Source organism: Rothia nasimurium (assembly GCF_928391935.1).
Taxonomy (GTDB): domain Bacteria; phylum Actinomycetota; class Actinomycetes; order Actinomycetales; family Micrococcaceae; genus Rothia; species Rothia nasimurium_D.
The window spans coordinates 57,672-115,342 of the sequence record NZ_CAKMTD010000003.1 but is presented as its reverse complement, the minus strand read 5'-3'; the positions used below and the strand labels follow the sequence as shown (position 1 = coordinate 115,342).

Sequence of the window (57,671 nt, the reverse complement as noted above, 5' to 3'; positions counted from 1 at the left end):
CTGGCACCGGGCTACAGCCCCCAGATTGAGTGGGGGACGGACGCAGCTACTGCAGCTGCACGGGCCGGGGCGGACGTCGTCCTCAACGGCATTACCGGCTCTATCGGTCTGGAACCAACCCTAGCTGCCCTGCAGGCCGGTTCCCAGGTGGCCCTGGCTAACAAGGAATCGCTGATTGCCGGTGGCGAGCTGGTCAAGGCCGCTGTGGACGCCTCACCCCTGGACCAGCCTATGGTCCCTGTGGATTCTGAGCATTCTGCCCTGGCCCAGGCCCTGGCTTCGGGTACCGACCGGGAGATTGACCGGCTGGTGCTGACTGCCTCGGGCGGGCCCTTTAGGGGTATGAGCTACGAGCAATTGCGGGAGGTTACCCCGGCGCAGGCCCTGGCCCACCCCACCTGGGACATGGGGCTGGTGGTGACCACCAACTCGGCCTCTATGGTCAATAAGGCCCTGGAGGTGCTGGAGGCCCACCACCTCTTTGGCATTGATCTGGACCGCATTGATGTGACGGTTCACCGCCAGTCGGTGGTGCATTCTATGGTGCAGTTTGTGGACGGCTCGACCCTAGCTCAGGCGTCCCCGCCCACCATGCTGCTGCCCATTGCCCTGGGGCTGACCTGGCCCCACCGTATTCCCGGTATTGCGGAGCCCTGCGACTGGTCGCAGGCTACCGAGTGGACTTTTGAGCCCCTGGATAACACAGCCTTCCCGGCGGTGGAGATGATTAAGCGGGCGGGCCAGCGCGGCGGTACCTTCCCGGCGGTCTTCAATGCTGCTAATGAGGAGGCGGTTGCGGCCTTCCACGCCGGGGCTATTCGTTTTACCGACATGATTGAGACGACCGGCCGGGTACTGGATGAGCATGCCAGTTCTTCGGCCCTGGCCGAGTCAGGTTCTCTGACTCTGGAAGCGGTGCTTGAGGCGGAAGCCTGGGCTCGGGCCCGCGCCAACGAGATTCTGGGGCAGGCATAGACACCCTGCCCCCTTGAGTTTGAGATTAAACAAGGACGCCCTGCCCCGGCTTGCCTGCCCATGGGCTGGGAACGGGGGTGGGGCGTCCTGGTGTGACAGAACTTAGAAGACGGTGAGGCCGCGGGCGCGGAAGATGTCGCGGGCCGCTTCGGTAGCTTCTTTGCTGGGCGGGTGGACGTCCTTGAGCTTGTAGTCGTAGCCCAGGGACTCCCACTTGTCGGTGCCCATCTGGTGGAAGGGGAGCACCTCCACCCTCTCAACCACATTCCGCCAGCGGCAGACGATATCGGCTACCTTCTCAATGTTGTCGGGGCTGTCAGTGTAGCCGGGCACCAGCACAAAGCGGATCCAGATTTTCTTGCCGAGGGCTGAGAGCCTGTCCCCAAAATCAATCGTGGGTTGCAGGGCCCGGCCGGTGAGCGACTGATACACCTCTTCAGAGCCCGATTTAACATCGAGTAGCACCAGGTCTACGTTATCGAGAAACTCATCTGAGGCGTGGGCCCCCAGGAAACCTGAGGTGTCAATACAGGTATGGATCCCCAGGGACTTGGCACTGATGAGGATATTCTCAGCGAAAGCCCGCTGCATGAGCACCTCGCCACCGGAGATGGTGATACCGCCGCCGGTGGCCTTGAAGACCTTGCGCATGCGCTTGATTTTTTTGATGAGGTCGGCTGCCATGACGGGTTTGCCGTCCTTCATATTGAAGGTGTCGGGGTTGTGGCAGTAGAGGCAGCGCAGGGGGCAGCCGTTCATGAAGATGGTCATGCGGGTGCCAGGCCCGTCGACGGCGGTGACCAGCTCCCAGGAATGCACCGACCCCAGCTGCCCCTCACGCATGAGTTTGAGCTGGGCGGAGCGTTCGAGTTCGGTGAGTTCGCCGAGACCCCAGGTGCCTGCCCCGGAATGCCGGTCCGCCGGCGGAGCAAATGCTAGCTCGCCGGCGGTATCGGTTATCTCGTGAGAGATATCAAGTGACATGAAGAATCACTAGGCCCCGTGGTGGAAAGTACGGGATAGGACGTCCAGCTGCTGCTCGCGGGTGAGGCGCACGAAGTTGACGGCGTAGCCCGAGACGCGGACGGTCAGGTTGGGGTACTTGTCGGGGTTCTCCATGGCGTCCTCCAGGGTTTCGCGGTTGAGGACGTTGATGTTGGCGTGGTAGAGGCCCTTGGGGGCGGTCTTGGTGGCGCGGTTTGCCTTCATGGAAGCGAGGCGCTCTTCGTAGGTCTTGACGGCCATGATGTTCTCCTTAGTAGTTAGATGAGGTCGTAGGCCCGGTAGAGGGGTGCCAGCCAGCTGGCTCGGGGCTGGCGTTTAGGGTGCTGGCTGGCACCCCTTCTGCCGGGGTTACTGCGGGTTTATTGGGTTTTAGTCCTCTTCAGGAATGAATCCTGCGTCCAAGATTCCGACCAGGTTGGTGACCTGTTCTTCCTTGGTGCGGCCGAGGGCGGTGGGGGTGATGGTGTTGGTCAGGGAGATGCCGTCGAGGGCGTCTTCGTAGTCCAGCTTGCCGACGGAGAGCATGGAGGCGACCATGCCGTGGGTGTCCATGCCGTTTTCGGGGTTGGCGCCGGGGGAGAAGGGGGTGCCTGCGCGGTGGCCGGAGGGGAAGTTGCCGGTTGCTTTGCCGTAGACCACGTTGGAGGTGATGGTTAGCACCGACTGGGTGGGGATGGCGTCGCGGTAGAGGGGGATGGCCTTGATTTTCTCCATGACGGTGTGGACGATGGTGGCGGCGATGTCGTCGGCGCGGTCGTCGTCGTTGCCGTAGGCGGGGAAGTCGCCTTCGGTGATGTAGTCGACGATGAGGCCGGTGTCGTCGCGGACGGGGGTGACCTTAGCGTACTTGATGGCGGCCAGGGAGTCGGCAACGATGGAGAGCCCGGCAATACCGCAACCCATGGCGCGGATGATGTCGGAGTCGTGCAGGGCCATTTCGATCGCTTCGTAGGCGTACTTGTCGTGGCTGTAGTGGATGATGTTGAGGGCCTCAACATAGGTAGCAATAACCCAGTCGAGCATCTCTTCGTACTTGAGCCAGACTTCGTCGAAGTCGAGGGGGCCGTCACCCTTGATGGGTTCGTAGCCTTCGACAATCTGCTTGCCGGTCATTTCGTCGCGGCCGCCGTTGATAGCGTAGAGCAGGGCTTTGGCGGCGTTGACGCGGGCGCCGAAGAACTGCATCTGCTTGCCGATTTTCATGGGGGAGACGCAGCAGGCGATGGCGACGTCGTCGCCCCACTGGGCACGAATCTGGGGGTCTGATTCGTACTGGATGGAAGATGTCTCGATGGAGATGGCGGAGCAGAATTCCTTGTACCCTGCGGGGAGGTTTTCGTCCCAGAAGATGGTGATGTTGGGTTCGGGGGCGGGGCCTAGGTTGCGGAGGGTCTGCAGCAGGCGGAAGGAGGTTTTGGTGACGAGGGTGCGGCCGTCGTCGGAAAAACCGCCGTCTGACCAAGTGGCCCAGTAGGGGTCGCCTGAGAAGATCTGGTCGTAGTCGATGGTGCGCAGGAAGCGGACGATGCGGAGTTTGATGACGAGGGCGTCAATCATTTCCTGGGCATCGGTTTCGGTGATGAGGCCGGCTGCTAGGTCACGTTCGAAGTAGACGTCGAGGAAGCCGGAGAGGCGGCCGATGGACATGGCGGCGCCGTCCTGGGACTTGACGGAGGCCAGGTAGGCGAAGTAGGTCCACTGCACGGCTTCTTGGGCGGTGCGGGCCGGGTGGGAGATATCAAAACCGTAGAGGGCAGCCATCTTCTTGAGGCGCTTCAGAGCCTTAATCTGCTCGGAATGCTCTTCGCGGTAGCGGGCCCAGTGCTCTGAGAAGCCTTGATCGGCAACAGCGTGCTTGGCGCGTTCCTTATCAGCGATCAGGTTGTCGACACCGTAGAGGGCGACGCGGCGGTAGTCGCCGATGATGCGGCCACGGCCGTAAGCGTCGGGCAGGCCGGTGATGATGTGGGAGGACCGGGCGGCGCGAATACGCGGGGTGTAGATATCGAAGACGGCCTCGTTGTGGGTCTTGCGGTATTCGGTGAAGATTTTCTTGATGTTCTCATCCGGCTCTTTCCCGGCCTCACGGATAGCGGTTTCAACCATACGCCAGCCGCCGTTGGGCATCATGGCCCGCTTGAGCGGAACATCGGTTTGCAGGCCAACAATCACATTGTCATCGTCAGAAATATACCCTGCGGGGAAGGCGTCGATTTCGGCGGGGGTGTGGGTGTCAACGTCATACACCCGGTTCTTACGCTCAACGGAGAGGTAGTTCTTCTCAAGGTGGTCCCAGACGCGCAGGGTCTTGTCGGTCGGCCCGGCCAGGAAGGCGGCGTCGCCTTCGTAGGGGGTGTAGTTGGCCAGGACGAAGCCACGCACGTCAATTTCGTCCTGCCAGGGGCCGGGGGCAAAGCCCTCCCAGGCGGCAGCTGAATGCTCGTTGACGAAAATACCGGTGGCTGGGGCGGGTGCCTGTACGGTCATGGTTGTGTTCTCCTTGAGGGGTATGGTGGGGCCGTCGGAGAGGCGGCCCGCTTTTGACTTTTATTTTTCTCCTGCCTCCGCCAAAAAGAAAGAGGGAACCTTCCTGCCCCAGGGGTGTTTTCGGGCCTGTCACCACAGGGTTTACCCCGGAAATCCAAGGAACCTGAAAGGCTAGACGTGACGCAGGCACGCCAGGGTGTGACTGAGAGCGGAAGAAAAAACTTCCTACATGACGCAACTATGACGTTAGGGCCAACCTGACCCAAAAGTAAGGGTTCGAAGCACCCCAAAGCCCAGCAAGGCCCCAGGTTCTTGGCGTACCCTGGCATAAGACCGTCCTACCCCCACCCACCACGGGGGAAACCAGACCAAACCAAGGGGAAACCAGCCTCGTGACCGTCCTACTTTTCATTCTCGGTGTTGCTTTCATGGCGCTCGCCATCGCCTTCTCGATCGCCCTGCACGAGCTGGGGCACCTGGTGCCTGCCAAACTGTTTGGGGTGCGCGTACCCCAGTACATGATCGGCTTCGGCAAGACCCTCTTCTCCTGGCGTCGCGGCGAAACCGAATACGGCTTCAAGGCCCTGCCCCTGGGCGGCTATATCTCCATGATTGGCATGTACCCGCCCGGCAAGGAGGGGGAGGACGGCCGCGTCGGAGGAACCAGCCCCCTGCAGCAGCTGGCGCGGGAGGCCCGGGCCGCAGACGCCGAACGTATCACTGACGCCGACCAGGGCAGGCTCTTCTACCAGCTGCCGGTCTATAAGCGCATCATTATTATGTTGGGCGGCCCGGTCATGAACCTGCTCATCGGCGTGGTAGCTACCGCCGTGCTCCTGCTGGGCTTTGGCACCTACCAGCCAACAGCCAGCGTCCAAACCGTCTCCCAGTGCGTGCAGGTGGTGGACGCCACCAACGCTGACACCGCCAACTCCACCGAGTGCGGGGTAGAAGACCCCCAGGCCCCGGCCAACCTAGCCGGGCTGCAGCCGGGCGACACCATCACCTCCTTCGCCGGGCAAACCGTCACAGGCTGGGACCAGCTCACCAGCCTGATCAAGGCCAACGCTGACACTGAAGTCCCCCTGACCGTCGAACGCAACGGCCAGAACCTTGACCTCACTATCACCCCCATGCTGACCGTCCGCCCCGTCTACGACGAACTCACCGGCACCTATGTTAAGAACGAGGACGGCTCCTACCAGACCCAGGAAGTCGGCTTTATCGGTATCAGCCCCACCACCGAACTGACCCCGGGGACAGTAGGAGATGTTCTGCCGACGGTGGGCCAGTCCCTCGAACGCATTGGGGCGACGCTGGTGAAACTACCGGTGCGGGTCTACGGGGTCGCTGAAACCCTGATCACCAACGGGGAGAGGGACGTTAACAGCCCGGTGTCTGTGGTGGGTGTGGGCCGAATCGCCGGTGAAATCGCCGCCCATGACCAAATTATTCTGCGCGACAAGGCCGCTACCCTGGTGTCCCTGGTCGCCCAGATGAACCTCATGCTTTTTGCCTTCAACCTGATTCCCCTGCTGCCTCTTGATGGCGGGCATGTGCTGGGTGCTCTCTGGGAGGGCTTCCGCCGCAAGACCGCCAAGCTACTCGGACGGCCCGACCCCGGCCCCTTCGACCCCGTCAAGCTCCTGCCCCTGACCTACCTGGTCGCTGGCGCCTTCCTGCTCATGACCATCATCCTGGTAGCCGCCGACATCTTCAAGCCGGTCAGCGTCTTATAAAACCAGGACGGACGCGTCCTCTAGCCGACTGACCTTCTTGAGCTCGCGCTGGGCGCGAGCATTGCGCCCCTGAAAGCCGACTGGATCGGATGAGCGTGGGTTTCCGCGTAGCGAAAAAGAAACCCTCGAGAATCAGCCGAGCCTGCGAGGCTGGCGTCAATAGACAGCGAGCCCCCAGGCGAGGAGCAAGAGCGGTTGTCGGCGAAGGGGCGCATGTCGCGCCCCAACCAATAAACTCGCTCACAGACGTCCTGAAAGGTAACCCCGCCTTCATCCCTTAAACAGCTAGATCCCCTAATTCTCCACGTACGGGAGAGGGGATCCGTATACGCGACTTTATTGCAGTAGAAAGGTAGAAATCAAGAGGAGTCGCTAAAACATATGACACACCTTGGGGGCAGACCAAAGCATCAATCCTGCTTTCCTTGCCCGCCCGGTGTGCTTTACCTCAAGCTTGCTTTGGGCTGAAGCGTGGCACAATAGATAGTTGAATAAACATGTTGTCCTTTGGAGGAAGTCTTGACCTCGGTAGCCCTCGGCATGCCCGCTGCACCCCCGCCCGTCCTGGCCCCGCGTCGGAAAACCCGCCAGTTTAAGGTCGGTAGCGTAGGCGTCGGATCAGAATCACCCATCTCGGTGCAGTCCATGACCACCACCAAAACCCACGACATTGGCGCGACCCTGCAGCAGATCGCCGAGCTGACGGCCGCCGGCTGTGACATTGTGCGCGTCGCCTGCCCCACCGACAAGGACGCAGAAGCCCTCCCCATCATCGCCAAACAGTCCCAGATTCCCGTCATCGCCGACATCCACTTCCAGCCCAAATACGTCTTCGCCGCCATCGAGGCAGGCTGCGGTGCCGTGCGCGTCAACCCCGGCAACATCCGCAAATTCGACGACCAGGTCAAGGAAATCGCAGCCGCCGCTAAGGACCACGGCACCTCCATCCGCATCGGTGTGAACGCCGGTTCGCTCGACAAGCGCCTTCTGGAAAAGTACGGTAAGGCCACCCCTGAAGCCCTCGTCGAATCAGCGGTATGGGAGGCATCCCTCTTCGAAGAACACGGCTTCCAGGACTTCAAAATCTCAGTCAAGCACAACGACCCCGTCATTATGGTTGAAGCCTACCGCCAGCTCGCTGCAGCCGGTGACTGGCCCCTGCACCTGGGCGTCACCGAAGCTGGCCCCGCCTTCCAGGGCACCATCAAGTCAGCTACCGCCTTCGGTGCCCTACTCTCAGAAGGCATCGGCGACACCATCCGTGTCTCCCTGTCTGCACCCCCGGTTGAAGAGGTCAAGGTCGGCTCCCAGATTCTTGAATCCCTGAACCTGCGCCCCCGCAAGCTCGACATCGTCTCCTGCCCCTCCTGTGGCCGCGCCCAGGTCAACGTGTGGGAACTTGCTGAAAACGTCACCAAGGGCCTGGAAGGCATGAAGGTGCCCCTGCGCGTAGCCGTCATGGGCTGCGTCGTCAACGGCCCCGGCGAAGCCCGCGAAGCTGACCTCGGCGTCGCCTCCGGCAACGGCAAGGGCCAAATCTTCGTCAAGGGCGAAGTCATCAAGACCGTACCCGAAGAAGACATCGTGCAGACCCTGATTGAAGAGGCCAACCGTATCGCCCGCGAAATGGAAGAACGCGGCGAAATCGACCTCTCCGGTGAACCCACCGTCACCGTCGCAGGCTAAACCACCACCAGAAAGCCCACCGTGTCCGTGCTCAACCGTTTCACTCGCGGGGCAGAAGACGCCCTGATCCGCCCCCTCACCCTTGACGACCGGGCCGAGCTAGAAACCATGATCAGCGCAGACCCGGTGGGCTTACTCTATGCCGCCGAGCACCTCCACCACTTCGGCCTACCTGCCACCAGCACCCTCGCAGGAATCAAATCCCCCCACGGGTTCATGGGTATTTTCGCCCCAGCAGGAACCCACCCGGTAGGGGAGAAGGGCCAAGAAAGCCCCGCCCCGCCGTCGCTTAGGGAACAGCTTCCCTCAAAAATTCGGAGCACCGTAGATACCCTCCTCACCAAAACCAGCGCCCTCACCGGCAAACCCGCAGGAGCTCACTTCGCTGAACCAGCCCTCCCCGGCATGCCAGAAACCCTCACCAGCTCACCACACCACCGCAGGGCAGATACCCGATACACCCTCGTCGGGGCCTTCTGGCTCGGAGCCAACTGCGTACCCATCAGCCTGCCAGCAGCCTACTACCGGCAGGTCGCAGCCTACATCCGCAAACACAACCGCCGAATCGGTTCCATCTTCGGCCACCAAGACCCCGTCCTGGGCCTCTGGGAGTACCTCGCCCCGCGCCTCACCCCGGCCTTCGACGTCCGCGATACCCAGCCCCTCCTCGAACTACCAGCCCACGTAGACCTGGGGACGCTCGCGTCCGCCCCCCTGGAGCGCCCCGGACACGGGGCCCCACCCATCCTCGAACCGGTGCGCTGGGCCCGCACTGACGACCGGCCCAGCCTCATGCGGGCCTCCGTCGCCATGTTCACTGAAGAAGTCGGCTACGACCCCATGACCCGCGACCCGGCAGGTTACTCCCGCCGCATCGACGAGCTCACCCGCACCGGACGCACCGTCGTGGCCGTCAACGCCGAAAACATCGTTATTTTCAAAACCGACATCGGACTAGCCCACGAAACAATCTGCCAGCTCCAAGGGGTCTGGCTCCACCCCGCCTACCGGGGGCAGAAACTCGCCCCGGTCCTGCTGGCCCAGGCCTGCCAGCTCATCAGGCAACGCTTCCCCCACCTCACCCTCTACGTCAACGACTACAACGCCCCAGCCCGCGCCCTCTACGCAGCGACCGGGTGGCAGCAGGTTGGAACCTTCGCCACCATCCTCCTGTAAGGACGGCGAAGCAACTCAAATTTTGTCCCCTAAACTGGTATTTTGTGGGGTTAAATGTCCCCCTAATAGGTGGCGCGACCGGTTAGTTATTACTGATAGCTTAAAGGGGCACACTTTTAACTCTGTTCACCACAAGCCCGGTAGCACGCACTCATCCGGCAGTCAGACAGAACCATCAAACATTAGGGAATATTTTGAAGAGCCTTCGCACACCTCTTGGAGTTACCACCCTCGTCGGTCTTTCTATGGCAGGCGCCCCTGCCGCCCTCGCCCAGGACGTCGCCCCCGTTGATACCTCATCACCCATCGGCGCCTACTGGGAGCAGAACAAGGACGTTCTTGGCGCACCCAAGGGTGCAGAGCAGACCTTCGCCAACGGCTCAAAGCAGCAGGTCTTCGAAAGTGGCGTCGTCACCTCAGGCAAGTGGGGCGGGGCCCAGGCTATCACCGGCAAGGCCGCTGAAACCTTCCTCAAGGCTGGCGGTGCTGAGAAGTTCGGTAACGCCGAATCAGCCCCCTGGAAGCACGGCTACTGCGGTCTGTCACTGACCACCCACGACTCCAAGACCCGCTGGCTGGTCGTCCTCGACGAGAAGACCCAGGCCGGTTCTTACATTGACCTGCGGTCAGCAGAGGGCAAGAAGTGGCAGGCCGAGCGTTCCAAGACCCGCTCCTGCTTCGCCAACAACGCCCAGCTTGAAGACATCGCTCCCGTTGAAGAGCAGCCCGTCACCCCTGTACTGCGTGACGGCACCACCCCTGGCGAGCAGACCCCCGCCCACATCACTGCCGCAGCCAACAAGATTGCCGACGCCCGCGCCATCGCCGTAGCCAACGGTATCTCTGTTGCGGAGCAGGGCCAGGCCCCCCGCGAGGTCACCGAAGACCTCGTCGCCCAGGACTTCGGCAACAACGTCTCAGGCCTCTACAACAAGGCCCAGGACCGTGCGCTTCTGGTCAACACCAACGCCCTCAAGGTCTACCTGACCAAGCCTGCCGCCTACGGCTCCTACCTCTACATGAACGAGTTCGTTGAGAACCGGGCTACCGGTGCAACCGAACTGCGGGCCCTCTTCTACAACACCGCAGCTACCCAGTGCTCCACCCCCGAAACCTGGGACGACCACGGCTACGCCCTCTACGCAACTGCCGACGGCAAGGCCGTCATGTCCCAGTACTACGTCCAGTTCGACGACTTCGGAACCTGCATCAACTACGAAAGCCAGGTCACCGCCTCCCCCGTCTCCTGGGCTGAAGGGATGCTGGACCGCACCCCCCAGGGCACCGAGATTGACGCCTCCTACGACTGGGCCAGCGCCAAGTTCATCCCCCTGCAGCAGGTTCTTGAACTGCGCGTTGACGCCAACAAGGTGGTCTACATCAAGGCCGACGAGGCAGGCAAGCCCCTGGCCGGGGCCAAGCCCGTCGAGTCCTCCGCCCTGACCCAGGCCCTGAACCTGGCAGACCGGGGCCGCTTCTCCTCCTACAACGACTGGGCCACCGGTGGTAACTGGAACATCTGGAGCGAAATGACCATGCTGGGAGCCCCGGTAGCGGCAGCCACCGAATCCACCGCCAACGGCACCACCATCGTCACCCAGGCCTTTGAAGGCGGAACCCTGGTCTGGACCAAGGGAACCCCCTACATGAACGCTGAACTCAACGAACTCGGCCAGGCCAAGCTCGCCTGGTACAAGGGACTTGGTATCTAAGACACCAAAGAAGGTGCCCCCCACCACTCATCCTGTGGTGGGGGGCACCTGCTTATTTAGGGCTCAGTCCCTGTAGGATTGTCCCACCACAATCACAATCACAGACCTTACGCAAAGGACCTTATGAAACGCCTGAGCGCTCCCCTCAAGCTGGCAGCTATCGCCTGTCTGCTCCTGGGCCTGACTCCAGCCGGAGCAACCACCACCCAGCCCGCCGCAGGCGAGCCGACCGTAGAGGTCAGCAACCCCATCGGTTCCTACTGGCAAGACCACAAGGACGAACTGGGCGAACCCGTCACCAACTACGTCAAGTACGATAACGGGGCCGCTGAACAGGTCTTTAGCAAGGCAGTAGTCACCTTTGGCCGGTACGGAGGTATCCAGGTGATCCCCGGTGACCTCGGTGCCGCTTTCATCGAAGCCGGTGGCGCCATGAAGTTCGGCAACGCTGAATCAGAACCCTTCCCCCACAGCTTCTGTGGCCAGGCCATCACCACCCACAACGGCCGTACCCGCTGGCTGATTATCCTCGATCCTGAGACCCAGCCCGGCACCTACATTAACCTCCGCTCGGACGCTGCCCTCACCTGGCAGGCCGAACGGGAGGCCACCGGGGCCTGCTTCCCCCGGGACGCCCACCTCCAGGCCAGTACCTCCCGCACCATCGCCAACATCGGGGACGCAGAAGAGAAGATGGAAGCTGCCCGCCAGGACGCCGTCGCCCACGGCATCATTGCCCCTGAACCTGACGTCGATAGCCGCCCCTACTGGGCAACCTACAACAGCATTGCCCAGGACTTCGGCAATAATGTCTCAGCCATATACACCCTGGGCCAGCCCAAGGCCATCGTCGTCAACACCGACGCCTTGGGCCTCTACATGGAATCTCCCGCCAAATACGGCCTAATCGCCACCTCCAACGAATACCCCGTGAACGAGACCACCGGCGACGTCCGTATCCAGGCGATCTTCTCAGAGAACAACCCCCTGAGCTGCCTGATGAGCACCCGCTGGGGGGTCCTCGAACGCGGGGCCACCCTCATGAGTTCCCCCGGTGACTTTGGTATCGACGAAACCTTCTACACCCGTGGTATCACCAGCGAAGATGGCGACGCCTGCTCCATGCGCACCTACCGGCAAAACCAGGTGCTACCCCAGCATTAAAAGACCTCAACCAACAGCCTGGCCGCCCCGGCCCACTCAACCGGGGCGGCCCTGTTGTTTTAATCGCCCACCCACCGGCCAGCCAGCGCCCACCGGGTGGGAGAAATAGGCGCTAAACTGGTCTATAAGTATGCCCACCTGTACGCACCAGCGGCGGGCGGGCCCGTCCTCACCACAAAAGAAGCGAGAAACCCCCTTGGTTCAGCGTCTATCTACCCTGTTCCTGCGCACCCTGCGCGAAGACCCCGTTGACGCCGAAGTCGCCAGCCACAAACTATTGGTGCGTGCAGGCTACATTCGCCGTGCAGCCCCCGGCGTCTACACCTGGTTGCCCCTGGGCCTCAAGGTCCTGGGCAAGATCGAGAACATTGTTCGCGAAGAAATGAATGCCATTGGTGCCCAGGAAGTTCACTTCCCGGCCCTGCTGCCCCGCGAACCCTACGAAGCCACGAACCGCTGGAACGAATACGGCGACAACCTCTTCCGACTCAAGGACCGCAAGGGCGCCGACATGCTACTGGCCCCCACCCACGAGGAAATGTTTACCCTCCTGGTGAAGGACCTCTACACCTCCTACAAGGACCTGCCGGTCTACCTCTACCAGATCCAGACCAAGTACCGTGACGAGGCCCGCCCCCGCGCCGGCCTGCTGCGTGGCCGCGAGTTCATCATGAAGGACTCCTACTCCTTCAACGTTGACGACGAGGGCCTGGAAGAGGCCTACCAGGCCCACCGTGCCGCCTACATCAAGATCTTTGAGCGTCTCGGCCTTGAAATTGCGATCGTTCAGGCCCAGTCAGGTGCTATGGGCGGCTCCCGATCTGAAGAATTCCTGCACCCCACCCCGGTGGGCGAGGACACCTTCGTCCGCTCCGAGGGCGGTTACGCAGCCAACGTTGAGGCCGTGACCACCGTGGTGCCTGAGCCTGTGGACGCCAGCAACACCCCGGCTGCCAGTGTTGAGCTGACCCCCGACTCACCGACCATCGAAACCCTGGTTGACCAGTCCAATGCCCTGCACCCGCGCGAGGGCCAGCCCTGGACCGCAGCTGACACCCTCAAGAACGTGGTGCTGGCCGTGATCCTTCCCGACGGCACCCGCCAGCTGGTTGCTATCGGTGTACCCGGCGACCGCGCTGTTGATTTGGGCCGCGTTGAGGTCAATGTTGGCGCCCTGCTGGGTGTTGGCGGCGAGGTTGAGGTTGAGGCTGCCAGCGAGGAGGACTTCAAGAAGTTCCCGCAGCTGGTCAAGGGCTACATCGGCCCCGGCCTGACCCTGGACGAGAAGCTCCTGGGCGCCGAGTCAGCCACCGGCATACCCTACTTTGTTGACCCCCGCGTCGTTACCGGTTCTGCCTGGATTACCGGCGCTAACGAGGACCAGAAGCACGTATACAACTTGGTGCTGGGCCGCGACTTCGAGGCCGACGGCGTCATTGAAGCCTGCGAGGTGCGTGAAGGCGACCCGGCCCCGGACGGTTCCGGCCCCCTGATCGCTGCCCGTGGTATCGAAATGGGCCACATCTTCGCCCTGGGCCGCAAGTACGCCGAGGCCCTGGGCCTGAAGGTGCTGGACCAGAACGGCAAGCTGCAGACCGTCACCATGGGCTCCTACGGTATTGGTGTTACCCGCGCTATGGCAGCTATTGCTGAGGGCAACCACGACGACAAGGGCCTGATCTGGCCCCGCAACCTGGCCCCGGCCGACGTCCACGTGGTGATGACCGGCAAGGGCGACGAGGTCGCTGAAGGTGCTGAGAAGCTGGTGGCTGACCTGGAAGCTGCCGGGCTGGACGTCATGTTTGACGACCGCCCCAAGGTATCTCCCGGTGTGAAGTTTGGTGACGCCGAGCTGCTGGGTGTGCCCACCATCGTGGTGGTGGGTCGCGGCTTTGCCAACGGCCTGGTTGAGATTAAGGACCGCCGCAGCGGTGCTGCCCGCGAGGTTGCCGTAGAGGACGCCGTCGCTGAGCTGGTAGCTGAGGTCAAGGGCTCAACCCTGTAGCCCCCGGTACGGTTCATGCCAAGGGCCCTGCCCCCTGATTGTGGGGGCAGGGCCCTTAGTCTTTCTTGGGCCTAGTTGGCTGGCAGGTAGGACGGGTCGAGGGCGACCGCTGCTACGGCAAGGTCAAGGGATTCGGGGGCATCAGCCAGGATGGGATCGGTGAGGGCCGCTAAGGCATTGGTGTGGACGGCGAGCACCAGCCGGTCCAGCTCAGCGGCTGCCTGGTCGGGGGTGGCCACCGGGTAGGACGCCTCGGCTTCAGCCAGACGGTCGGCACAGACGAGGGCGGGGGTGAGGGCCGTCAGGGAAGAAGAGGCTGCCTCAGCTAGTTCACCCGCCCGGGCTGCGACATCGCCGTAGCCCTGGCCGGAGCGGGCGGCATAGACTTGGGAACTGTAGGCCAGCTCGTGTAGGGCCGCTTGGAGGTAATCCAGGCTGGGGGAGGACGGGCCCGCCCCGGCCTGCTGAGCGCCCTCAGCAGGTGCCGGGCAGGTGGCGTCCTGGGCCTGCTGCAGCTTCTCCAGTTCAGCGGGGTAGGCGGTATCAATGAGGCCATCTGTCTGGGCAGCTGACCACAGCTTCACCGCCCCAAAGAAGGCCTGGGAGCGCAGGTCGTCGTCCGCCTGGTGGACAGCCATCTGCAGGAGGGACCCTACACTGGACTCAAGCTGCTCAGCAACTGATCCCTTGGGGGTCACCTCCACCGAGCGGGCCGCCGGGGCCAAAGCCTGCAGGGCATCATCAGCAGCCTGGGCTACCGCCGGGCTACCACCGGCCGCCTGCTGGGCCGCAAGAATCTGGGCCGCAACAGCCCGGTAGGGCTCCAACTCACTCTGTACCTGCTTCTGCCTCTGATCTGCATACAAGCCCAAACCCACCGCAAAACACAGGGAAAGAACCAACACAGAACCCAAAATCACCAGCAGAGGACGGGGACGGGAGGCAGCCATACAGTACCTTTCAGGCATAAAAAACGTATCCCTCCAATTCTGCCCTATCCGGCCCTCCCAGCCGAGCCCATCGCGTCCTGACCTTGGCCTTGCCCACAAACCAGCCCAGCCCCGCACCCGCCGGTGGTAGGGTAGAGACGATTCAAGACCAGCAGACCACCACAGAAAGAGCCCCCCCATGGCCTCACCCAAAGCCGCCAAAAAATCCGCCCCCAACTCCCGCGAACGCAGGGCTGCCGCCCGCGCCGCTGAAGGCATCACCCAGAAGACCGTTGCAGGCTCCCAGGTCAGCGTGGAAGCGGTACGCGAGACCATCGAAAAAATCGTGATCGCCGAATTCGGCCTCGTCCTCGAAAAACTCACCGCCAAGGGAAGCGGCGCCAACCGCACCCTAGAAATCGTCCTGGACTACCCCGAAGACCGCACCGACGCCCTCTCCCTGGACACCATCGCCGAAGTCTCCCAGGCCCTCTCCACCGCCCTGGACGCCGCCGACGACGGCGATGTTCCTTACATGCTTGAAGTCTCATCCCGCGGTGTCACCAGCCCCCTCACCGAACCCCGCCACTGGAAACGCTCCATCGACCGCCTCATCGACATCACCGAAACAGGCGGTGAACAGTACCTGGCCCGCCTCGACTTCGTCACCGAGGACGGCCCCGTCGTCCGCCGGAAAAAAGAAACCAAAAAAGGCCAGCCTGAAAGCTACCGCGACCCCGTAACCCTCCCCTGGGGCACAATTTCTTCCGCTAAGGTGGAAATTGAATTCAACCGCTAGCAACAACTCGCTAGAATAAGAAGCAGACAAAACTTATCAGCGCGATAAGCAGCGCCCCCCACCGGGGCGCACACATACACCGCTACGGTGCCGGGGTACCCGAGACCCCGGCACCGTACTACACGAAAAGGGGCCACCATGGACATTGATTTGGGCAACCTTCGCCTGCTCGAAAAAGAGCGCGACATCTCGATCGACACCCTGATCCCGATGATCGAAAGCGCGATCCTGCTGGCCTACCAGAAGCAGCCCGGTGCAATCCGTGGCGCCCGCGCAGAACTCGACCGCACCACCGGCAAGGTCGCCATCTTCGCCCCTGAACTCGATGAGAATGACGAAGTCATCGGCGAATTTGACGACACCCCCAACAACTTCGGCCGTATCGCCGCCTCCACCGCCCGCCAGGTCATCCAGCAGCGCCTGCGCGACGCCCAAGACTCCGCTGTTCTCGGCGAATTCAAGGACCGCGAAGGCCAGCTGATCTCCGGCGTCATCCAGCAGGGCCCCAACCCCCGCATGATCCATGTGGACCTGGGCACCCTCGAGGCCGTCCTGCCGACCGCTGAGCAGGTCCCCGGCGAACGATACACTCACAACACCCGTATCCGCGCCTACGTCCTCGAAGCCCGCCGCGGCCCCAAGGGTCCCTCCATCGTGCTCTCCCGCTCCCACCCCAACCTGGTGCGTCGCCTCTTTGAGCACGAGGTCCCCGAAATCGCAGATGGCTCCGTTGAAATCATGGCAGTTGCCCGTGAAGCAGGCCACCGCACCAAGATCGCTGTTCGAGCCACCAAGCCCGGGATTAATCCCAAGGGCTCCTGCATCGGTGAAATGGGCTCCCGCGTCCGCGCCGTCATGGGCGAACTCAACAATGAGAAGATCGACATCGTCGACCACTCAGAGGCCCCCGAAGACTTCATCACCGCAGCCCTCTCACCGGCTAAGGTCCGCGAAGTAACCGTGATCGACCGCAAGACCTACTCAGCCCGCGCTATCGTGCCCGACGACCAGCTCTCCCTGGCCATCGGCAAGGAGGGCCAGAACGCCCGCCTGGCCGCCAAGCTCACCGGCTGGCGAATCGATATCATCTCTGAATCAAAGTACAAGGCAGCCCTGGCAGCCGCTGAAGAAGCAGCCACCGCAGCCGCCGACACCGACTCTGAATAAGAGAGCTGACTAACATAGTTACCGTTAGCCCCCGTAAGGGGGCTAAACTGGTCTATAGAGGTAAAAGAACAGCGGTCTAGAGCCGAGCACCTGCCCGGCCCGCGCCAGCGTACGCCCACAGACAGAAGGGAGCAGAATCCTGCCCACCCCCGTCCGCACCTGCATAGGCTGTCGCACCACCGCACCTCAAACTGACCTCATCAGAATTGCCCTCACCGGAACACCACCCCAGCGTGCTGTCTTCGATGCGGCCAAAACCCTACCCGGCCGTGGAGCCTGGCTCCACCCCACCGAGGCCTGCCTGGCAAAAGCACTCAAAAAGAATGCCTTAGCCCGCGCCTTCAAAGCCAGGGTAGATGCCTCTGAACTGGTGATCACAGCATAAGGCCGTGGCCCGGTTCAACGCTCACAATACCGAGCAGGCGAACCAACAAGTCAACGAGTTTGACGACTTAACTTGTAAGAAAGCGAGTCAGAAAACTGATGGAAAACCAATGAGTGCCGCGCAATGAGTGCTTACCTGTGCTCACCCACCGGCAAAAAACTAGCTTCATTGAAGCTAACCCCTCATACAAACTGAAGGTTCGCCCCGTTCTGGTGCGAACCAGAACAGGAGAAAAGTGGCTAAGCCCCGCGTTCACGAGATCGCAAAAGAACTCGGAATCCCCTCTAAAGAAGCAGTAGCCAAACTGCAAGAACTCGGCGAATTCGTCAAGGGTGCCTCATCAACCCTTGAACCCCCGGTAGTTAAGAAACTCCGCGCCGCCTTCCCCCAGGCCGCAGCTGCAGAAGCACCTGCCGCTGAAGCCAAGCCGGCAACCCCCGCAGCTCCCGCAACCCCCAAGGCCGCGGCCCCCAAGCCTGCAGACGCTAAGCCCGCGACCCCCAAGACTGCAGCCCCCAAGGCCGAAGAAGCTGCCCCCAAGCCCGCTGCGGTCAAGCCCGCTGCGGTCAAGCCCGGCCCCGCCGCTGAAAAGACCGAGGCATCAAAGCCCGCAGGTCCCCGCCCCGGCAACAACCCCTTCTCCAGCACCCAGGGCATGGCCGCGCCCAAGCCCGCTGCCCCCAAGCCTGCAGCCCCCAAGCCCGCAGCGGCTAAGCCCGGCGCTAAGCCCGGCCCCCGCCCCGGCAACAACCCCTTCGCCCCCTCCCAGGGCATGGGCAAGCGTTCTGAGCGTCCCGAACGCGGTGAAGGCAGCCGTTCAGGTGGCCCCCGTCCCGCTGGCGGCCGTAACAACGCCCCCCGCCCCGCAGGTGCAGGCGCTGGCGGCCCCCGTCCTGCCGGTGGCCGTAACAACGCCCCCCGCCCCGCAGGTGCAGGCGCAGGCGCCCCCCGCCCCGCAGGTGGCGGCAACCGCCCCTCACCCAACATGATGCCCACCAAGATGAGCGGCAACGTCGGTGCCCCCGCCGGTAACGGTGGCGGCGGCCCCCGTCGTGGCGGCGCTGGTGGCCCCGGCGGCGGTAACGGCGGCGGCTTCAACCGTGGCCCCGGACGCGGTGGCCCCGGCGGCGGTCGTGGCAACGCCCAGGGCGCCTTCGGGCGCGGTGGCGGCAAAAAGAAGAAGGGCAAGACCAAGTCAGCCCTGCGTCGTGAAGAGCAGCTGCGTCAGCCTACCATCGGTGGCGTAGCCGTACCCCACGGCGACGGTACCACCGAGATTCGTATGCGTCGCGGCGCCTCCCTCATGGACTTCGCCGAAAAAATTGGCGCAAACGCCGCAGCCCTGGTGACTGTTCTCATTCACCTGGGTGAAATGGCAACCCAGACCCAGTCCCTCGACGAGGAAACCTTCGAGCTGCTCGGTGCCGAACTGGGCTACGTCGTCAAGATCGTTTCCCCCGAGGACGAAGAGCGCGAACTGCTCGAATCCTTCGACATCAACCTCACCGCCGAAGCAGAAGCTGAAGACGACGAGGTCCTCGAAGTTCGCCCGCCCGTCGTCACCGTCATGGGTCACGTCGACCACGGTAAGACCCGCCTGCTGGACGCCATCCGCAACACCAACGTCATCGACGGTGAAGCTGGCGGCATTACCCAGCACATCGGTGCTTACCAGATCCACACCGAGGTCGAGGGCGAAGAGCGCTACCTGACCTTCATCGACACCCCCGGTCACGAGGCCTTCACCGCCATGCGTGCCCGTGGTGCTAAGGTCACCGACATCGCCATCCTCGTTGTTGCAGCGGACGACGGCGTTATGCCCCAGACCGTTGAAGCCCTCAACCACGCCCAGGCCGCAGGCGTACCGATCGTTGTTGCCGTCAACAAGATCGATAAGGAAGGCGCTAACCCCGACAAGATCCGCGGTCAGCTCACCGAATACGGCCTGGTCCCCGAAGAATACGGCGGCGACACCATGTTCATCGACGTCTCAGCCCGCCAGGGTAAGAACATCGACGAACTGCTCGCAGCCGTCACCCTGACCGCCGACGGCGCCCTGGAACTCAAGGCCAACCCCAACAAGGAAGCCCGCGGCGTCGCCATCGAAGCCAACCTCGACAAGGGACGCGGTGCCGTCACAACCGTCCTGGTCCAGTCCGGTACCCTCCGCGTCGGTGACTCCATCGTCGCAGGCTCCGCCTACGGCCGCGTCCGCGCCATGTTCGACGAAAACGGCAACAATGTTGAAGAAGCCGGCCCCTCCCGCCCCGTCCAGGTGCTCGGCCTCAACACCGTGCCCCGCGCAGGTGACACCTTCCTCGCCACCGAAGAAGAGCGCACCGCCCGCCAGATCGCTGAAAAGCGTGAAGCAGCCGACCGCAACGCCCAGCTGGCCAAGCGTCGCAAGCGCGTCACCCTCGAATCCTTCGACGCAGCCGTTGCCGAAGGCAAGATGGACACCCTCAACCTGATCATCAAGGGCGACGTCTCCGGTGCTGTTGAAGCCCTGGAAGAATCCCTCATGAAGATCGAGGTTGGCGGCGACGAAGTCCAGCTGCGCGTCATCCACCGCGGCGTCGGTGCAATCACCCAGAACGACGTCAACCTGGCAACCGTCGATAACGCAATCATCATCGGCTTCAACGTCCGCCCCGCCGAGCGCGTGGCAGAACTGGCCGAACGCGAGGGCGTAGAAATGAAGTTCTACTCCGTCATCTACCGCGCTATCGAAGAGGTCGAAGCTGCCGTCAAGGGTATGCTCAAGCCCGAATACGAAGAAGTCGAACTCGGTTCTGCCGAAATCCGCGAAGTCTTCCGCTCCTCCAAGTGGGGCAACATCGCAGGCTCCATCGTCAAGTCCGGCCTCATCAAGCGCAACTCCAAGGCCCGCCTGGTTCGCGACGGTGCCGTTGTTGCTGACAACCTCACCATCGAATCCCTGCGCCGCTTCAAGGACGACGCCACCGAAGTCCGCGAAGGCTACGAGTGTGGTATCGGCCTGGGCTCCTTCAACGACATCAAGGAAGGCGATGTCATTGAAACCTGGGAGATGCAGGAAAAGCCTCGCGTCTAAAGCGACTTAGTATCTAAGTCCTTTTCTAGGCACCCTAGGGTTCGCGCTTGCTGCAGACCCTCTCGCCTGGTTCGCTTCGCTCACAAGGCGATTCACGCCAGCCGCCGAGCCAGCAGCTTCGCCGCGAACCCTAGGGTGCCTTTACACTTAAACATAGAAACCTCTCTAGAGAAGGAGAACATCATGGCAGATCCGGCACGCGCCGCCCGCCTCGCCGACCGCATCAAGGTCATTGTTGCTCAGGCCCTTGAACGTCGAATCAAGGATCCCCGTCTCGGCTTTATCACCGTCACCGACGCCCGCGTCACCAACGACCTGCAGCACGCCACCATCTACTACACCGTTTTTGGCTCCGAAGAAGAGCAGGCCTCCACCAAGGCTGCCCTCGAATCAGCCAAGGGTATTCTGCGTTCAGAGGTTGGCAAGAACATCACCGCCCGCCTGACCCCCACCCTCACCTTCGTCCCCGACGAAGTACCCGTCAACGCCGCCCACATCGAAGACCTGCTCCGTAAGACCAAGGAACGCGACGCTGAAATCGCCGCTGCCCGTGAGGGAGCAGAATACGCCGGTGGCGCCGACGCCTACAAGACCGCAGACGCTGAGGAAGACGAAGCCTAAACATGGCTAAAAAAGCACCCGTTGGCCCGTCCGGGCTCATTGTTGTCGATAAGCCCGCAGGGATGACCAGCCACGACGTTGTCTCTAAGATGCGCTGGATTGCGGGGACCCGCAAGGTGGGGCACGCAGGTACCCTCGACCCCATGGCCACCGGTGTGCTGATTCTCGGCGTCAATAAGGCAACCCGCCTGCTGACCTACGTGGTGGGGGAGACTAAGACCTACACCGCCACTATCCGGCTGGGCGTCTCCACCCTCACTGACGACGCGGACGGCGAAGCTACCAGCGTCGCCCCCGCAGGGGCTGTGGAGGCGGTGACCGACCAGGCAATTGACGCTGAAATCGCCCACCTCACCGGCGACATTATGCAGGTACCCTCAGCTGTTTCCGCTATCAAGGTTGACGGGGTCCGCTCCTACGCCCGCGTCCGCTCCGGCGAAGACGTAGAACTTGAGGCCCGCCCCATCACCGTCCACTCCTTCGAGGTGCACGAGGCCCGCCCAGCGACCGCCACCTACCAGCTGGGCGAGGACGAGGTGGGCGTCAGCGTCCTGGACCTGGACGTCACCGTGGTCTGCTCGGCTGGCACCTATATTCGCGCCCTGGCCCGCGACCTCGGGGCCGCCCTAGGAACCGGCGCCCACCTGACCGCCCTGCGCCGCACCGCCATCGGCGAGATCCGGGCTGAGGACGCCCACACCCTGGCTGACCTGGTGGCCGGGCGGGAGGCAGAGCAGCCCGCCCCGCTCCTACCCATCGAAGAGGCAGCCCGCCGCCTTTTCGCCGTCCGCACCCTCACCAACGCTGAAGCCACCGACCTGGCCAACGGGCGACGCATCACCCCCACCGACGGGGCCAGCGGCACCTCAGCGCCGAGGCGCGGGTCAGTGGGTGGGCATGACAAACCCACCACCGACGGCCTCACTGCCGCCTTCGCCCCCGACGGCACCCTCGTCGCCATCATCGAAAACACCCGCTTCCGCCGCGAAAACGTCGCCGCCCCCGTCCTCGTCTTCGAAGCCGGAACCCAATTCAAGGACTAACCCCATGATGATCGCTGGACTCGACCTCTGGTTCTGGGCAATCACCCTCCTCGGCCTAGCCTCCTTCCTCATCTGCCTCATCCGCTTCCTGAGAGGAGCCGCCCCCGACGACTGGTCCCAGGGCTCCGTCATCGTCCTCGAAGCCTTCCTCCTGATTTACCTGGTCGGCTCCATCATCATGCAGGTTATGACGGACGGCCCCTCCGGCGACTGGCTCGAATACTACGGCTACCTGCTCACCGCCATGATTATCCCCGTGGGCACCTTCATCTGGTCCCTGTCTGAACGCACCCACTGGTCCACCCTGGTACTGGGCCTCACCGGCCCGGTGCTGATTATCATGGTGCACCGAATGAACATGCTCTGGTACTACTACTAGGCCGATGTGGCAAAAAGTAAGCGCAGGGCGTGCGCTCTCGCCGACTAACCTTCTTGGGCTCGCGCTGGGGCGCTCACCCAATTCGTGTAGCCTCGCAGGCTCGGCTGATTCGCGAAGATTTCTTTTTCGCTTCGCGGAAATGCTCGCTCATCCCAGCCAGTCGGCTACAAGCGCACGCCCTGCGCTCAAGGCTAGAAACGCCAGTAAGAGCAAGATCAACATTGCATGGGAGATGGAAGAAGACAATGAATCAAACACAGAACAAAGCCTCCGCTACAAAAAATAGCGGCTTCGGCCGCCTCCTCGTCGTTATTTACGGCGTCTTTACCCTCTCAGCTGGTGCCCGTGCCCTCTACCAGATGATCCGCAAGTTTGATGAGGCCCCCCTGTCTATCGGCCTTTCAGCCCTCTCCGCCCTCATCTACCTGGTGGCTACCATTGCCCTAGCCAAGAAGGGGGAGGGGGCCTGGAAGATTTCCCTGGCCGCCGTTGGTATCGAAATGGCTGGGGTACTTCTGATCGGGGTGTTCTCCTACCTGCAACCCCAGCATTTTGAGCTGGCCTCGGTCTGGTCCCACTTCGGCTCCGGCTATGGCTACATCCCGCTGATCCTGCCCATGGTGGGTCTGTGGTGGTTGAATAAAACCCGCCCCTCACGCGCCAGTCGGTAGAAGTCTTACCCTACCGCCAGCACCCGGTCCCAAATCCGCGTAGTATAGAACTCGTAGCAACCCACCAGAGGAGCACAGTGAAGCGCTTTACCGATCTCGCCCAGATCCCCGCCGACTTCGGGCCCACCGTCGTGACCATCGGCAATTTCGACGGCGTCCATATCGGCCACCAAAAGGTGCTCTCCACCCTGGTGTCCACCGCCCGGGTTCACGGCCTGTCGTCCGTTGCCGTGTCTTTTGACCCCCACCCGGCCCGCGTCCACGGGCCCGCAGGCGTCCATATTGAAATCATGGGCCAGCAGGGCCGCCAGGAAATCCTTGAAGACCTGGGTGTCGACTACTACCTGTTGCTGCACTACAATCTTTCCTTCGCCGCCCAAACCCCCGAAGAGTTCGTCAAGCGCACCTTTGTGGACGCCCTCAAGGCCCAGTTCGTGGTCATTGGCGACGACGTGCGCTTCGGCACCAACAACTCCGGGGACCTGGGCACCATGAAAGAGCTGGGCGAAAAGTTCGGCTTTGAGGTGCTGGTGGTAGAAGACCTGCTGGCCCAGGACGACCGCCGCTGCTCGTCCACCTCTATTCGGCAGCTGCTGGCTGAGGGTCGGGTCGCTGACGCCGCCGCTATCTTGGGCCGCAACCATTACATGCGGGGCGAGGTCGTTCACGGGGCTGCCCGCGGCCGCGAACTTGGCTTCCCCACGGCTAACATGGATGTCGACTCGGTGGGCCTGGTGCCCGGCGACGGCGTCTACGCCGGTTGGCTGATCGACGAGGCAGGCACCCGCCACCCTGTTGCCGTATCGGTGGGTACCAACCCTACCTTTGAGGGAATCACCACCCGCCAGGTTGAAGCCCACGTCATTGGCCGCCCCCAGGAAAAGGTTGAAGATTTTAACCTCTACGGCCAGCACGTTACTTTAGAGTTCGTGGACTACCTGCGCGGCATGGTGGCCTACCGGGGCGTTGAAGCCCTCATTGAGCAAATGCACGCCGACGTCGAGCAGGCCAAGACCATTCTCGGTATCAACTAGAACCCCCTATACAAAGTTCCCGGAATAAGAGTGCTTATTCCGGGAACTTTTGTGTGATCTGCAGGTTCTACATCTCTTCGTGTGTATTCGGGTCAAACCCGCGGCCTACGCCGGCTTCTAGGGCGTCGATTCGGGCTACCTGGGTTTCTGATAGTTCCCAGGAGAAGACGTCCAGGTTTTCCTCCAGGCGGCTGGTGGAGGAGGACTTGGGCAGGGGCACAAGGTTCTTCTGGACCTCCCAGCGCAGGACGACCTGGGCCGGGGTCTTGCCTAGCTCCTGGGCGAGGGCAGCCAGGGTGGCGTCCTTGAGCAGGGGGGTCTTGCGGCCCAGGGGCGACCAGCACTGGGTCAAAATAGCTTTACTGAAGTTGTAGCTGACCCAGTCGGCCTTCTGGGAGTAGGGGTGCAACTCAATCTGGTTGATGGCCGGGGTGACCCCGGTTTCAGCGATTAAGCGGTCAATATGTTCGGGGAGGAAGTTGCTGACGCCGATGGACTTGACCAGGCCCTCCTCCTGCAGCTCAATCATGGCCTGCCAGGTCTCAAGGTAGAGGCCCTGGGAGGGGTTGGGCCAGTGGATCAGGTAGGCGTCCAGGTAGTCCAGGCCCATCCGTTCGAGGGTGCCTTCCAGGGAGGGGCGCACTTTCTTCGCCCCGTGGTCGCGGCCGGGCAGCTTGGACTGGACGAAGATGTCCTCGCGTTTCACGCCGGAGCGTCGCACGCCCTTGCCGACACCTTTTTCGTTCTCATAATTCACGGCGGTATCAACCAGCCGGTAGCCCCGGTTGATTGCTTCGGAGACGGTGACCTCAGCTTCGACGTTGGAGAGGGGGTAGGTTCCCAGGCCCAGGGCGGGGATGGGGTTACCGTCGCGGAGGGTGTGCTGGTACATGCGGTGTTTTCCTTGGGTGCGAGGGGTAGGGGTGCAGGGGCGCTCCCTGCCTCCCTGGGGTGGAGGGAGGCAGGGCGGGGGTGTTAGCGGGCCAGGACGGCGAGGGCCAGGGTGGCGCTTCGTTCGGCGACGATGGGGGCGTCCATGTGGAAGTCCTGGTCGGCTGCCGGGCCGCAGAGGTCTGAGATTCCTCGGATCGCCAGGAAGGGGATCTGGCGGCTGGTGCAGATCTGGGCTAGGGCGGTGGTTTCCATGTCGGTGGAGATGGCCTGCGGGAAGATCTCGCGGGTGTCTTTGACATTTTTGGCGGTGACGAAGGAGCCACCGGCAAGCATCTGCCCGAAGAGGGGGGTACCTTCGCCGCTGTAGGCGGCTGCTGCGGCCCTGGCCTGGTCGAGGAGGGCGGGTTGGGTTGCGTAGGTTGCGGGCATGCCCGGCACCTGCCCGAACTCGTAGCCGAAAGCGGTGGCGTCCGCGTCCGTGTAGGTGTACTCGGTGCCGATCGCCAGATCGCCCACCTCAACATCGGCCCGCAGGCCACCTGCGGTACCGGCTGACAGGACGAGGCGCGGGGCAGGAACCAGCGACAGGGCAACAGTCAGGGCGGTGGCGGCATTGACCAAGCCGATCTTGGAGCGCACCAGCAGGATTTTGAGGTCACCGGAGTCGGTTGCGAGTGCTCGCGGGTAGAACTCGGCCTCGCCTAGGGCGTAGGCGTCACCGACAGCCTGGGTTTTTTCGAGGAAGGGGGCGGCCTCAACGTCCATGGCCACCTGAATAATAGCGGCCTTCTCGAAGCCTGCAGGGAGGGTAAAAGCTGCCATCTATGCCATCACCTGTTCCCACTCGTCCTTGCGGGCCAAGAAGTCGCGGACGGCCGCCTGTGCCTCCTCTAGGGAGTGGTTGGCGCCCCAGCCGCACTGCACCTCGTTGGCGGCCGGAACTTCGGTGGCGTCCAGGAGGTCTTGCATGGTGACGGCAAGGATCTGCATGAAATCTGCCGGTTCTACGCCCAGGGTCAGGGCGTAAAAGCCGGTCTGGCAGCCCATGGGGGAAAAATCAATCAGGGCGTCGGTGTGGTTGCGCATGTGGTGGGCGGTCATGTGCTCAATGGAGTGAATCGCTTTCATGCCCAGGTGGCCCTTATTGGGCTGGGTGAAGCGCACATCGTACTTAACCAGGACGTCCCCACCCGGAAGGGTCTTGCGGTCGGCTACGCGCACATAGGGGGCCGCCACAGCGGTATGGTCCAGGTCAAAAGATTCGACGTTCGTCTTCTGCTTCTCAAAATTCTCAGGCTTTTGCATGGTTCCCATTCTCCCAGGCTCAGGGCACAAGCGCTAGCTGCGGAGTAATCTACTCAATATAGGCTGATTTATACGAGCTCACCTCACCCCAGCTCACACTGGCTTAACCTCTGGCGCAAGGACGCCCCTGAATAGCCGACGTGGAAGGGATGAGTGAGGGTTTCCGCGTAGCGAAACAGAAACTCTTACGAATCAGCCGAGCATGCGAGGCTGACGGCGAACTACGGCGAGCCCGCCAGGGCGAGACGTGAGAGCGGTTGTCGGCGTCAGGGGCGTCTTTTGCGCCCCCAGAACCTAACCAAGAAGATTGTGGAGTGTTAACCATGAACGTATTGATTCCTACTGCTGCTGCCTCTGCTGGCCTGATGGGTGGCTATAAGGTTGCCCGGGCAACCGGCGTCCGCGCCCTGGGCGGGGTTGCCCTGGCCGCCGGTGGTGCTGCCGCTTTTGCCGGCTGGAAGAAGAACGCCGGTACCGGCACCGCAGCTGCCCTGACCGGTGTCTACCTGGGCGCTTTCGGCTACTCCCATGCCCTGCACAAGAAGATCGGCCCCTGGCCTGCTGTGTGCGCCGTGACCGGGGCTACCGCGCTCGCCTCCCTGGCTTTTGGCCGACAGAAGAAGGCCGCCTAGGGCCCGGGCGTCCGCCCCTTCTGCTGGCCTCAGGACGTCCGCCCTGCCCGCCCCGGGAGTCTTCCGTGGTTGGGGAGGGGAGCGGGGCATCCGGGTGAGCCAACTACCACAGGCTGACCTCTTCCCCGCACCCTCTACTCTGCGGTAGAGTTGAGACTGTATGTGACCGCAGTCCGTGGCAGTTACCTACAGAAGCCCCAGCTGAGGCTGGTGGCCCTCACCCCGGCAGCAAAAATGTTGACCGGGCCGTACACGGCACTAACTCTAGGAGTTACACCATGGCTCTTGATCCCAAGATCAAGCAGGAAATCATGAAGGAATACGCAACCCACGAAGGTGACACCGGTTCACCCGAGGTTCAGGTTGCAGTTCTGACTCGTCGTATCACCGACCTGACCGAACACCTCAAGTTCCACAAGCACGACCACCACTCACGTCGTGGTCTGATGATCCTCGTTGGTCGCCGTCGCAACCTGCTCGGCTACCTCAAGAGCGTCGACATCGAGCGTTACCGCGCCCTCATCGAGCGTCTCGGTATCCGCCGATAACACCAGGTTTGTGAGCGTGAGGGCGTAACCCGCCTCGTCCGCCTCCTCTGCCTTTGGGCAAGGACGCACGGGGCTAGGGCGACGCCCTCACCCACACCCGGTACCCCCCAATTTAGAAATAAGTCGCCGCGGACTTTGACGGTCCTCGGTAGCGGTTTACAGAAGCAGCCCTTTAGGGTGGTGTCTGTGGGCCTCAATCGAAGACCGAAGTCGCGGCGCAGAAGATAGAAATGGAGGAACCTTGGAAGGTCCCGAAATTCAGTTTGCAGAAGCAATCATTGACAACGGCAAGTTTGGTAAGCGCGTTGTCCGTTTTGAAACCGGCCGTCTTGCCAAGCAGGCAGCAGGTTCTGCCCTGGTCACTATTGACGACGAAACCACCCTGCTGTCAGCGACTGCCATTGGCAAGTCCCCCCGCGACGGCTTTGACTTCTTCCCCCTGACCGTAGATGTTGAAGAGCGCATGTACGCAGCCGGTAAGATCCCCGGCTCCTTCTTCCGCCGCGAAGGCCGCCCCTCAACCGAGGCGATTCTGGCCGCCCGTCTGATCGACCGCCCCCTGCGTCCTGCCTTCAAGAAGGGTATCCGCAACGAGGTTCAGGTTGTTGTCACCGTCCTGACCATTGAGCCTGACGAAATCTACAACACCGTTGCGATCAACGCAGCGTCTTGCTCCACCACCCTGTCCGGTGCCCCCTTTGCGGGCCCCGTCGGCGGTGTGCGCGTCGCCCTGATCGACGGCCAGTGGGTCTGCTTCCCCAAGTTCTCCCAGCTGGAGAACGCCGTCTTCGACATGGCTGTTGCCGGTCGCGTCGTCACCAAGGCTGACGGCACCGAGGACGTCGCCATCATGATGGTTGAGGCAGAAGCAACCGACAACTCCTGGAAGCTCATTAAGGAAGACGGCGCTACCGCCCCCACCGAAGAGATCGTTGCTGAGGGTCTTGAAGCTGCTAAGCCCTTCATTGCTGCCCTCTGTAAGGCCCAGGCTGACCTGGCTGCCCGCGCTGGTAAGCCCGCCCTGGACCTGCCCATCTTCGGTGAGCGTGCCGCAGAAATCGACGAAGCCGTTAAGTCGTTTGAGCCCAAGATCGTTGAGGTCTACTCCATCGCCGGTAAGCAGGACCGCGAAACCGCGTCCGCTGACCTGCAGCAGGAGATCCTTGAAGCTCTCGCCGGTGAGGGCAAGGAGTTCGAAGGCCGCGAGGACGAAGTCAACGCCGCCTTTAACGCCCTGACCAAGCACGTTGTGCGTCAGCGTATTCTGACCGAGCAGGTCCGTATCGACGGCCGTGGCCTGACCGACATCCGCCAGCTGACTGCTGAGGTTGAGGTCCTGCCCCGCGTCCACGGCTCTGCTATCTTCGAGCGTGGCGAAACCCAGATCATGGGTGTCACCACCCTGAACATGCTCAAGATGGAGCAGCAGCTGGACTCCCTCTACCCGGTCAAGTCCAAGCGCTACATCCACCACTACAACTTCCCGCCCTACTCAACCGGTGAAACCGGCCGCGTGGGCTCACCCAAGCGTCGCGAAATCGGCCACGGTGCCCTGGCTGAACGCGCCCTGACCCCGGTCCTGCCCTCCCGTGAGGAGTTCCCCTACGCTATCCGTCAGGTATCTGAGGCCCTGGGCTCCAACGGTTCAACCTCCATGGGTTCCGTCTGTGCCTCCACCCTCTCCCTGCTGAACGCCGGTGTGCCCCTCCGCGCCCCCGTCGCCGGTATCGCTATGGGTCTTGTCTCTGACGAGGTTGACGGCGAAACCCGCTACGCAGCCCTCACCGACATTCTCGGTGCTGAGGACGCCCTGGGCGATATGGACTTCAAGGTCGCAGGTACCTCCGAGTTCGTCACCGCTATCCAGCTGGACACCAAGCTCGACGGCATTCCCGCCTCCGTCCTGGCTGGCGCCCTGACCCAGGCCCGTGAAGCCCGCCTGCACATCCTCGAGGTCATCAATGCCGCCATTGACGCCCCCGATGAAATGAGCGACTACGCCCCCCGCGTGATCTCCGTCCAGGTTCCCGTCGCCAAGATCGGTGAGGTTATCGGCCCCAAGGGCAAGATGATCAACCAGATCCAGGAAGACACCGGCACCGACATCTCCATCGAGGACGACGGCACCGTCTACATCGGCGCCACCGACGGCCCCTCCGCTGAGGCAGCCCGCGCAGCCATCAACGCGATTGCTAACCCGCAGGTTCCCGAGGTCGGCGAGCGCTACCTGGGCACCGTCGTCAAGACCACCACCTTCGGTGCTTTCGTCTCCCTGACCCCCGGTAAGGACGGCCTGCTGCACATCTCCGAGCTGCGCAAGCTCAACGGTGGTAAGCGCGTCGATGATGTTGAGGACGTCGTTGGGGTTGGCCAGAAGGTCCAGGTTGAGATCTCCAAGATTGATGATCGTGGCAAGCTCTCCCTGGTTCCTGTCGTCGCTGACGAAGACCTGGCTGATGCAGACGGCGCAGACGAAGAGTAGGCTCTGCCCGGCTACCCTTTAGCCCTGTGATAAGGGGGCAGACACCTGCTGTTGTGTCTGCCCCCTTTCTCTCATTTTTTGTTCTTTGATTTTTGATCGTGTGAAAGGCTGTTATGCCCGTCCTGCTTCCCGTTGATACTGCTGAGCTCACTGACGAGCTTGATTACCGCACTGGTCGCCTGATTTATGCCGGTGGGGGAGGTAATGAGGTCCGCCGGAGTGTTTTGCCCGGTGGTGTGCGTGTGATTACTGAGCGGATGCCCTCCCAGCGTTCTGTGTCCCTGGGGTTCTGGATTGGGGTAGGTTCGCGGGATGAGCAGCCGGGGATGCTGGGGTCGACCCATTTCTTGGAGCACTTGCTGTTTAAGGGGACTGAGTCCCGTTCTGCCCTGGATATTGCGAATGCTTTTGACCGGGTGGGTGGGGAGTCGAACGCTCTGACGGCTAAGGAGCACACCTGCTACTACGCGCGGGTGCTGGACGACGATACGGCCATGGCCATTGATGTGATTGCAGATATGGTGACCGGTGCGGTGCTTGATCCGGAGCTCCTCGAGCAGGAGCGCGGGGTGATTCTGGAAGAGTTGGCTATGGACCAGGACGACCCGACCGATGTTGCTTTTGAGTCTTTTATTGAGCAGTTGATGGGGGCTAACCCCCTGGGCCGCCCGATTGGTGGTACCCCGCAGGAGATTACGGATGTTGCCCGCGATAAGGTGTGGGAGCATTACAAGCAGTTTTATACGCCTGACCGTCTGGTGATTTCGGCGGCGGGTAGTTTGAATCATGCTGAGATTGTGAATCTGGTGCTTGAGTCTTTGGCCAACCGGGGCTGGGATTTGACGGAGGGGGTAGCTCCTGCTGCCCGCCGCGTCCGCTCGGAGAGCGTGATTGTGCCTGGCGCCCGGGAGAAGACCCTGGAGAAGGGCTTTGAGCAGACCAATATTGTGATGGGTTGCCCGGGTCTGATTGCGGGCGACGAGCGCCGCTATGCCATGAGCGTGTTGAACTCGGCCCTGGGTGGGGGTATGTCCTCCCGGCTTTTCCAGGAGATTCGGGAGAAGCGGGGTCTGGCTTATTCGACCTTTAGTTTTACCGGTTCCTATTCGGACGCGGGCTACTTCGGCATGTATGCGGGTTGCCTGCCGGCTAAGGCCGAGCAGGTACAGGAGCTGATGCGTTCTACTTTTGCTGAGCTGGCTGAGAAGGGCCTGACCCAGGAGGAGCTGGAGAAGGTGGTGGGCCAGCTGGGGGGTTCAACGGTGCTGGGCAGCGAGGACGCCGGTTCCCGCATGAGCCGCCTGGGCCGGGCTGAACTGGATTCGGGCAAGTTCCTGTCGATTGATGAGCTGCTTGAGGGGGTCCGCTCGGTGACCCTGGAGCAGGTCAATGAGCTGGCCCGCTACCTAGCAGGCCAGGAGTGGGTGACCACCATCGTCAAGTAGGTTGATTTTAGGCCTATACAAGAAGCGCCAGACCCTGTTGTTGGGTCTGGCGCTTCTTGTGTACTGGGCCTACTTATCTACCTGGCCTAGGTCAGTAATTTAGCCCTGGGCTTTGGCCACGGCTTCAGCTACGACGCGGGCGTAGACGGTGAGGCCCTCATTCTGGGGGTGGACGCCGTCTGAGACCAGGTATTCGGGGTGGCCCTTGGCTGCAGCCTGCCAGTCGGCGACGAAGACCTGCCCAGGGTTCTGGGCTGCGAAGCTGCGGATGAGCTGGTTGGAGGGCTCAATCCAGGTGAGGTTGGCGGGGCCGACGCCGGTGACGAGCACGATCTTGCGGTCGCCTACGGTTTTCTTGAGTTCTTCGAGCTGGTCCGCAGTGTAGGTGGAGTTGGCGGTGACGGACAGGACTAGCACGTCGCGTAGTTGGCCGCTGCTTTCAAGCTGGGCGACGATAGGCAGGGCCGCTGAGCTGTTGCGGGAAACTTCTGCGTTGACGACGGCCTGGGGCAGGGCCTCGCTGAGGGCGATAGAGGAGGCGAGGGTGACAGAATCGCCGACGATGGTGACTTGGTCACTGGCGATTTTGGGGTAACCGGTAGCAGCAGAGGGGGTGGGGGTCGCCGGGGCGGTGGCATCCGCCTCTTGGGCCTGGGTGCTGGGGCTTGCTGTTGCCTCTGCAGTTTCCTGGGCGTCGGGGGCCTCTGCTGGGGTGCTGGGTGCGACGGTGGGCTGGGGCTGCTGGGCTGCGCTTGCGCCTGCGGCTACTACGGCTTCTGCCTGGGTCATGGTGGGGGCAGTACGGACGGCAAAGACTGTGGTGACGAGGGTTATTCCGGCGAGGACGGCGGCGGCCAGGGGGAGGGCGCGTCCGGTTGGGGCGACGATGGCGTTAAACCAGGAGGTGAGGGCTCCCCGGAAGCCCAGGTGTCGCACGGGTTGTTCTACGAACATGTAGGAGAGCCCGGCAACAATAAAGGTAAGGAGCATGACTGCTGCGTTGACCCAGGGGGAGCGGTTGGCACCGAAGATGTAGTGGGCCAGGACGGCAAGCGGCCAGTGCCAGAGGTAGATACCGTAGGAACGTTGCCCGATCCAGACGAGGGGGCCCAGGGAGAGGAGGTCACGGTAGACGTTGGCTAGGGGGCCGCGGACGTCGGGCAAGAGGGCTTGAATCATGCCGAAGCCGAGGAGGGAGCCGAGGAGTAGGCCCCAGGGCATGAGCCAGGGGGAGTGGTCAGAGAGTAGCAGGGAAAGCGGGACTACGGCGATGAGGCTAACCCACCCTGCGGCCTGGCGGATAAGGCCGAGGGGGCCGTGGCCGTAGCCGACGATGGGGTAGAGGCGGCTGTCGGTGGGAGGGTACATGGACCAGGGGATGAGCATGGCCAGGAGCACACCCAGCATGAGGCCAAAGAGGTGGGTGTCGGTGCCGTAGTAGAGGCGGGCTGAGGAGGCTCCGAGCTGGCCCAGGAGGACGGCTAGGAGGACGGAGAGAAGTCCCAGGGCAGCTGGGACCAGGGCGCGGCGTGACCACTGGGAGGTGAACATGAAGACGAAGACCATGATCACAGGCCAGAAGAAGTAGAACTGTTCTTCAACGGCGAGGGACCAGAAGTTGGTCATGAGTTCGGGGGTGGTTTGGGCGAAGTAGTCGTTTCCGGCAAAGATGAGCAGCCAGTTGGAGGAGTAGGTGAAAACGCCGAGGATTTGGCGGCCGAGGTCGACCTGGGCGTCGCCGCCGACGAGCAAAGCCAGGGGGGCTACGACGAGGGTGAGCAGGGCGAAGGCCGGAACCAGGCGGCGGAGTCGTCGCACCCAGAAGGAGATGATGTCCATCTTGCCCGTGTAGGCACCTTCGCGCAGCAAAAGAGCAGTGATCAGGTAGCCGGAGATGACGAAGAAGACATCGACACCGATCATGCCGCCGGGCAGGTACTGGGGCCAGAAGTGGTACACCAGCACGAGTAGGACGGCGATAGCGCGGATTCCGTCTAGTCCCCGAAGGGTGTAGCGCCGTTGGCCCTCGTGGGGGTGCACAGCGGAGTAAAAAACGTGGTCGTCTTTCATGGGTCCTTCGTGGGGTCAGGGGGGTGGAAGGTGCCGGTTGGTCCCCTAATAGTTTAGGGGCTTGAGGCGGTTTTTGCGTGGTAGGCCTCAACCCAGGGGAGGGTGAGTGTGGACGCTGGTGGGGTGGGGCGTCCTGCCGCTATTTCGTATTGTGGAATGTTTGGCCCTGTATGACGGGGGCTGACGCGGACGCGGTGGGTTGGGAATGCGTCACCGGTGTGGTTTTGGCTAGAGTAGGGGGAAGTGGCGCAGGCGGAGGCCGCCATGAGTTTCGCCCCGCCAGGTGCCGTCCAGCCGAGTCTGGCTGGGGTGCGCCCTAACTGTAGTGAGACCGTGAAGGGTTGTGGAGCCTTGAGTAAGGTGTGGAAAGTAGCTGTTGTCGGCGCTGCCGGTCGTATGGGGTCTGAGGCTGTGAAGGCTGTGAATACTGCCCCTGATATGGATTTGGTGGTTGCCCTGGGCAACGGGGATTCTTTGGACCTGCTCGTTGATTATGGCGCTGAGGTCATGATTGATTTGACGGTTCCGGCTGCTACTGAAGCTAACGTGCATTTTGCGGTGGAGAACGGTATTCACGCTGTGGTGGGTACGACCGGTTGGACTGAGGAGCGTCTGGCGGCTCTTGAGGCTAAGTTGGCTGAGCGCCCTGAGGTGGGCGTGCTGATTGCCCCTAATTTTGCTATTGGCTCTTTGCTGGCAACTGAGTTTGCTGCTCGGGCCGCTAAGTTCTTTGAGTCGGTTGAGGTGATTGAGATGCATCACCCCAACAAGGTTGATGCGCCCTCGGGCACTGCCGTCCATACTGCCAAGAAGATTGGGGAGGCCCGGGCTGCTGCTGGGGTGCCTGAATCTCCTGATGCTACGGAAACCGATGAGGGAGGTTCACGCGGCGCTAAGGTGGCTGGCGTGAATGTTCATGCGGTGCGTCTGCGGGGTCTGACCGCCCACCAGGAAATCCTGTTGGGCGACGCGGGCCAGCAGTTGGTGATCCGCCACGACTCCTTCGACCGCACCAGCTTCATGCCCGGTGTGCTGCTGGGCGTCCGCCAGGTGGCCGAGCACCCTGGCCTGACCGTTGGTCTTGACCATTACCTCGATCTTTCCTAGCGGCTATGACCTCCCTGCGTCTTTTTGGTGCAGCAGCCATTACCCTGGCTGTCCTGACTGTGCTGATTCTCCCCCTGCCCCTTGGAACCCGCCTGTTCCTGCTGGCTGTTGGCGTATTTTGTGCGGTTTTTATTGCCGTGGACGCAGGCGGCCGCGGCAAGATTTTTGCCGGGTTAGTGACCGTGGCTCTGGCCCTGTATCTGGCACTGACCGCCCAGCGGGGCGTCCTGCTGATGCAGGAATCTGGGGCCCTCGGGCTGCTACTGGGCGGGGCCCTGATTGTTCTGCCAGTCCTGGGTGCCTGGGCTATGGTTCGGGAAATTATTTTTGGTTCCCGCACCCAGGCCCTGGGGCGGATTCTCAGTGAGGCCGGCGAACTTCCCGAAGATTCCCTGCCCCGCAGTGCATCGGGCCGTATTGACCGTGAAGCTGCCGACGCCCAATTCACTGCCTACGCCCAGGCCACCGAAGCAGAACCTGCCAACTGGAAAAACTGGTTCCGTCTCTCCCTGGCCTACGATGCCTCCGGCGACCGGAAACGAGCCCGCAAGGCCATGCGTACCGCGATCAACCTTCAGCGGGGATCACGTAGTACCCCCACCACCATATAGACAGTAGCTCCCACTCTTCTTTGAGCTAGCTCACCCCTAACCATCACAGCAGATAAGGTAACGTAGTAGATATGTCTCAGACCGCACAGACCACCGTACCCACCGCAGAACCCATCTTCGGGCGTCTGCTGACCGCCATGGTCACCCCCTTTACCGCCACCGGTGAGGTAGACGAGGCCGCAACCGCCGCCCTCGCTACCAACCTGGTAGACCGGGGCCATGACGGCCTGATCGTGTGCGGCACCACCGGTGAATACTCCACCATGACCGACGAAGAAAACGAGCGGGTCTTCCGTATCGTCAAGGACGCGGTGGGGGACCGGGCCAAGATCGTAGCCGGTGTTGGCTCCAACGACACCGCCCACACCCTGCACCTGGCCTCCCGCGCCGAAGCTGTAGGCGTCGACGGCCTGCTGGTGGTCACCCCCTACTACAACAAGCCCACCCAGACCGGCCTGGAAGCCCACTTCCGTACTGTCGCTGACGCGGTCAAGACCCCCGTCATGCTCTACGACATCCCCGGTCGCGCTGGTATCCCTATCACCCCGGCCGTCTACCGCAACCTGGCCAGCCACGAAAACATCGTCGCGGTCAAGGACGCCAAGGCCGACTTCACCGCCGCCACCGAGGTCATGGAAACCACCGACCTGGCCTACTACTCCGGCGACGACGGCCTGACCCTGCCCTGGATCGCCATGGGCGCCGTTGGCCTGGTTGGCGTCACCTCCCACGTGGCCCCCGAACAGTTCCGTCAGCTGATTGACGCAACCGTCGCCGGTGACCTCGCCACCGCCCAGAAAATCCACCTGGACCTGGCCCCGGTCGTCCGCGCCACCATGAGCCGGGTGCCCGGCTGTGTAGCCGCCAAGCAGATCCTCACCTGGCAGGGCATCCTGCCCACCAACACCGTGCGTCTGCCCCACGTGCCTGCCACCGACAGCGAAATGGCTCTCATGCGTGAGGACCTCGCCGGTTCCATCCTCGAATCAACCCTGATTCACTAAAGACTTTTTCACGGGTACCCTGCGGGCTGACCCCCAAAATCCACGCTGATTTTGGGGCAGCCCGCTTGCCCGTCTATTGAGTAACCACACCCCGATAAGAAAAGAGATCACATGCAAACAGTGACATCCCCGCACCTACCCCCCAAGCTGAAGAAAGACACCCTGCGCGTTGTGCCCCTGGGCGGCTTGGGCGAAGTCGGTCGCAACATGACCGTCTACGAAATCAACGGCAAGCTGCTGGTCGTAGACTGCGGCGTCCTCTTCCCCGAAGAATCCCAGCCCGGCGTTGACCTGATCCTGCCCGACCTTAACTACATCAAGGACCGTCTGCAGGACATCGTCGCCATCGTGCTCACCCACGGCCACGAAGACCACATCGGCGCTGTCCCCTACCTGCTGCGCCTGCGCCCCGACATCCCCCTGGTCGGCTCCCAGCTGACCCTGGCCCTGGTCGAAGCCAAGCTCCAGGAACACCGCATCAAGCCCTACACCATGGACGTCGTCGAAGGCCAGGTCGAACGCTTCGGCCCCTTCGAATGCGAATTCGTTGCCGTCAACCACTCGATTCCCGACGCCCTGGCCGTCTTCATCCGCACCAAGGCCGGTAAGTGCCTGCACACCGGTGACTTCAAGATGGACCAGCTGCCCCTGGACGGCCGCCTCACCGACCTGCGCCACTTTGCGCGGCTGGGTGAAGAGGGCATTGACCTCTTCCTGCCCGACTCCACCAACGCTGAGGTTCCCGGCTTCACCCCCACCGAAAAGAACATCGGCCCGGTCATCTCCAACGTCATGCGTGACGCCAAGCGCCGCGTCATCGTCGCCTCCTTCTCCTCCCACGTCCACCGCGTCCAGCAGGTTCTGGACGCCGCCGAAGAGCGCGGCCGCAAGGTCGTTTTGGTGGGCCGCTCCATGGTCCGCAACATGACCATCGCCGAGAAGCTGGGCTACCTCAAGGTCCCCGCCGGGATTCTTGTTGACCTGAAAAAGGTCGACGACTACCGCCCCGAGCAGATCGTCATGATGTGCACCGGCTCCCAGGGCGAACCCATGGCAGCCCTCTCCCGCATGGCTAACGGCGACCACAAGATCCAGGTTGAGAAGGGCGACACCATCATCCTGGCCTCATCCCTGATCCCCGGCAACGAAACCTCCGTCTACCGCGTCATCAACGGCCTCATGAAGCTGGGCGCCAACGTCGTCCACAAGGGCAACGCCAAGGTTCACGTCTCCGGCCACGCCGCCGCCGGTGAACTGCTCTACTGCTACAACATCCTGCAGCCCAAGAACGTCATGCCCGTCCACGGCGAAGTCCGCCACCTGCTGGCCTCCGGCAAGCTGGCCATCGAAACCGGTATCAAGCCCGACCGCGTCCTCATCGGCGACTCCGGCACAGTCGTTGACCTGCGTAACGGCCGGGCCGACATCGTCGGCCAGGTACCCTGCGAGTATGTCTACGTCGACGGCAAGTCCGTTGGCCACGTCACCGAAGACGACCTCAAGGACCGCCGCGTCCTGGGTGAAGAAGGCTTCGTGTCCATCGTGACCGTCGTTGACCGGGCCACCAAGCGCGTCGTCACCGGCCCCGACATCCACGCCCGAGGCATCGCCGAAAACGACTCCGTCTTTGACGACATCACCCCCAAGATCACCGCAGCCCTAGAGGACGCCCTACACCGGGCCCCCGAGCGGGTCCACACCACCCACCAGCTGCAGCAGATCGTCCGCCGCACCATGGGGGCCTGGGTGGCCCGCCGCCTGCGTCGCAAGCCCATGATCGTGCCCGTGGTGATTGAAACCCACACCCCCGAAGCCGACGGCAACTAGCACAACCTACCCGGCGGCAGTTCATTCTGCCGCCGGGTAAGCTATTTAACGAATCGCTCCACTAAATCAGTATTGGGAAGAATGGCTCCGAGAAAGTCTGCACCAAAGAAATCTTCTGCCCCCAGGTCAGCTCCCCGAGCATCGGGGGGCCGCTCAGCTGCGTCTGCCCGCCGGAAAGGCGCATCCCAGCAGGTTTCAGCTCCCCAGGAAAGTAACGTCCTGATCAGGGCCATCGTGGGAGCCTGGCAGTCCCTGGCCTTCCTCGTAGGTGGGGCTGTTCGCCGTATGGGTGAACTCCGCACCGATATTGAACTACACGAGCGCCGCGACGGCGGGGCCCTGTTTGTGCTTGCCATTGGCCTGCTGACCGCGTCCGTTGAGTGGTGGGGCTGGCGGGCTGACCCGGCCAACCTCCTCTGGTACGAGCTGCCCCTACACTGGTGGCATGTGGCCGTGGGCGGGCTCTTTGGCCAGGGGGCCTTGCTGATACCCATCCTCTGTTTGATTTTTGCGATCCGGATCTTCCGGCACCCGCTTGACGTCCAATCCAACAACCGAATTGCAGTTGGTTTTACGGGCATGACGGTATCGGCCTCCCTCATGGGAGCCAAGGTGGCCGGTTACCCCACCTTCTCCAGTTCTTTCGAGGAATTTTGGGGTGGCGGCGGCACCATCGGCGTGCTGCTGGGAACCCCCATGAGCCGGATTGTCGGTGGAGTGTCAGCCCTGGAATGGGCCCTGATTGCCCTGGTCTTTATCGGTAGCCTGCTCTGGGCAACTGATACCCCCCTCCGTCAGGTGGGGCCCAAGCTGGTCTATATCTTCGGGGTCTTGCTCGGGGAACGGCCTGACGGTAGCGTCCAGGACGCCGGGCGTCCCTCCCGCCGGAAGAAGGCCAGCGTTGAGGACGAGACCGAAACCCGCGTCCTTGACGAAGAGCATGACCGCTCCTACCTCTATGAGGGGGAGGACGAACCCGCCCCTGCCCCCCGACGTCCTCGGGGTGGCCTACTGGGCTGGCTTGGCTTCGGGGGAGGGGCTAGGCCCTCGTCGGATAGCCGCCTGGACAGCTACGAGGCAGATGAAGCCTACCAGACCCCGGTCGTCCACGAACCTGAGCCTGAGACTACCCAGCTGAATCGGGTAGAGGCCCCTTCCTCCCGTGCAACCCGCCCTGCCCGCCAGGCAGAGGCTTTCGATATTGAGGCTCCCCGCAAGCAGACCCGCCGCGAAAAGAAGGCGGCTGAGAAGGCCGCCAAGAAGCAGGGTGCCCTCTTTGACCAGGGTGCCTGGGACGAGGCTGAAGCCTCGGACGCCCCGGCCCAGCGTCTGGAACAGGCCCGGAAACTTGCCTCTGACCAGGGCTACGCCCCTGAATCTCAGGTTGAACCTGAAATCCCTGCTGAGGTCATGGAGTCAGAATTTGAAGACTTTGGGGAGCTGAACCCCGTCGAGCCTTCCCCGACCCGCAGCTGGGCTGATACCCGCGAGGCGGGGGCCGGACGTCCTGCCCCAGCTTCTTCTGCCCCAGCGTCTTCTGCCCCCGCAACCGCAGCCGGTCTTGGGGCTACCCTGGGGGCGGCTGCACGCAAGTCCCAGGCCCAGGCAAGCCCACAAGCTGCCCCTCAGTCTGCCGTTTCCCCATCTGCTCCCCAGCCCCCAGCGGCCCCGGCAGCAGCCCGTCCTGCCCCCCGCCTGCAAAACAACACGGTAGCTGAAACCGCCGAGCAGCCCCGGGGCGAGATGGTCGTGGAATCCTCCACCGGCACCTACACCCTGCCCACCGAATCCATGCTGGAAGCCGGCCCCCCGGCCAAGGAAAGCTCAGAAGCCAACGAGCAGGTGGTAGCTGCCCTGACCAACGTCCTAGAGCAGTTCAACGTGGACGCTGAAGTCACCGGCTTCTCCCGTGGCCCCACTGTCACCCGCTACGAAATTGAGCTTGGCCCCGGCACCAAGGTGGAGCGCGTCACCGCCCTCTCCAAGAACATCGCCTACGCCGTGGCATCAGCCGACGTCCGTATCCTCTCACCCATCCCGGGCAAGAGTGCTATCGGTATCGAAATCCCCAACACCGACCGCGAAATCGTGGTGCTGGGTGATGTGCTGCGCTCAGCCAAGGCCCACGCCACAGACCACCCCATGGTCATGGGTGTGGGTAAGGACGTCGAGGGCGGCTTCGTGATCGCCAACCTGGCCAAGATGCCCCACATGCTGGTGGCCGGTGCCACCGGTGCCGGTAAGTCCTCCTTCGTGAACTCCATGATTACCTCCATTCTCATGCGCTCCACCCCCGACCAGGTGCGCTTGATCATGGTGGACCCCAAGCGCGTGGAACTGACCGCCTACGAGGGCATTCCCCACCTGATTACCCCCATCATCACCAACCCCAAGAAGGCCGCCGAGGCCCTGCAGTGGGTAGTGCGCGAGATGGACGCCCGCTACGACGACCTAGCCCACTACGGCTACAAGCATGTGGACGACTTCAATAAGGCCGTCAAAGCCGGCAAGATCCAGCCGGAGCCCGGTTCCAAGCGCACGGTTAAGCCCTACCCCTACCTGCTGGTGATTGTGGACGAGCTGGCCGACCTCATGATGGTGGCTCCGCGCGATGTGGAAGAGTCCATTGTTCGTATCACCCAGTTGGCCCGCGCCGCCGGTATCCACCTGGTGCTGGCCACCCAGCGTCCGTCCGTTGATGTGGTCACCGGCCTGATCAAGGCCAACGTACCCTCCCGAATGGCCTTTGCCACCTCCTCCGTCACCGACTCCCGCGTGGTGCTTGACCAGCCCGGCGCTGAGAAGCTGATCGGCCAGGGCGACGCCCTCTTCCTGCCCATGGGGGCCTCCAAGCCCATGCGTGTGCAGGGCGCCTGGGTGGGTGAATCTGAGATTCACGAGGTCGTGGAACACGTCAAGAAGCAGGCCCCTGCGGTCTACCGCGACGACGTGGTGGCCACCGCCCAGTCCAAGAAAATTGACGACGACATTGGGGATGACCTGGACGACCTGCTTCGGGCAGCCGAACTGGTGGTCAACACCCAGTTCGGTTCGACCTCCATGCTGCAGCGCAAGCTACGCGTGGGCTTCGCTAAGGCAGGCCGCCTCATGGACCTGCTCGAATCCCGCGAAGTCGTCGGCCCCTCCGAGGGTTCCAAGGCCCGCGACGTGCTTGTCCAGCCCGACGACCTGCCCGCCGTCCTGGCCAAGATTCGGGGCCAGGAGCTGCCACCTGAGTCCACCCCCGACCCCTACGGCGGGGACCCGGTAGCCTCCATGCACGCTGACGTCCCTGAAGCCGTCGACTACTATGACGACGACGATGCCGACGGCAGTGAAGACGCCTGGAGCCTTACCGGCCGATAACCCCCGCCAGCCACCACCCCTAGGAGTCCTTATGGCCGAGCAGACCACCTCATCGAACTGGAACCTGCCCAACGCACTGACTGCTCTACGCATCCTCATGGTGCCCCTCTTTATCTGGGCCCTGTGGTCTGGTGGCGCTTACGGGGAGGAAGGCATGGCCCTGCGGTGGTCAGCTGCTGGTATTTTTGTGCTGGCTATGATCACCGACTGGCTGGATGGCTACCTGGCCCGCAAGAACAACCTGATTACCAGCTTCGGTAAGATCGCTGACCCGATTGCTGACAAGTTCCTGACCGGCGCTGCCTTTGTGGTGCTGTCCATGCTGGGGGAGCTGTGGTGGTGGGTGACGATCGTGATCCTGGTGCGTGAGTGGGGTATTACGGTGATGCGTCTTTTCGTGATTAAGTACGGGGTGATGGCTGCCTCCAAGGGGGGTAAGCTCAAGACTGTTCTGCAGACAGTGGCGCTGGTCTACATGCTGCTTCCAATGGGTCTGCTGGGACAGTGGGCCCTGTGGCCGGGTTTCCTGCTGATGGCAGCTGTTGTGCTGGTCACGGTGGTTACCGGTATTGATTATGTGATCAAGGCCTGGCAGCTGCGGCAGGATTACCTGGCCCAGACTGGCACCGGTGGCCGGTAGGGTTGGGCCGTGAACTATGAGAAGCAGGGGCAGGACGCTGCCGCCCACCTGGTAGCCCTGGCCCGCACCCGGCTGGAGGCAGGGGAGCCTGCCTGGATCGCAACCGCTGAATCCCTCACCGGCGGAATGGTGGGGTCTTTAATCTGTTCAGTGTCCGGAGCCTCAGCCGTATATAGGGGCGGGGTGATTTCCTACGCAACGGAGGTCAAGGCGTCCGTGCTGGGCGTTGACGCCGACTTACTGGCAGCCCGCGGGGCCGTTGACCCCGATGTTGCCCTAGCCATGGCCCAGGGGGCTGCCCGGGTATGCGGGGCAGAGTACGGGGTGGCGACGACTGGCGTGGCTGGGCCAGATCCCGCCGACGGTAAACCGGTGGGCAGGGTCTACCTTGCTGCTATCGGGAGCCGGGGCGGGCGCGTCCTCGAAAAAAATTATGAAGGAAGCCGGGCAGACATACGCGCCCAAGCTGCCCGCGACGCCCTCATCCTGCTCACTGACCTCCTGGAGGGGGCCACCAAGGGGGAGTAGGGTAACCTCCCAGAAAATTTTCAGATAAATTTTTCAGGTTCTAGGGAATGAAAATCCAGCTCGGTGGGTTTAGATAGACGTACCGTGAAAAATGTCAGTAAACGACTTATTTCGCACTCTTAGCTGACGACTGCTAAAAGATAGGTTAGGCTAGGAGCCAGGAGCCCTGACTCTGGACAGGGCACAAGCACCAAGGAGATTGGTATAACAATGACTAAGCAGCCCGTATCCGTGAACGGTGTCGTCCGTTGGAAGGATGTGGGTCAGACTGAAAACGCTGCACCCACCCAAGACACCGGCAAGGTTCTGCTTCTGCGCCATGCAATTGGCGAGGTCCTGCGCGACGTCCGTCAGCGCCAGGGGCGAACCCTCCGCGAGGTTTCACACTCTGCCCGTGTGTCCCTGGGGTACCTGAGTGAAGTTGAACGCGGTCAGAAAGAGGCTTCCTCTGAGCTCTTGGCCTCCATCTGCCAGGCCCTGAACATCACCCTGTCAGCCATGCTGGCTGAGGTTTCTGGGCGTATGGCTGTTGAAGAGGGTTTCTCTGTTCCTGATACCGTACCCGCTGAATTTTCTGAGCAGTTCAAGCGTGAATACGGAATCGCTGCAACCTCTAGCCGCGATATCCCCGGTCTTGAACAGGCTGCTGCTGCCCGCTAAGGGGCACTTATTGTCGTAACAGGGAGCTGGGCTGTAAGGGCCCGGCTCCCTGTGTCTGTAGAAGGGGGAAGCTGGTGAAGCTGAGTGAGTTTTGGGCGGCCATGGAGCACGAGTTTGGGGCGGTCTACTCCCGTCACTTGGCCCGGGATCTTGTGCCGGGCGATTTTGGGGAGATGACAGCCCAGCAGGCTCTGGACGCTGGTGTTGAGGTGCGGAGCGTGTGGCTGGCGATTTGCCGGGTTCAGGACGTTCCCGTGGAGAGGCAGCTGGGGCCAGACTGGAAGCCTCGGGGGTAGGGGCTGCCGTCTGAAGGGCAGGGGTTAGAAAATCTTTCCTAGTTAATAGAAAATGTGTTCGAATTAGGGTAGGATTGTGGATAGAACAGAGCGGCCGCCTGTCATAGTGGGCGGTTATCCACAGATTTTTTGCTCTGGTGCGCCGAATGCTTAAAGTGTCAGGCACCCGTATTACCGTGGTAGGCAGAGAAAAGAACTCGCCGACGCGATAAGAAATGAGGAACGTAAATGGCAGCGAAGACTCGCATGCAGTCCGTAGGTCAGGTACCGGCTGAGGGCCGTGAAAAAGCACTTGAGGCCGTCCTGGCCCAGATTGACAAGAACTACGGTAAGGGCTCCGTTATGCGCCTGGGCGACCGTGAGGCAACCCAGGTGGAAACGATTTCTACCGGTGCCCTGGCCCTGGACGCCGCTCTCGGTATTGGTGGCCTGCCCCGTGGCCGCGTCGTAGAAATCTACGGCCCCGAGTCCTCCGGTAAAACCACTGTTGCCCTGCACGCTGTTGCTAACGTCCAGAAGGCTGGCGGTATTGCTGCCTTCATCGATGCTGAACACGCCTTGGATCCCGTCTACGCTGCTAAGCTGGGTGTTGATACCGATTCCCTCCTGGTCTCCCAGCCCGATACCGGTGAGCAGGCCCTGGAAATCATGGATATGCTGGTGGGCTCTGGCTCCATCGACCTGATTGTGGTTGACTCTGTTGCGGCCCTGGTGCCCCGCGCCGAAATTGAAGGCGAAATGGGCGATTCCCATGTGGGTCTGCAGGCCCGCCTTATGTCCCAGGCCCTCCGTAAGATTACCGGCCGCCTGTCTGCCACCAACACCACCGCGATTTTCATCAACCAGCTGCGTGAAAAGATTGGTGTTTTCTTCGGCTCCCCTGAAACCACCACCGGCGGTAAAGCCCTGAAGTTCTACGCCTCGGTCCGTATCGATATCCGCCGTATTGAAACCCTCAAGGACGGCGCCAACCCCATCGGTAACCGCACCCGCGCTAAGGTCGTCAAGAACAAGATGGCTCCCCCCTTCAAGCAGGCCGAGTTCGACATCCTCTACGGTGAAGGTATCTCTGTCGAAGGTGGCATCCTTGACCTGGCAGTTGAGCACAATGTGGTCAAGAAGTCCGGTGCCTGGTTCACCTACGAGGGCGACCAGCTGGGCCAGGGCAAGGAAAACGTCCGCCGTTTCATGAAGGACAACCCTGAGCTAACCGAGGAAATCAAGTACAAGACCATGGTGAAGCTGGGCATTATCCAGGGTGAAGAAGAAACCGAAGAAGGCGACATCGAGCCTTCAACCTCGGTAGATCCCCTGGACGACATCTCAGAAAACTTCTAAACGCATATCAGCGAGTTCTAGCCGCCACTGCCGTACACCACCCGGTAGTGGCGGCTTTCGCCGTCACCCAGCCTGTAGGTAGATACGAGGTAGCATGAGCAAGGATACGCCCCCGGACGACTTCCTGACCCCCGAAGAGTACCCGGCCTGGCACCCGGCCGCCCAGGGCCTGACAGAAGATCTCCCCGGAACCTCCGGTGTCTACGGGAACCAGCGCCCCGCTACCCCCTACACCGGCCAGTCCACCGCAAAAAAGGGCAGCGAAACTGAGGGTGGGCAGGGGCACGCTGAACCGCAGACGTCCCCCGGTAAGTACACCCGCCGCCGCAACCCCAATCTGAAAAAGGGCTTCCGCAAGCCGCCTGCTCAATACGCTGCACGGTCACCCTTCGCACCCGCTATCGGGGCAGCGTCCGCACCCGAAGCCGCTACCCTCAAGAAGGGGCGGTCCCAGCCCCTCTTCCGTGAAGGGTCAGCCCTGAATGAGCCGGTCACAGACGAAGAGATGCTGCTGCAGGGGGTCACCCCCCTACCCGAAAAGCGGGGCCGGGCGGGGAAGGAACCTGAAAGCGAGTTCAGCCGGGCCAAGAACATTGTGCTCAACCAGCTGGCTGCCTCACCCAAGTCCCGGGCCATGCTTGAGAAAAAGCTGGTTGAGAAAGAAATTTCCACCGAGGTAATTGAGGATATTCTGGCCCGGTTTGAGGCCGTCAACCTCATCAATGACGCTGAGTTCGCTGATGTCTATGTGCGTACCCGTATGAACGTGAAGAAGCTTTCCCGTTCCGCGATCCGGCGGGAGCTGAAAACTAAGGGGGTTGAGGGTGAGCTAGCTGAGCTTGCCCTGGAGCAGCGCACCGAAGAGGACGAGCGGGCTGACGCCCATGAGCTGGTGCGAAAGAAGCTGCGTCCCTCCATGAACCTGGGGGACCGGGCTGAGAAGGATAAGGTGATGCGTCGCCTGGTGGCTATGCTGGGCCGCAAGGGCTACCCGGCAGGTCTGGCCTTTAGCGTGGTGCGCGAAGAGGTCGAGAGCTACGCTGCCGAGATGGGCATGGAGGAAGCAACTAGTTCCTACTGGGATTAAGGTATCCAGGGCGGTCCCGGCTTTACCTGCCTGCCCCGCACCCGTCCGCGCCTGCCTGCCCCCGGCCTGTCCGCTGGTAGGTTGGTACACTGAGGGCGCCCCTCCATCGGTGTGGTGGAGGGGCGCCCTCGTATCTGGTGGGCATCGGGGGTATGGCCCCTGCTGGGTGTTAGGACCAGCCGGTGGGCAGCAGGCCAAGGATGGCTGCAACTGAGTAGATGAAGGCCACCAGGTAGGTCAGGATGAGGATGCCCTGGATGATGGGGTGGGCCTGCCAGGTAACTCGCCAGACCGGCTCCAGCTCGCCGTTCTTGCGGGCTGCGTGGAGCATGAGGACCGGCAGGATTGACATGGCGGCCCCGGCAAAGCCACCGGCGTAGGAGAGGGCGGAGACGAAACCGCCGAGCCCGGCGATGGAGATGATGAGCGGGGGCAGGACGGTGAGGCCTACGGCTGCCAGGCGGAGGGGACCGTGTTCTTCCCAGCGGGTGATGTCGAGGATGTTGCGCATGGCGGTGTAGCCGATGGCGACGAAGGAGGTGAACATGGCCAGGAGGGCGAAGACGTTGGCCAGGTAGTAGGCAGCGGGGCCGAGAGCTTCGCCCCAGGAAAGGGTGACGACTTCTGAGACGTTTTCGCCGAGCAGGCCGAGGGCGACGAAGGGGACAAGGGCTAGGGTGAAGCCGGTGGCTGCCATACCGCCGATGAGGGCGGTGGGGATGGCTGTGGGGTTGGTATCGCCGAGGCCGCGGACGAGTTCAGGGACGACGTACTGGGCCATGAAGGTGAAGACAGCCAGGTTCATGATGGGGATGATGAAGAAGGGGTGGAGGACGATCAGGTTTTCGAAGGTGATTCCGGGGCCGAGGATCGTCCAGAGGGAGAGGCCCAGAATGATGGCGGCCATGCCTGCTGTGATGAGGCCTTCTACCATGCCGGTTGCATGGAGGCCTTTGAACATGATGAAGGAGCCGAGGAAGAAGAAGATGAGGGTGCCAGCGAGCGGGGGGAGGCCGAGGAGGTTGTTGAGGAGGGATCCGGAGCCTGCGGCGTAGGCGATGAGGGCGCCGATGGAGTTGACCATGATGGCGGCGAAGATGAGCCAGCGGCCGGTTTGGCCCAGGTATTTTTCGGCGAGGCCGGAGAGCTGGAGGGGCTCCTTAGTGCGTTGGGAGACCTCGGCTATATACATCATGGAGAAGGTGGTGAGCAGGCCTGCGATGGTGAGGGCGATGGCCAGGGCAAGGAAGCCGCCATTGCGGGCTGCGTAGGGCAGGCTGAGGATTCCGGCGCCGATGTTGGTGCCGAAGATGAGGGCGATGCCCTGAATGACGCTGAGCGTCGGGGCGGGGCGTGTGGTGTGGGTGGTGATTGACATTGAGGTCTTTCTCGATGTGTGAATGTTGTTGTGCCGCCCTTGATTGTACGCCTGAGTTGGGCCGATGGTTGTTTCGTTACGGGGTTGTACCTGCTTGTTGTTCGGCGAGGGTGGCTTGGATGGTGAGTTGGGCTGCGGTGAGGTGGGGGTCTTGGACGGGGTGAGGTAAGGGGGTTGGGGCGATACGCCGGTAGAGGTTATCGGTTGCTGTACGCCAGATGGGGGTGGAGATGAGGGAGGAGGGTAGGGGCCCGTCCGGCCAGGAGGGGAATCCTAGTCGCATTTCTGCTAGGGGTAGGGCCCAGTGGTGGAGGCAGGTGCCTTCGGCGTCAATTGCCCGGATCCTTGGGGTGGCGGACGGGTTCGTCCCGGCGGGTTGGGGCTGGATGAGTAGGTTGGTGGGGGAGAAGTCGCCGCTGGAGAGCACCTGGTGGGTGGGGGCCGGATAGATGATGCTGTGGACCTGGTTATGCCAGAGGGCGAGCTGGGGCGAGTCGGGTTCTAGGCCTGCCTGGTGGGCCAGGACGTTCAGGCCTTTGACGGCGAGGCGGGGTGAGGGCTGGGCGCCGGGCCTGGGAGCGGCGGGGTCTGCTGCGGCAAGGGCTGAGGCGAAGGACGATGCGGCCTTTTCCTGGTGGGGTGACGTGAGGATCTGTGCCCAGGTTTCTGTGTATGCGGTCAGGGCTAGTTTCTGGTCTGCGGGGTTGCCGGTGAAGAAGTCTGCAAGTGGTATCCAGGCCTGGCTGATGCTTTTGCCGTCCTGGTGGGGTGGGGGAGCGACGTCCTCTAGGGCCAGGAGTCTAGCCTCGTCATCGGTGGCCAGCAGCTTCGGGTAGAGGCCCGGGGCTATTTGGTCCAGGGCAGCTAGGCCGTGCTTTTCGCGCAGGTAGCCGAAGCCGCCGGAGTTGCTGGCTGAGTCCTTACGGCGAAAATACTTAAGGACGGCCGTCCGCCCCCTGGAGCTGGCGGAGATAGGCCCAGCGGAGGTAGATCCAGCGGAGCCTACTCGCACGACAACCGACCTCATACCAGCTGAGAGGATTTCGGCTGAACCCACCTGGTGGCCCAGCAGCCGGGGAGCCTGGGCCAGAATCGTGGTCAGAAGCCTGATGAAGGCGGGGGACAGGACCGGCTGATCTGAGGGTTTGGCTGTGTAGGCTGAGGCGGCCTGACGGGCCAGCTCGGCTAGGGGCGAAGAAAGGGCTGATGGCATGTGCCCCATTATCGCCTATCTAGTAATCTAGTGGGGTGAGTATTGACGTGAACACCGACAAGCCCGTAGCAGTTTCAAAGACCCGCACCTATGAGGTGCGTACTTTTGGCTGCCAGATGAACGTACATGATTCAGAGCGCATGAGCGGCCTGCTCGAAGCGAATGGGTATGTACCTGTTGAAGAAGGCTCCACCCCTGACCTGGTTGTTTTTAACACCTGCGCTGTGCGTGAGAATGCTGATAATAAGCTCTACGGCAACCTGGGGCTCCTGGCCCCGGTCAAGCGTGAGAATGAGGGGATGCAGATCGCTGTGGGCGGTTGCCTGGCCCAGAAGGACCAGGACGTCATTCTGAAAAAGGCCCCCTGGGTTGATGTGGTCTTTGGTACCCACAATATCGGTTCCCTGCCCGCCCTGCTGGAGCGGGCCCGTCATAACCATGAGGCCCAGGCCGAGTTGCTGGAGTCCCTTGAGGTCTTCCCCTCCACCCTGCCGACCAAGCGTGACCACGTCTATTCCGGCTGGGTTTCTATTTCTGTGGGTTGTAACAACACCTGTACCTTCTGTATTGTGCCCTCCCTGCGCGGTAAGGAAAATGACCGCCGCCCCGGTGAAATTTTGGCTGAGGTGCAGGCCCTGGTCGACGACGGCGCGATTGAGGTGACCCTGCTGGGCCAGAACGTCAACTCCTACGGGGTGGCCTTTGGCGACCGTCAGGCCTTCTCTAAGCTCCTGCGGGCCTGCGGCGACATTGAGGGGCTGGAGCGCGTCCGCTTCACCTCCCCCCACCCGGCCATGTTCACCGACGACGTCATCGATGCCATGGCCGAGACCCCCAACGTCATGCCCGTGCTGCACATGCCCCTGCAGTCTGGTTCTGACAAGGTGCTCAAGGACATGAAGCGATCCTACCGCTCCAAGAAGTTCCTGGGCATCCTGGAGAAGGTGCGCGAGCGCATTCCCGACGCCGTCATCACCACCGACATCATCGTCGGCTTCCCCGGCGAAACCGAAGAGGACTTCCAGGAGACCCTGCGCGTGGTGGAAGAGGCCCGCTTCTCCTCGGCCTTTACCTTCCAGTATTCGATTCGCCCCGGCACCCCGGCAGCGACCATGCCCAACCAGGTGCCCAAGGCTGTGGTGCAAGAACGCTACGAGCGTCTGATTGCCCTGCAGGACCGCATTGCCGGTGAAGAGAACCGGAAGCAGCTGGGTAAGACTGTGGAGCTGATGGTGACCGCCGAGTCAGGGCGTAAGGCTGAAGAGACTGGCCGTCTGTCGGGCCGGGCCCGCGACCAGCGCCTGGTGCACTTCACGGTGCCCGAAGGTTGCGAGGTGCCCCGCCCCGGCGACCTGGTGACCCTGCCCATTACCGAGGCCGGTTCCTTCCACCTGATTTCTGACCCTACTGCCGACCAGTACTCGGTGCGCCGCTCCCGCGCAGGCGATGCCTGGGATCGAGCCCAGGCCGACTCCTGCGGCACCGGCACCACCCAGGTGCCCGGCACCCCGGTTTCCCTGGGCTTCCCCACCTTCAAGCCCGCCCTCTAACCCATGGCAGAGAAGGACGCCGCCCGCACCCCCCTGCCCATCATCGCCGTGGTGGGCCCCACCGGCTCCGGCAAGAGTGCCCTCGCCATTGACCTGGCCCGGGCCCTGGGCGGGGAGTGCGTCAACGCCGACTCCATGCAGTTCTACCGGGGCATGGACATCGGCACCGCCAAGGTCACCACCGAAGAAATGCAGGGGGTACCCCACCACCTGCTCGATACACTGGACGTCACTGAGGAAGCCTCGGTCGCCCTTTTCCAGGCCCAGGCTAGAGCTGTTTTTGATGAGATTCGCGCTCGCGGGAACTACCCGATCCTGGTGGGTGGGTCTGGCCTGTATGTGCGTGCTGCCCTGGACATTTTGGACTTTCCCGACACCGACCCAATGGTGCGGGCCCGGCTGGAAGCCGAGCTGGCGGCGTCCGGCCCCGGCCCCTTGATGGAGCGCCTGCGGGCGGTTGACCCCGAATCTGCCGAGCGGGTGAAGGACGACCGCCGCCTGGTGCGGGCTCTGGAGGTCTTTGAGGTGACCGGCCGCCCCTTCTCGTCCTTCATGCCCACCCGCACCTACCACCAGCCCGCCTTACAAATCGGGCTGAACGGTGACCGCGCCCAGCTGCACCAGCGGCTGCACGAGCGGGTGGTTGCTATGGAAGAAGCCGGTCTGCTAGCCGAGGTTGAGGCTCTTGAAGCCCAGGGGCTCAGAGAGGGCAAGACCGCCCCGGCCGCTATCGGCTACCGGGAGTTCCTCAAGGTTCTGGACGCTACCCGCGGCCACCTGCCGGAGGGGCAGGAATATTCTGTGGCCCAGGCCGTTGACGATACCGTGACCGCCACCCGCCAGTTCGCCCGCCGCCAGCTCACCTGGTTTAGGGCAGATCCCCGGGTCACCTGGTTCGACTGGGCAGACCCGGACCTCACCGCCCGGGCCCTTGCCCACATCAGCACCTCTACCAGCGCCCCAGCTGCTTCAGACCAGTAGACTAAAGAGCAAAACTACCGCAGAAAGGGAGCCCATGGCCGTCCACCCTGAACCTGTTACCCCCGTCTGGGGCGACCTCACCGGCAAAACCCTCACCAAGGGCCATGCAACCGGTAACGACTTTATTTTCGTCACCGACCCCACCGCCGAACTCGACCTCTCCGAAGAGCTGATTGCCCGCGTTGCCGACCGCCACTTCGGCATCGGGGCTGACGGCTTTATCCGGGCCGTCAAGACAGAGCACCTGCCCGACTACGCCCACCTGCTTACCGAAGCCCCCGAAGCCGCCTGGTTCATGGACTACCGCAACGGGGACGGGTCTATCGCAGAAATGTGCGGTAACGGGGTCCGTGCTTTTGTTGACTACCTCATCACCGAGCAGTTGATTACCCTCAACCAGGGGGAGCTGTTGAAGATTGGCACCCGCGCCGGGGTTAAGACCGTCGCTAAAACCGATACCGGCTACGCCATTGATATGGGCCCCTGGGGCTTTATCCACGGTGAGGACGCCCGCGCCAAGAACTCGGACTCAGAAGTAACTGCCGCCGGGCTCAATACCCCGCGTGAAGCCCTCTCCATCACCATGGGTAACCCCCACACCGTCGTAATGTTGGGCACCGACGAAAAACTAGATGGCCTCAACCTGACGGAGGCACCTGAAGTTACCCCCGTGCCGGAGAACGGCACCAATGTCGAGTTTGTCGTCCCTGAAACGATTTCCCCGGAGGACGGGGACCCGGCTACCGAGAACATTGGGATTATCCGCATGCGCGTCCATGAGCGCGGTGTGGGTGAAACCCTCTCCTGCGGTACCGGTGCCTGCGCGGCTGCTGCTGCAACCCGCTTCTGGGGTGGGGCCACCGCCCCGGACGAGTGGATCGTCCACGTCCCGGGTGGAACCCTGGCCGTTACCTTCGTGACCGGCCCCGATAACCTGGAACACGTCGTCCTGGCCGGCCCTGCCGCCATGACCGGAAAAATCCTGTTGGGCTAGAACCAGAAAAAAGGGGGGCGTCTTCCACGAGTGAAAGACGCCCCCCTTCTCTTTATTCCGGGCGGTGGACTTCTAGGATTCTAAAGCCCTTGGAGGTGGCATAGCGGCCTACCTCAAGATCGGGGAAGGTGTCGGCCAGCCACTTCTGCAGGGAATCGGAGCCCAGGTTTTTCTGGACGACCAGGTAGGCGGTGCCGCTGGGGGCCAGGCGGGGCAGCCAGGTGTGCATAATGCCGTGCAGGACGTCCTTACCCACCCGGATCGGCGGGTTGGACCAGATCGTGTCAAAGGTCAGGGACTCGTCGAGGCCCTCGGGGGAGGAGACGGTCACGTTCTGCAACCCAAGGCGCTCAGCGTTCATCTCGGTCAGCCGGGCAGAGCGGGAATTGACCTCAACCCCGTAGACCTCAGCATCGGGCGCCAACATGGCCAGGGTGAGGGTGATCGGGCCCCAGCCACACCCAATATCGAGTAGGCGGGTTCCCTGCGGCTCGGGGGCTTCATCGAGCAGAATCTTGGTGCCCTTATCGACCCCGCCCGGGCTAAAAATGCCGGGGGCCGTGAGTACCTGAACCCGGCGTCCGGCCAGCTCAACAGTGAGGGGCTGGGGGGTGAACTCTCCGGCAGGGTTTTCAGAAAAATAGTGCGCACTACTCATAAGCGTTCATTCTACGCGATACATGCCTACCCGCACCGCCGCCTGCCCGGTAAACTAGAGGGACGACCGCGACCACCTGAAAGGTACTATGACCGACACCTCCACCCCCAGCCAGGAACCGAAACTACCCTCCGACGAGCAGCTACGCCTCACGGTAGATCGAGTGCTGGGCCGGGCCACCAGCGGCGGTGGCCTCCTGGACGAACGAGCGCGTGAACTTTCTGATAACCAGCAGGAGCACTCCGAGTACGACGGCGACCAGGTAGACCTGGAAGAACGCCGGGCCCTGCGCCGCGTCGCCGGGCTCTCAACCGAACTCGATGACGTCACCGAGGTCGAATACCGCCAGCTGCGCCTGGAACGGGTGGTACTAGCTGGTGTCTGGTCTGAAGGCACCCTGGAAGAAGCCGAAAATTCCCTGCGTGAGCTGGCTGCTCTAGCTGAGACCGCGGGTTCTGAGGTTTTGGACGGCCTGGTGCAGCGCCGCCTCAAGCCCGACCCGGGCACCTACCTGGGCTCCGGTAAGGTGCTGGAACTCAAGGACATTGTGGAGGCTACCGGGGCAGATACCGTCATTGTGGACGCCGAACTGGCCCCCTCCCAGCGTCGCGCCATTGAAGACATCATCAAGGTCAAGGTCATTGACCGCACTGCCCTGATTCTGGATATTTTTGCCCAGCACGCCAAATCCCGTGAGGGTAAGGCCCAGGTGGAACTGGCCCAGCTTGAATACATGCTGCCGCGTCTGCGCGGTTGGGGTGCCTCCCTGTCCCGTCAGGCCGGTGGCCGGGCCGCCGGTGGTGAGGGCATCGGTTCCCGTGGCCCCGGTGAAACCAAGATTGAGCTGGACCGCCGCCGCCTCCGCGCCCGCATGGCCAAGCTCAAGCGAGAGATTGCGGCCATGGCCCCTGCCCGCGAAACCAAGCGCCTCAACCGCAAACGCAACCGGGTGCCGTCCGTCGCCATTGCCGGGTACACCAACGCCGGTAAGTCCTCCTTGCTCAACCGCCTGACTGACGCTGGCGTCCTGGTCGAAAACGCCCTCTTTGCCACCCTTGACCCCACCGTCCGCAAGGCCCAAACCCCGGACGGCGTCGGCTACACCCTGTCTGACACCGTCGGCTTCGTGCGGGCCCTGCCCACCCAGCTGGTGGAGGCCTTCCGCTCCACCCTGGAAGAGGTGGCCGACGCAGATGTGATCGTTCACGTCGTGGATGTCTCCCACCCCGACCCCGAGGGACAGATTCATTCGGTGCGCCAGGTGATTACCGAGGTAGACGCCCAAAACATCCCCGAAATCATCGTGCTCAACAAGGCCGACGCCGCTGACCCCTTCGTCATTGAGCGCCTGCGCCAAAAAGAGCCCAACCACGTTGTGGTCTCTGCCCGCACCGGTGAGGGAATCGAAGAACTCCAGCAGAAAATCGCAGACACCATCCCCCGCCCCTCCATCGAACTCAACCTGCTGGTGCCCTTCTCCGCCGGTGGGGTAGTCTCCCGCCTGCACGAATGGGACGCCGAAATTGTACGCACGGCCTTCGTACAGGACGGCACCTACGTACAGGCCCTGGTCCGCGACGAAGTAGCCTCTGAACTGGCCCAATACCAGCTGGACGACGAACTCCTGGAAGTCCTCCAACCCGAAATCGACGAGGCCATTGCGGCTGGGGCTGTCGAAACCGTCCGCTCATGAACCAGCCCATCACCGCACCCACCGGGCAGGAACCCGAAACCCTGCCCGGGGCCAAGCCCGTCCTGCACCTGCTGGACACCGTCGTAGAACGCTCCGGCGGCCAGCAACGCCCCGGCCAGCGCACCATGGCCGCCCACGTCGCCCGCGCCCTCGACACCCACAAGCACCTGCTAGTGCAGGCAGGCACCGGCACCGGCAAATCCCTGGGCTACCTGGTCCCGGCCCTGCACGCCGCCCAAACCAGCGACAAACCCATCATCGTAGCCACCGCAACCCTGGCCCTCCAATCCCAGATCGTCAACCGCGACATCCCCCGCCTGCTCGAATCCCTAGGCGACGAACCCGAACACGAAACCGACGTCGCCATCCTCAAGGGTCGCAACAACTACGTCTGCCTCCACAAACTTGAAGGCGGCTACCCTGAAGACGAGGGTGACACCCTCTTCGACCTGGACGGCCCCGGGCAGGCCGGACCCGCAGGAAAGCTAGGGGAGGAGGTGCTGCGCCTACGCGAATGGGCTAACACCACCGACACCGGAGACCGCGACGAACTCATGCCCGGCGTCAGCGACAGGGCCTGGCGGCAGGTAGCTGTCACCGCCTCAGAATGTCTGGGCAAAAAATGCCCCCTTGTCGAAGAATGTTTCAGCGAAATGGCCCGCACCCGCGCCGCCGAATCAGACATCGTCATCACCAACCACGCCCTGCTGGCCATCAACGCCTTTGAGGGCGCAGCAGTGCTCCCCGATCACGACATCGCCATCATCGACGAAGCCCACGAACTAGCCGACCGCGTCACCGGGGCCGTCACCGGCGTCCTCTCCCCGGCAGCCATTACCAAGGTCGCCCGCAGCCTCAAACGGCACACCGACGCCGACCACAAGGCCCTGGAACAGGCCGCGCTGGCCCTGGATGAGGCCCTCAACGGTATCCCTGCCGAGTTCATGCCCAAGGGCCTGCCCGAGCGTGTCGCTGCCGCCATGGAGCGGGTACGCGACGCCGCCCGTCAGGCCCTGACCGACACCAAGGGCGGGGATAAGGACGGCGACGCCGGCCGTCAGATGGCCCGGGCCGCCCTGACCGAGGTGCACGAAACCTCAGAAAAAATGCTGACCGCAGACCCCCTCTACCAGGTCATCTGGGTGTCCCGCACCGGTTCCTGGGAACCTGGAAAGGGCTATGTAGCTGCCCGGGACGACGACCCGGCCACCTTGCACATTGCCCCCATCTCGGTAGCAGGTCACCTGCGCGAGGGCCTCTTCGAGAACCGCACCGTGGTGCTGACCTCCGCCACCCTGACCGTCGGTGAGAGTTTCGACGCCGCTGCCGGGGCCCTGGGCCTGATGGGTAAGGACGCCCCCCGCTGGGACGGGATTGACGTCGGCTCCCCCTTTGACTACCCCAAGCAGGGGGTGCTTTACCTGGCCGCTGACCTGCCCAAACCCGGCCGGGGTGTTTCAGTAGAGCAGCTAGACCGGATCGTTGAACTGGTCACCGCCTCCGGGGGAGGGGCCCTGGGGCTGTTCTCCTCAAAACGCGGGGCTGAACTGGCTGCCGAGTATGTGCGAGAGCGCACCGACCTGAATATTCTGCTGCAGGGCGAGTCCTCCCTGCGGGCCCTCGTCCAGGAATTCAGTGAGGATACGAACTCCTGCCTCTTTGGCACCATGAGCCTCTGGCAGGGTGTGGACGTTCCGGGGGACTCCTGCCGGCTGGTCATGATGGACCGGATCCCCTTCCCCCGCCCTGACGACCCGCTCTCCCAGGCGCGTTCACGGGCGGTAGCTGCCGCCGGGGGCAATGGCTTCATGGCTGTTTCTGCCTATCACGCGGCCGTCCGCATGGCCCAGGGGGCCGGACGCCTGGTGCGCTCTATTGGGGACCGCGGCGTGGTTGCTGTGCTGGACTCCCGGATTGCAACCCAGCGCTATGGTAGCTACCTGGTCAAGTCCCTGCCACCCTTCTGGACGACCACCCGCACAGATGTTGTTGTGGGGGCCTTGGAGCGACTCAAACAGTCAATAGACGCCCAGTAGCTGTTCTGGCAGGCCCAGCCCGAGCCAAGGGCTAGGTTAGAAGGCACGCAAACAAGAAGCGCCCTACCACCGTGATAGGTGGTAGGGCGCTTTACTGTGAGCATCGAGAAGGCGGAGATTTATAGGCTACGGAGGACGGAGACGACCTTGCCCATGATGGTTGCGGTATCGCCCAGGATGGGTTCGTACTGGGTGTTCTGGGGTAGGAGCCAGGTGTGGCCGTCCCGCTGCCGGAAGGTCTTGACGGTAGCCTCGTCGTCGAGCAGGGCAGCAACGATGTCACCGTTCTGTGCGGTCTGCTGGGCGCGGACGACAACCCAGTCCCCATCACAAATTGCAGCGTCAACCATGGAATCACCCTTGACGCGGAGCATGAAGAGATCCCCCTGGCCCACGAGCTGACGGGGGAGGGTCATGACGTCCTCAACCGCCTGCTCAGCTGAAATAGGGACACCAGCGGCGATGCGGCCAACCAGGGGAACCGTGGCCAGGTTATCGCTGGTCTGGGCGAACTGGGGCACTACAGGAAGTTGAATGACGTTGGTTTCAGGCTGGGGATCATCTGCCTGGGAGTCGGAGAGAACCTCGATGGCGCGGGGACGCTTAGGGTCCCTGCGAATGTAGCCCATGTCTTCGAGCCGGGAGAGCTGGTGGGTCACAGAGGAGAGAGAAGCCAGCCCCACAAGGTCACCAATTTCCCGCATGGAGGGCGGGTAGCCATGCTCGTCGATAGCGGCCGAAATGGCATCCAAAATCTTCTGCTGACGGGCAGTTAGGGGGCGAGAGCTCCGGGTGGGCGGGCTGGCCGGAGTCTGCGGATTACGGTCGCTCACGGTATCTCGTCTCTTCTCGGTTGTGGTGCCCTGTACGGTAGCTGGCTCAAGGCGACGGCGGCTGGCCATTCCTTGTCGAAAGCTCCTGCAGGGGCAGCTCAAGGTTCTTAAGGTGAAGGAGGGGCTTTCTTAAAATGTCAGGCACCTGGTCTTCACTATCTTCTGGTCTTCTAAGACTATGCCAAACTGACAGGTTATTCAAACATTTGTTCTAATTTTTCTCGACTCCGTTCGAATTTTCTGATAGAACATATATACGAAGAGTTATTAGAACAGACTTTCTACTTCTGGTTGAAGGTCTGTGGAAGAATCAGGAGAACGACCTATGAGTGCTATCGCCTCAAGCGCGGCCCAGCCTTTTGGGGGCCGAATCCGATTGACCCGACGCGGCCGCTTTGTCTTCCGGGGGCTGCCCGTCCTTACCCTTCTTGCCCTCATGGTGATC

Annotated in this window: 49 protein-coding genes (2 of these 49 cut by a window edge); 37 read left to right on the top strand and 12 right to left on the bottom strand. The window is 62.4% G+C overall.

Annotated features, from left to right (window positions below; all coding sequences use genetic code 11):
• On the top strand, nt 1-975 hold the 3' portion of the coding sequence (gene dxr / locus L7A15_RS05060; RefSeq protein WP_237212333.1) for a 1-deoxy-D-xylulose-5-phosphate reductoisomerase. 330 nt of this gene lie to the left of the window's left edge; 975 of the gene's 1,305 nt are visible here — the last part of the coding sequence; its start codon lies beyond the left edge, outside the window; the stop codon is at nt 973-975.
• Nucleotides 976-1,077: 102 nt separating this feature from the next.
• Here dxr and pflA read toward each other — a convergent pair whose 3' ends face one another.
• From pflA to L7A15_RS05045, 3 genes are all read right to left on the bottom strand, one after another.
• The gene (gene pflA, locus L7A15_RS05055; protein WP_237212332.1) at nt 1,078-1,959 is read right to left on the bottom strand and encodes a pyruvate formate-lyase-activating protein; all 882 of its coding nucleotides are present in this window, start codon (nt 1,957-1,959) and stop codon (nt 1,078-1,080) included.
• 9 nt (nt 1,960-1,968) lie between these two features.
• The gene (gene grcA2, locus L7A15_RS05050; protein ID WP_237188570.1) at nt 1,969-2,220 is read right to left on the bottom strand and encodes an autonomous glycyl radical cofactor GrcA2; all 252 of its coding nucleotides are present in this window, start codon (nt 2,218-2,220) and stop codon (nt 1,969-1,971) included.
• A gap of 129 nt (nt 2,221-2,349) precedes the next feature.
• A complete protein-coding gene (locus tag L7A15_RS05045; protein ID WP_237212331.1) occupies nt 2,350-4,467 on the bottom strand; it encodes a pyruvate formate lyase family protein in 2,118 nt (705 codons plus the stop codon).
• Between the two features lie 428 nt (nt 4,468-4,895).
• On the opposite strand from L7A15_RS05045, the gene L7A15_RS05040 reads away from it, so the two are divergent.
• The 6 genes from L7A15_RS05040 (at nt 4,896) to L7A15_RS05015 (ending at nt 13,949) form a co-directional block, all read left to right on the top strand.
• Nucleotides 4,896-6,206, top strand: a complete 1,311-nt coding sequence (locus L7A15_RS05040; protein ID WP_423816892.1) for a M50 family metallopeptidase — start codon at nt 4,896-4,898, stop codon at nt 6,204-6,206.
• Between the two features lie 519 nt (nt 6,207-6,725).
• The gene (gene ispG, locus L7A15_RS05035) at nt 6,726-7,892 is read left to right on the top strand and encodes a flavodoxin-dependent (E)-4-hydroxy-3-methylbut-2-enyl-diphosphate synthase (protein ID WP_237188564.1); all 1,167 of its coding nucleotides are present in this window, start codon (nt 6,726-6,728) and stop codon (nt 7,890-7,892) included.
• Nucleotides 7,893-7,913: 21 nt separating this feature from the next.
• Nucleotides 7,914-9,068 (top strand): DUF4081 domain-containing GNAT family N-acetyltransferase, encoded by a 1,155-nt coding sequence (locus tag L7A15_RS05030; RefSeq protein ID WP_237188563.1) that lies wholly within the window; start codon nt 7,914-7,916, stop codon nt 9,066-9,068.
• A gap of 194 nt (nt 9,069-9,262) precedes the next feature.
• On the top strand, nt 9,263-10,780 hold the full coding sequence (locus tag L7A15_RS05025; RefSeq protein ID WP_237212330.1) for a hypothetical protein: 1,518 nt from the start codon (nt 9,263-9,265) through the stop codon (nt 10,778-10,780).
• Nucleotides 10,781-10,903: 123 nt separating this feature from the next.
• The gene (locus L7A15_RS05020) at nt 10,904-11,944 is read left to right on the top strand and encodes a hypothetical protein (protein ID WP_237212329.1); all 1,041 of its coding nucleotides are present in this window, start codon (nt 10,904-10,906) and stop codon (nt 11,942-11,944) included.
• Between the two features lie 196 nt (nt 11,945-12,140).
• Complete coding sequence (locus tag L7A15_RS05015; RefSeq protein ID WP_237188557.1) at nt 12,141-13,949, top strand: proline--tRNA ligase; 1,809 nt, start codon at nt 12,141-12,143, stop codon at nt 13,947-13,949.
• A gap of 71 nt (nt 13,950-14,020) precedes the next feature.
• Here L7A15_RS05015 and L7A15_RS05010 read toward each other — a convergent pair whose 3' ends face one another.
• Nucleotides 14,021-14,899, bottom strand: coding sequence for a hypothetical protein (locus L7A15_RS05010; RefSeq protein ID WP_237188555.1), 879 nt, complete (start codon nt 14,897-14,899; stop codon nt 14,021-14,023).
• A gap of 178 nt (nt 14,900-15,077) precedes the next feature.
• Here L7A15_RS05010 and rimP point away from each other — a divergent pair, with 178 nt between their 5' ends.
• The 9 genes from rimP to L7A15_RS04965 all read left to right on the top strand — a co-directional run bounded on the left by rimP (nt 15,078) and on the right by L7A15_RS04965 (nt 24,050).
• Nucleotides 15,078-15,677 carry a ribosome maturation factor RimP gene (gene rimP / locus L7A15_RS05005; protein WP_237188553.1) on the top strand — a complete coding sequence of 200 codons (600 nt, stop codon included), beginning with the start codon at nt 15,078-15,080 and terminating at the stop codon, nt 15,675-15,677.
• 138 nt (nt 15,678-15,815) lie between these two features.
• Nucleotides 15,816-16,844 (top strand): transcription termination factor NusA, encoded by a 1,029-nt coding sequence (nusA, locus tag L7A15_RS05000; RefSeq protein WP_237212328.1) that lies wholly within the window; start codon nt 15,816-15,818, stop codon nt 16,842-16,844.
• Nucleotides 16,845-16,980: 136 nt separating this feature from the next.
• Nucleotides 16,981-17,229, top strand: a complete 249-nt coding sequence (locus tag L7A15_RS04995; RefSeq protein ID WP_336603509.1) for a YlxR family protein — start codon at nt 16,981-16,983, stop codon at nt 17,227-17,229.
• A 235-nt stretch (nt 17,230-17,464) separates the two neighbouring features.
• Nucleotides 17,465-20,302, top strand: a complete 2,838-nt coding sequence (gene infB / locus L7A15_RS04990; RefSeq protein WP_237212327.1) for a translation initiation factor IF-2 — start codon at nt 17,465-17,467, stop codon at nt 20,300-20,302.
• A gap of 183 nt (nt 20,303-20,485) precedes the next feature.
• Nucleotides 20,486-20,923 carry a 30S ribosome-binding factor RbfA gene (rbfA, locus tag L7A15_RS04985; protein ID WP_237189344.1) on the top strand — a complete coding sequence of 146 codons (438 nt, stop codon included), beginning with the start codon at nt 20,486-20,488 and terminating at the stop codon, nt 20,921-20,923.
• A 2-nt stretch (nt 20,924-20,925) separates the two neighbouring features.
• Complete coding sequence (truB, locus tag L7A15_RS04980; RefSeq protein WP_237208259.1) at nt 20,926-21,966, top strand: tRNA pseudouridine(55) synthase TruB; 1,041 nt, start codon at nt 20,926-20,928, stop codon at nt 21,964-21,966.
• Nucleotides 21,967-21,970: 4 nt separating this feature from the next.
• On the top strand, nt 21,971-22,345 hold the full coding sequence (locus L7A15_RS04975) for a hypothetical protein (protein ID WP_237189342.1): 375 nt from the start codon (nt 21,971-21,973) through the stop codon (nt 22,343-22,345).
• A 245-nt stretch (nt 22,346-22,590) separates the two neighbouring features.
• Nucleotides 22,591-23,016, top strand: a complete 426-nt coding sequence (locus L7A15_RS04970; protein WP_237208260.1) for a hypothetical protein — start codon at nt 22,591-22,593, stop codon at nt 23,014-23,016.
• A gap of 77 nt (nt 23,017-23,093) precedes the next feature.
• Nucleotides 23,094-24,050, top strand: a complete 957-nt coding sequence (locus L7A15_RS04965) for a bifunctional riboflavin kinase/FAD synthetase (protein WP_237208261.1) — start codon at nt 23,094-23,096, stop codon at nt 24,048-24,050.
• A gap of 67 nt (nt 24,051-24,117) precedes the next feature.
• On the opposite strand, the gene L7A15_RS04960 is transcribed toward L7A15_RS04965, so the two are convergent.
• From L7A15_RS04960 to L7A15_RS04950, 3 genes are all read right to left on the bottom strand, one after another.
• Nucleotides 24,118-24,942: an aldo/keto reductase gene (locus tag L7A15_RS04960; RefSeq protein ID WP_237208262.1), complete on the bottom strand. Its 825-nt coding sequence runs from the start codon at nt 24,940-24,942 to the stop codon at nt 24,118-24,120.
• A gap of 83 nt (nt 24,943-25,025) precedes the next feature.
• Complete coding sequence (mtnN, locus tag L7A15_RS04955) at nt 25,026-25,766, bottom strand: 5'-methylthioadenosine/S-adenosylhomocysteine nucleosidase (RefSeq protein WP_237208263.1); 741 nt, start codon at nt 25,764-25,766, stop codon at nt 25,026-25,028.
• Entirely contained in the window at nt 25,767-26,258 is a 492-nt protein-coding gene (locus tag L7A15_RS04950) for an S-ribosylhomocysteine lyase (protein ID WP_237189337.1), read from the bottom strand.
• Between the two features lie 314 nt (nt 26,259-26,572).
• On the opposite strand from L7A15_RS04950, the gene L7A15_RS04945 reads away from it, so the two are divergent.
• From L7A15_RS04945 to L7A15_RS04930, 4 genes are all read left to right on the top strand, one after another.
• The gene (locus L7A15_RS04945) at nt 26,573-26,881 is read left to right on the top strand and encodes a hypothetical protein (protein WP_237189336.1); all 309 of its coding nucleotides are present in this window, start codon (nt 26,573-26,575) and stop codon (nt 26,879-26,881) included.
• A 278-nt stretch (nt 26,882-27,159) separates the two neighbouring features.
• Nucleotides 27,160-27,429: a 30S ribosomal protein S15 gene (rpsO, locus tag L7A15_RS04940; RefSeq protein WP_135012745.1), complete on the top strand. Its 270-nt coding sequence runs from the start codon at nt 27,160-27,162 to the stop codon at nt 27,427-27,429.
• Between the two features lie 241 nt (nt 27,430-27,670).
• Complete coding sequence (locus tag L7A15_RS04935; RefSeq protein WP_237212326.1) at nt 27,671-29,911, top strand: polyribonucleotide nucleotidyltransferase; 2,241 nt, start codon at nt 27,671-27,673, stop codon at nt 29,909-29,911.
• Nucleotides 29,912-30,024: 113 nt separating this feature from the next.
• A complete protein-coding gene (locus L7A15_RS04930; RefSeq protein ID WP_237189334.1) occupies nt 30,025-31,356 on the top strand; it encodes a M16 family metallopeptidase in 1,332 nt (443 codons plus the stop codon).
• A 99-nt stretch (nt 31,357-31,455) separates the two neighbouring features.
• Here the strand turns inward: L7A15_RS04930 and L7A15_RS04925 are convergent, their stop codons facing one another.
• Nucleotides 31,456-33,426, bottom strand: coding sequence for an acyltransferase family protein (locus tag L7A15_RS04925; protein WP_237212325.1), 1,971 nt, complete (start codon nt 33,424-33,426; stop codon nt 31,456-31,458).
• A 351-nt stretch (nt 33,427-33,777) separates the two neighbouring features.
• On the opposite strand from L7A15_RS04925, the gene dapB reads away from it, so the two are divergent.
• The 11 genes from dapB (at nt 33,778) to L7A15_RS04870 (ending at nt 45,890) form a co-directional block, all read left to right on the top strand.
• The gene (gene dapB, locus L7A15_RS04920) at nt 33,778-34,533 is read left to right on the top strand and encodes a 4-hydroxy-tetrahydrodipicolinate reductase (RefSeq protein ID WP_272878656.1); all 756 of its coding nucleotides are present in this window, start codon (nt 33,778-33,780) and stop codon (nt 34,531-34,533) included.
• 5 nt (nt 34,534-34,538) lie between these two features.
• On the top strand, nt 34,539-35,144 hold the full coding sequence (locus L7A15_RS04915; RefSeq protein WP_237212324.1) for a hypothetical protein: 606 nt from the start codon (nt 34,539-34,541) through the stop codon (nt 35,142-35,144).
• A 71-nt stretch (nt 35,145-35,215) separates the two neighbouring features.
• Nucleotides 35,216-36,148, top strand: coding sequence for a 4-hydroxy-tetrahydrodipicolinate synthase (gene dapA, locus L7A15_RS04910; protein ID WP_237212323.1), 933 nt, complete (start codon nt 35,216-35,218; stop codon nt 36,146-36,148).
• A gap of 111 nt (nt 36,149-36,259) precedes the next feature.
• Nucleotides 36,260-37,975 carry a ribonuclease J gene (locus tag L7A15_RS04905; RefSeq protein ID WP_237189330.1) on the top strand — a complete coding sequence of 572 codons (1,716 nt, stop codon included), beginning with the start codon at nt 36,260-36,262 and terminating at the stop codon, nt 37,973-37,975.
• 81 nt (nt 37,976-38,056) lie between these two features.
• Nucleotides 38,057-41,341: an FtsK/SpoIIIE family DNA translocase gene (locus L7A15_RS04900; protein WP_237212322.1), complete on the top strand. Its 3,285-nt coding sequence runs from the start codon at nt 38,057-38,059 to the stop codon at nt 41,339-41,341.
• A gap of 31 nt (nt 41,342-41,372) precedes the next feature.
• Nucleotides 41,373-41,981 (top strand): CDP-diacylglycerol--glycerol-3-phosphate 3-phosphatidyltransferase, encoded by a 609-nt coding sequence (pgsA, locus tag L7A15_RS04895; protein WP_237189871.1) that lies wholly within the window; start codon nt 41,373-41,375, stop codon nt 41,979-41,981.
• Between the two features lie 9 nt (nt 41,982-41,990).
• Nucleotides 41,991-42,509 carry a CinA family protein gene (locus L7A15_RS04890; RefSeq protein ID WP_423816891.1) on the top strand — a complete coding sequence of 173 codons (519 nt, stop codon included), beginning with the start codon at nt 41,991-41,993 and terminating at the stop codon, nt 42,507-42,509.
• 210 nt (nt 42,510-42,719) lie between these two features.
• Nucleotides 42,720-43,169 (top strand): helix-turn-helix domain-containing protein, encoded by a 450-nt coding sequence (locus L7A15_RS04885; protein ID WP_237189870.1) that lies wholly within the window; start codon nt 42,720-42,722, stop codon nt 43,167-43,169.
• A 74-nt stretch (nt 43,170-43,243) separates the two neighbouring features.
• Nucleotides 43,244-43,465, top strand: a complete 222-nt coding sequence (locus L7A15_RS04880) for a DUF3046 domain-containing protein (protein ID WP_237189869.1) — start codon at nt 43,244-43,246, stop codon at nt 43,463-43,465.
• A gap of 228 nt (nt 43,466-43,693) precedes the next feature.
• Nucleotides 43,694-44,803, top strand: a complete 1,110-nt coding sequence (recA, locus tag L7A15_RS04875) for a recombinase RecA (RefSeq protein WP_237189868.1) — start codon at nt 43,694-43,696, stop codon at nt 44,801-44,803.
• 94 nt (nt 44,804-44,897) lie between these two features.
• Nucleotides 44,898-45,890, top strand: a complete 993-nt coding sequence (locus L7A15_RS04870) for a regulatory protein RecX (protein WP_237189867.1) — start codon at nt 44,898-44,900, stop codon at nt 45,888-45,890.
• Between the two features lie 169 nt (nt 45,891-46,059).
• On the opposite strand, the gene L7A15_RS04865 is transcribed toward L7A15_RS04870, so the two are convergent.
• Nucleotides 46,060-47,268: an aromatic amino acid transport family protein gene (locus L7A15_RS04865; RefSeq protein ID WP_237189866.1), complete on the bottom strand. Its 1,209-nt coding sequence runs from the start codon at nt 47,266-47,268 to the stop codon at nt 46,060-46,062.
• 76 nt (nt 47,269-47,344) lie between these two features.
• Nucleotides 47,345-48,481 (bottom strand): hypothetical protein, encoded by a 1,137-nt coding sequence (locus tag L7A15_RS04860; protein WP_237212321.1) that lies wholly within the window; start codon nt 48,479-48,481, stop codon nt 47,345-47,347.
• A 35-nt stretch (nt 48,482-48,516) separates the two neighbouring features.
• Here L7A15_RS04860 and miaB point away from each other — a divergent pair, with 35 nt between their 5' ends.
• Genes miaB through dapF form a run of 3 tightly spaced genes read left to right on the top strand, consistent with a single transcriptional unit; the run spans nt 48,517 to nt 52,006 of the window.
• Complete coding sequence (gene miaB, locus L7A15_RS04855) at nt 48,517-50,031, top strand: tRNA (N6-isopentenyl adenosine(37)-C2)-methylthiotransferase MiaB (protein WP_237189490.1); 1,515 nt, start codon at nt 48,517-48,519, stop codon at nt 50,029-50,031.
• 3 nt (nt 50,032-50,034) lie between these two features.
• The gene (gene miaA, locus L7A15_RS04850) at nt 50,035-51,012 is read left to right on the top strand and encodes a tRNA (adenosine(37)-N6)-dimethylallyltransferase MiaA (RefSeq protein WP_237189489.1); all 978 of its coding nucleotides are present in this window, start codon (nt 50,035-50,037) and stop codon (nt 51,010-51,012) included.
• Nucleotides 51,013-51,046: 34 nt separating this feature from the next.
• Nucleotides 51,047-52,006, top strand: coding sequence for a diaminopimelate epimerase (gene dapF, locus L7A15_RS04845; protein WP_237189488.1), 960 nt, complete (start codon nt 51,047-51,049; stop codon nt 52,004-52,006).
• 52 nt (nt 52,007-52,058) lie between these two features.
• On the opposite strand, the gene L7A15_RS04840 is transcribed toward dapF, so the two are convergent.
• On the bottom strand, nt 52,059-52,664 hold the full coding sequence (locus L7A15_RS04840) for a class I SAM-dependent methyltransferase (RefSeq protein ID WP_237189487.1): 606 nt from the start codon (nt 52,662-52,664) through the stop codon (nt 52,059-52,061).
• An 88-nt stretch (nt 52,665-52,752) separates the two neighbouring features.
• On the opposite strand from L7A15_RS04840, the gene hflX reads away from it, so the two are divergent.
• On the top strand, nt 52,753-54,357 hold the full coding sequence (gene hflX, locus L7A15_RS04835) for a GTPase HflX (RefSeq protein ID WP_237189486.1): 1,605 nt from the start codon (nt 52,753-52,755) through the stop codon (nt 54,355-54,357).
• On the top strand, nt 54,354-56,393 hold the full coding sequence (locus L7A15_RS04830) for an ATP-dependent DNA helicase (RefSeq protein ID WP_237208272.1): 2,040 nt from the start codon (nt 54,354-54,356) through the stop codon (nt 56,391-56,393). Before hflX ends, L7A15_RS04830 begins: the two co-directional genes overlap by 4 nt.
• Before the next feature lie 119 nt (nt 56,394-56,512).
• On the opposite strand, the gene lexA is transcribed toward L7A15_RS04830, so the two are convergent.
• Nucleotides 56,513-57,226, bottom strand: coding sequence for a transcriptional repressor LexA (gene lexA, locus L7A15_RS04825; protein WP_237189484.1), 714 nt, complete (start codon nt 57,224-57,226; stop codon nt 56,513-56,515).
• Nucleotides 57,227-57,551: 325 nt separating this feature from the next.
• Between lexA and L7A15_RS04820 the strand changes: the two genes are divergently transcribed.
• Nucleotides 57,552-57,671, top strand: the 5' end (the start) of a protein-coding gene (locus tag L7A15_RS04820; RefSeq protein ID WP_237208273.1) for a LysM peptidoglycan-binding domain-containing protein. 237 nt of this gene lie beyond the right edge of the window; the window shows 120 of its 357 coding nt (coding positions 1-120); it begins with the start codon at nt 57,552-57,554; the stop codon falls past the right edge of the window.

What these genes read in the sequence shown, in the direction of transcription:
- pflA (WP_237212332.1), bottom strand. Translation starts at nt 1,959, where the DNA reads ATGTCACTTGATATCTCTCACGAGATAACCGATACCGCCGGCGAGCTA.
- grcA2 (WP_237188570.1), bottom strand. Translation starts at nt 2,220, where the DNA reads ATGGCCGTCAAGACCTACGAAGAGCGCCTCGCTTCCATGAAGGCAAAC.
- L7A15_RS05045 (WP_237212331.1), bottom strand. Translation starts at nt 4,467, where the DNA reads ATGACCGTACAGGCACCCGCCCCAGCCACCGGTATTTTCGTCAACGAG.
- L7A15_RS05040 (WP_423816892.1), top strand. Translation starts at nt 4,896, where the DNA reads ATGGCGCTCGCCATCGCCTTCTCGATCGCCCTGCACGAGCTGGGGCAC.
- L7A15_RS05020 (WP_237212329.1), top strand. Translation starts at nt 10,904, where the DNA reads ATGAAACGCCTGAGCGCTCCCCTCAAGCTGGCAGCTATCGCCTGTCTG.
- L7A15_RS05010 (WP_237188555.1), bottom strand. Translation starts at nt 14,899, where the DNA reads ATGGCTGCCTCCCGTCCCCGTCCTCTGCTGGTGATTTTGGGTTCTGTG.
- rimP (WP_237188553.1), top strand. Translation starts at nt 15,078, where the DNA reads ATGGCCTCACCCAAAGCCGCCAAAAAATCCGCCCCCAACTCCCGCGAA.
- nusA (WP_237212328.1), top strand. Translation starts at nt 15,816, where the DNA reads ATGGACATTGATTTGGGCAACCTTCGCCTGCTCGAAAAAGAGCGCGAC.
- rbfA (WP_237189344.1), top strand. Translation starts at nt 20,486, where the DNA reads ATGGCAGATCCGGCACGCGCCGCCCGCCTCGCCGACCGCATCAAGGTC.
- truB (WP_237208259.1), top strand. Translation starts at nt 20,926, where the DNA reads ATGGCTAAAAAAGCACCCGTTGGCCCGTCCGGGCTCATTGTTGTCGAT.
- L7A15_RS04975 (WP_237189342.1), top strand. Translation starts at nt 21,971, where the DNA reads ATGATGATCGCTGGACTCGACCTCTGGTTCTGGGCAATCACCCTCCTC.
- L7A15_RS04970 (WP_237208260.1), top strand. Translation starts at nt 22,591, where the DNA reads ATGAATCAAACACAGAACAAAGCCTCCGCTACAAAAAATAGCGGCTTC.
- L7A15_RS04960 (WP_237208262.1), bottom strand. Translation starts at nt 24,942, where the DNA reads ATGTACCAGCACACCCTCCGCGACGGTAACCCCATCCCCGCCCTGGGC.
- mtnN (WP_237208263.1), bottom strand. Translation starts at nt 25,766, where the DNA reads ATGGCAGCTTTTACCCTCCCTGCAGGCTTCGAGAAGGCCGCTATTATT.
- L7A15_RS04950 (WP_237189337.1), bottom strand. Translation starts at nt 26,258, where the DNA reads ATGGGAACCATGCAAAAGCCTGAGAATTTTGAGAAGCAGAAGACGAAC.
- L7A15_RS04945 (WP_237189336.1), top strand. Translation starts at nt 26,573, where the DNA reads ATGAACGTATTGATTCCTACTGCTGCTGCCTCTGCTGGCCTGATGGGT.
- rpsO (WP_135012745.1), top strand. Translation starts at nt 27,160, where the DNA reads ATGGCTCTTGATCCCAAGATCAAGCAGGAAATCATGAAGGAATACGCA.
- L7A15_RS04930 (WP_237189334.1), top strand. Translation starts at nt 30,025, where the DNA reads ATGCCCGTCCTGCTTCCCGTTGATACTGCTGAGCTCACTGACGAGCTT.
- L7A15_RS04925 (WP_237212325.1), bottom strand. Translation starts at nt 33,426, where the DNA reads ATGAAAGACGACCACGTTTTTTACTCCGCTGTGCACCCCCACGAGGGC.
- L7A15_RS04915 (WP_237212324.1), top strand. Translation starts at nt 34,539, where the DNA reads ATGACCTCCCTGCGTCTTTTTGGTGCAGCAGCCATTACCCTGGCTGTC.
- dapA (WP_237212323.1), top strand. Translation starts at nt 35,216, where the DNA reads ATGTCTCAGACCGCACAGACCACCGTACCCACCGCAGAACCCATCTTC.
- L7A15_RS04905 (WP_237189330.1), top strand. Translation starts at nt 36,260, where the DNA reads ATGCAAACAGTGACATCCCCGCACCTACCCCCCAAGCTGAAGAAAGAC.
- L7A15_RS04900 (WP_237212322.1), top strand. Translation starts at nt 38,057, where the DNA reads ATGGCTCCGAGAAAGTCTGCACCAAAGAAATCTTCTGCCCCCAGGTCA.
- pgsA (WP_237189871.1), top strand. Translation starts at nt 41,373, where the DNA reads ATGGCCGAGCAGACCACCTCATCGAACTGGAACCTGCCCAACGCACTG.
- L7A15_RS04885 (WP_237189870.1), top strand. Translation starts at nt 42,720, where the DNA reads ATGACTAAGCAGCCCGTATCCGTGAACGGTGTCGTCCGTTGGAAGGAT.
- recA (WP_237189868.1), top strand. Translation starts at nt 43,694, where the DNA reads ATGGCAGCGAAGACTCGCATGCAGTCCGTAGGTCAGGTACCGGCTGAG.
- L7A15_RS04870 (WP_237189867.1), top strand. Translation starts at nt 44,898, where the DNA reads ATGAGCAAGGATACGCCCCCGGACGACTTCCTGACCCCCGAAGAGTAC.
- L7A15_RS04865 (WP_237189866.1), bottom strand. Translation starts at nt 47,268, where the DNA reads ATGTCAATCACCACCCACACCACACGCCCCGCCCCGACGCTCAGCGTC.
- L7A15_RS04860 (WP_237212321.1), bottom strand. Translation starts at nt 48,481, where the DNA reads ATGCCATCAGCCCTTTCTTCGCCCCTAGCCGAGCTGGCCCGTCAGGCC.
- miaA (WP_237189489.1), top strand. Translation starts at nt 50,035, where the DNA reads ATGGCAGAGAAGGACGCCGCCCGCACCCCCCTGCCCATCATCGCCGTG.
- dapF (WP_237189488.1), top strand. Translation starts at nt 51,047, where the DNA reads ATGGCCGTCCACCCTGAACCTGTTACCCCCGTCTGGGGCGACCTCACC.
- L7A15_RS04840 (WP_237189487.1), bottom strand. Translation starts at nt 52,664, where the DNA reads ATGAGTAGTGCGCACTATTTTTCTGAAAACCCTGCCGGAGAGTTCACC.
- hflX (WP_237189486.1), top strand. Translation starts at nt 52,753, where the DNA reads ATGACCGACACCTCCACCCCCAGCCAGGAACCGAAACTACCCTCCGAC.
- L7A15_RS04830 (WP_237208272.1), top strand. Translation starts at nt 54,354, where the DNA reads ATGAACCAGCCCATCACCGCACCCACCGGGCAGGAACCCGAAACCCTG.